General features: G+C 41.6%; 47 protein-coding genes and 1 pseudogene (2 of these 48 only partly in view). 28 read left to right on the top strand and 20 right to left on the bottom strand.

The features are described from left to right. The 3 genes in view from F946_RS13000 to bioD are tightly spaced (at most 7 nt apart) and all read left to right on the top strand, a layout consistent with a single transcriptional unit that may run on beyond the window. Positions 1–448: the end of an 8-amino-7-oxononanoate synthase gene (locus F946_RS13000; RefSeq protein ID WP_004982992.1), read on the top strand. The gene continues 710 nt to the left of window position 1, outside the view; 448 of the gene's 1,158 nt are visible here — the last part of the coding sequence; its start codon lies beyond the left edge, outside the window; its stop codon occupies positions 446–448. A 7-nt stretch (positions 449–455) separates the two neighbouring features. Next, positions 456–1,235: a malonyl-ACP O-methyltransferase BioC gene (gene bioC, locus F946_RS12995; protein ID WP_004982990.1), complete on the top strand. Its 780-nt coding sequence runs from the start codon at positions 456–458 to the stop codon at positions 1,233–1,235. Further along, complete coding sequence (bioD, locus tag F946_RS12990; protein ID WP_004982988.1) at positions 1,232–1,876, top strand: dethiobiotin synthase; 645 nt, start codon at positions 1,232–1,234, stop codon at positions 1,874–1,876. The genes bioC and bioD overlap by 4 nt, the downstream gene beginning before the upstream one ends. Before the next feature lie 73 nt (positions 1,877–1,949). Here bioD and F946_RS12985 read toward each other — a convergent pair whose 3' ends face one another. From F946_RS12985 to F946_RS12965, 5 genes are all read right to left on the bottom strand, one after another. Beyond that, positions 1,950–2,366, bottom strand: a complete 417-nt coding sequence (locus F946_RS12985; protein WP_004695313.1) for an ExbD/TolR family protein — start codon at positions 2,364–2,366, stop codon at positions 1,950–1,952. Positions 2,367–2,384: 18 nt separating this feature from the next. Beyond that, positions 2,385–2,810: an ExbD/TolR family protein gene (locus tag F946_RS12980; RefSeq protein WP_004982985.1), complete on the bottom strand. Its 426-nt coding sequence runs from the start codon at positions 2,808–2,810 to the stop codon at positions 2,385–2,387. 18 nt (positions 2,811–2,828) lie between these two features. After that, the gene (locus F946_RS12975) at positions 2,829–3,710 is read right to left on the bottom strand and encodes a MotA/TolQ/ExbB proton channel family protein (RefSeq protein ID WP_004982984.1); all 882 of its coding nucleotides are present in this window, start codon (positions 3,708–3,710) and stop codon (positions 2,829–2,831) included. A gap of 34 nt (positions 3,711–3,744) precedes the next feature. Further along, on the bottom strand, positions 3,745–4,443 hold the full coding sequence (locus F946_RS12970; RefSeq protein ID WP_004982982.1) for an energy transducer TonB: 699 nt from the start codon (positions 4,441–4,443) through the stop codon (positions 3,745–3,747). Between the two features lie 141 nt (positions 4,444–4,584). After that, positions 4,585–7,266 (bottom strand): TonB-dependent receptor, encoded by a 2,682-nt coding sequence (locus tag F946_RS12965; protein WP_004982978.1) that lies wholly within the window; start codon positions 7,264–7,266, stop codon positions 4,585–4,587. A gap of 753 nt (positions 7,267–8,019) precedes the next feature. Between F946_RS12965 and F946_RS12960 the strand changes: the two genes are divergently transcribed. The 6 genes from F946_RS12960 to F946_RS12935 are packed head-to-tail and all read left to right on the top strand — an operon-like array spanning position 8,020 to position 17,520. Continuing rightward, complete coding sequence (locus tag F946_RS12960; RefSeq protein ID WP_171065425.1) at positions 8,020–9,810, top strand: ABC transporter substrate-binding protein; 1,791 nt, start codon at positions 8,020–8,022, stop codon at positions 9,808–9,810. A gap of 17 nt (positions 9,811–9,827) precedes the next feature. Further along, positions 9,828–11,636 (top strand): ABC transporter substrate-binding protein, encoded by a 1,809-nt coding sequence (locus tag F946_RS12955; RefSeq protein ID WP_004982972.1) that lies wholly within the window; start codon positions 9,828–9,830, stop codon positions 11,634–11,636. A gap of 24 nt (positions 11,637–11,660) precedes the next feature. Next, complete coding sequence (locus F946_RS12950; RefSeq protein WP_004982969.1) at positions 11,661–13,676, top strand: M3 family metallopeptidase; 2,016 nt, start codon at positions 11,661–11,663, stop codon at positions 13,674–13,676. Between the two features lie 11 nt (positions 13,677–13,687). Beyond that, entirely contained in the window at positions 13,688–14,626 is a 939-nt protein-coding gene (locus F946_RS12945) for an ABC transporter permease (RefSeq protein WP_004982966.1), read from the top strand. Positions 14,627–14,633: 7 nt separating this feature from the next. After that, positions 14,634–15,779 carry an ABC transporter permease gene (locus tag F946_RS12940; RefSeq protein ID WP_004982964.1) on the top strand — a complete coding sequence of 382 codons (1,146 nt, stop codon included), beginning with the start codon at positions 14,634–14,636 and terminating at the stop codon, positions 15,777–15,779. A gap of 10 nt (positions 15,780–15,789) precedes the next feature. Further along, on the top strand, positions 15,790–17,520 hold the full coding sequence (locus F946_RS12935; RefSeq protein WP_004982963.1) for an ABC transporter ATP-binding protein: 1,731 nt from the start codon (positions 15,790–15,792) through the stop codon (positions 17,518–17,520). A gap of 164 nt (positions 17,521–17,684) precedes the next feature. On the opposite strand, the gene rluB is transcribed toward F946_RS12935, so the two are convergent. The 7 genes from rluB to F946_RS12900 form a co-directional block, all read right to left on the bottom strand. After that, the gene (gene rluB, locus F946_RS12930; RefSeq protein ID WP_004982962.1) at positions 17,685–18,791 is read right to left on the bottom strand and encodes a 23S rRNA pseudouridine(2605) synthase RluB; all 1,107 of its coding nucleotides are present in this window, start codon (positions 18,789–18,791) and stop codon (positions 17,685–17,687) included. Positions 18,792–18,832: 41 nt separating this feature from the next. Continuing rightward, positions 18,833–19,420, bottom strand: coding sequence for an SMC-Scp complex subunit ScpB (gene scpB, locus F946_RS12925; RefSeq protein ID WP_004982960.1), 588 nt, complete (start codon positions 19,418–19,420; stop codon positions 18,833–18,835). Further along, positions 19,420–20,214, bottom strand: a complete 795-nt coding sequence (locus F946_RS12920; RefSeq protein WP_004982959.1) for a segregation and condensation protein A — start codon at positions 20,212–20,214, stop codon at positions 19,420–19,422. Before F946_RS12920 ends, scpB begins: the two co-directional genes overlap by 1 nt. Before the next feature lie 509 nt (positions 20,215–20,723). Next, on the bottom strand, positions 20,724–23,135 hold the full coding sequence (locus F946_RS12915) for a sulfatase-like hydrolase/transferase (RefSeq protein WP_004982957.1): 2,412 nt from the start codon (positions 23,133–23,135) through the stop codon (positions 20,724–20,726). Between the two features lie 662 nt (positions 23,136–23,797). Beyond that, complete coding sequence (locus F946_RS12910; protein WP_004982949.1) at positions 23,798–24,064, bottom strand: hypothetical protein; 267 nt, start codon at positions 24,062–24,064, stop codon at positions 23,798–23,800. A 54-nt stretch (positions 24,065–24,118) separates the two neighbouring features. Next, positions 24,119–24,736 (bottom strand): L-threonylcarbamoyladenylate synthase, encoded by a 618-nt coding sequence (locus F946_RS12905; protein ID WP_004695345.1) that lies wholly within the window; start codon positions 24,734–24,736, stop codon positions 24,119–24,121. An 85-nt stretch (positions 24,737–24,821) separates the two neighbouring features. Further along, positions 24,822–25,484: an elongation factor P hydroxylase gene (locus F946_RS12900; protein ID WP_004982947.1), complete on the bottom strand. Its 663-nt coding sequence runs from the start codon at positions 25,482–25,484 to the stop codon at positions 24,822–24,824. 97 nt (positions 25,485–25,581) lie between these two features. Here F946_RS12900 and F946_RS12895 point away from each other — a divergent pair, with 97 nt between their 5' ends. The 6 genes from F946_RS12895 to lysM all read left to right on the top strand — a co-directional run bounded on the left by F946_RS12895 (position 25,582) and on the right by lysM (position 29,334). Beyond that, a complete protein-coding gene (locus tag F946_RS12895) occupies positions 25,582–26,139 on the top strand; it encodes a YceD family protein (protein ID WP_004982945.1) in 558 nt (185 codons plus the stop codon). A 76-nt stretch (positions 26,140–26,215) separates the two neighbouring features. Then, entirely contained in the window at positions 26,216–26,398 is a 183-nt protein-coding gene (gene rpmF / locus F946_RS12890) for a 50S ribosomal protein L32 (protein WP_004695348.1), read from the top strand. Positions 26,399–26,574: 176 nt separating this feature from the next. Next, a complete protein-coding gene (gene fabD / locus F946_RS12885) occupies positions 26,575–27,561 on the top strand; it encodes an ACP S-malonyltransferase (protein WP_004982942.1) in 987 nt (328 codons plus the stop codon). Further along, entirely contained in the window at positions 27,558–28,292 is a 735-nt protein-coding gene (fabG, locus tag F946_RS12880) for a 3-oxoacyl-ACP reductase FabG (RefSeq protein ID WP_004695350.1), read from the top strand. The genes fabD and fabG overlap by 4 nt, the downstream gene beginning before the upstream one ends. 86 nt (positions 28,293–28,378) lie before the next feature. Further along, complete coding sequence (gene acpP / locus F946_RS12875) at positions 28,379–28,615, top strand: acyl carrier protein (protein WP_004695351.1); 237 nt, start codon at positions 28,379–28,381, stop codon at positions 28,613–28,615. A gap of 245 nt (positions 28,616–28,860) precedes the next feature. Next, complete coding sequence (gene lysM, locus F946_RS12870; protein ID WP_004982938.1) at positions 28,861–29,334, top strand: peptidoglycan-binding protein LysM; 474 nt, start codon at positions 28,861–28,863, stop codon at positions 29,332–29,334. Between the two features lie 68 nt (positions 29,335–29,402). Here the strand turns inward: lysM and F946_RS12865 are convergent, their stop codons facing one another. The 3 genes from F946_RS12865 to atzF are packed head-to-tail and all read right to left on the bottom strand — an operon-like array spanning position 29,403 to position 35,563. After that, positions 29,403–30,107, bottom strand: coding sequence for a GntR family transcriptional regulator (locus F946_RS12865; RefSeq protein WP_004982936.1), 705 nt, complete (start codon positions 30,105–30,107; stop codon positions 29,403–29,405). Between the two features lie 3 nt (positions 30,108–30,110). Continuing rightward, positions 30,111–33,713, bottom strand: a complete 3,603-nt coding sequence (uca, locus tag F946_RS12860) for an urea carboxylase (protein WP_004982934.1) — start codon at positions 33,711–33,713, stop codon at positions 30,111–30,113. Positions 33,714–33,733: 20 nt separating this feature from the next. Further along, on the bottom strand, positions 33,734–35,563 hold the full coding sequence (gene atzF / locus F946_RS12855; protein ID WP_004982931.1) for an allophanate hydrolase: 1,830 nt from the start codon (positions 35,561–35,563) through the stop codon (positions 33,734–33,736). Positions 35,564–36,677: 1,114 nt separating this feature from the next. Between atzF and F946_RS12850 the strand changes: the two genes are divergently transcribed. From F946_RS12850 to F946_RS12815, 8 genes and pseudogenes are all read left to right on the top strand, one after another. Then, positions 36,678–39,506, top strand: coding sequence for a type VI secretion system Vgr family protein (locus F946_RS12850; protein ID WP_004982930.1), 2,829 nt, complete (start codon positions 36,678–36,680; stop codon positions 39,504–39,506). Continuing rightward, positions 39,499–41,031 carry a hypothetical protein gene (locus tag F946_RS12845; protein ID WP_004982929.1) on the top strand — a complete coding sequence of 511 codons (1,533 nt, stop codon included), beginning with the start codon at positions 39,499–39,501 and terminating at the stop codon, positions 41,029–41,031. The genes F946_RS12850 and F946_RS12845 overlap by 8 nt, the downstream gene beginning before the upstream one ends. A gap of 28 nt (positions 41,032–41,059) precedes the next feature. Beyond that, positions 41,060–42,010, top strand: coding sequence for a hypothetical protein (locus F946_RS12840; RefSeq protein ID WP_004982927.1), 951 nt, complete (start codon positions 41,060–41,062; stop codon positions 42,008–42,010). A 54-nt stretch (positions 42,011–42,064) separates the two neighbouring features. After that, a pseudogene (locus tag F946_RS12835) lies at positions 42,065–44,566 on the top strand (RHS repeat-associated core domain-containing protein); the annotation flags it as partial. A gap of 525 nt (positions 44,567–45,091) precedes the next feature. Beyond that, positions 45,092–45,508: a hypothetical protein gene (locus F946_RS12830; RefSeq protein WP_004982924.1), complete on the top strand. Its 417-nt coding sequence runs from the start codon at positions 45,092–45,094 to the stop codon at positions 45,506–45,508. Between the two features lie 205 nt (positions 45,509–45,713). Next, on the top strand, positions 45,714–45,908 hold the full coding sequence (locus F946_RS12825; protein ID WP_004982921.1) for a hypothetical protein: 195 nt from the start codon (positions 45,714–45,716) through the stop codon (positions 45,906–45,908). A 2-nt stretch (positions 45,909–45,910) separates the two neighbouring features. Next, a complete protein-coding gene (locus F946_RS12820; RefSeq protein ID WP_004982920.1) occupies positions 45,911–46,315 on the top strand; it encodes a hypothetical protein in 405 nt (134 codons plus the stop codon). A 179-nt stretch (positions 46,316–46,494) separates the two neighbouring features. Continuing rightward, positions 46,495–46,905 (top strand): hypothetical protein, encoded by a 411-nt coding sequence (locus tag F946_RS12815; RefSeq protein WP_004982919.1) that lies wholly within the window; start codon positions 46,495–46,497, stop codon positions 46,903–46,905. Positions 46,906–47,389: 484 nt separating this feature from the next. On the opposite strand, the gene F946_RS12805 is transcribed toward F946_RS12815, so the two are convergent. The 4 genes from F946_RS12805 to F946_RS12800 all read right to left on the bottom strand — a co-directional run bounded on the left by F946_RS12805 (position 47,390) and on the right by F946_RS12800 (position 52,247). Next, complete coding sequence (locus F946_RS12805) at positions 47,390–48,673, bottom strand: ribonucleotide-diphosphate reductase subunit beta (RefSeq protein ID WP_004982915.1); 1,284 nt, start codon at positions 48,671–48,673, stop codon at positions 47,390–47,392. Positions 48,674–48,810: 137 nt separating this feature from the next. Then, on the bottom strand, positions 48,811–48,948 hold the full coding sequence (locus F946_RS17285; RefSeq protein ID WP_004695369.1) for a hypothetical protein: 138 nt from the start codon (positions 48,946–48,948) through the stop codon (positions 48,811–48,813). Positions 48,949–49,006: 58 nt separating this feature from the next. Then, the gene (locus F946_RS17505; protein WP_265102688.1) at positions 49,007–49,135 is read right to left on the bottom strand and encodes a hypothetical protein; all 129 of its coding nucleotides are present in this window, start codon (positions 49,133–49,135) and stop codon (positions 49,007–49,009) included. Positions 49,136–49,415: 280 nt separating this feature from the next. Next, entirely contained in the window at positions 49,416–52,247 is a 2,832-nt protein-coding gene (locus F946_RS12800) for a ribonucleoside-diphosphate reductase subunit alpha (protein WP_004695373.1), read from the bottom strand. A 595-nt stretch (positions 52,248–52,842) separates the two neighbouring features. On the opposite strand from F946_RS12800, the gene bfmR reads away from it, so the two are divergent. Then, positions 52,843–53,559: a response regulator transcription factor BfmR gene (gene bfmR / locus F946_RS12795; RefSeq protein WP_004695375.1), complete on the top strand. Its 717-nt coding sequence runs from the start codon at positions 52,843–52,845 to the stop codon at positions 53,557–53,559. A 36-nt stretch (positions 53,560–53,595) separates the two neighbouring features. Continuing rightward, on the top strand, positions 53,596–55,260 hold the full coding sequence (gene bfmS / locus F946_RS12790) for a sensor histidine kinase BfmS (RefSeq protein WP_004982914.1): 1,665 nt from the start codon (positions 53,596–53,598) through the stop codon (positions 55,258–55,260). Between the two features lie 49 nt (positions 55,261–55,309). Here the strand turns inward: bfmS and F946_RS12785 are convergent, their stop codons facing one another. After that, positions 55,310–55,666 carry a hypothetical protein gene (locus F946_RS12785; RefSeq protein ID WP_004695379.1) on the bottom strand — a complete coding sequence of 119 codons (357 nt, stop codon included), beginning with the start codon at positions 55,664–55,666 and terminating at the stop codon, positions 55,310–55,312. Between the two features lie 491 nt (positions 55,667–56,157). Between F946_RS12785 and F946_RS12780 the strand changes: the two genes are divergently transcribed. The 3 genes from F946_RS12780 to nuoC all read left to right on the top strand — a co-directional run. Then, positions 56,158–56,706 carry an NADH-quinone oxidoreductase subunit A gene (locus F946_RS12780; protein ID WP_004695380.1) on the top strand — a complete coding sequence of 183 codons (549 nt, stop codon included), beginning with the start codon at positions 56,158–56,160 and terminating at the stop codon, positions 56,704–56,706. Between the two features lie 6 nt (positions 56,707–56,712). After that, positions 56,713–57,390: a NuoB/complex I 20 kDa subunit family protein gene (locus F946_RS12775; RefSeq protein ID WP_004695382.1), complete on the top strand. Its 678-nt coding sequence runs from the start codon at positions 56,713–56,715 to the stop codon at positions 57,388–57,390. Between the two features lie 88 nt (positions 57,391–57,478). Next, a protein-coding gene (gene nuoC / locus F946_RS12770) for an NADH-quinone oxidoreductase subunit C/D (RefSeq protein WP_004982913.1) crosses the window boundary here: on the top strand, positions 57,479–57,671 show its start. The gene runs 1,595 nt beyond the window's last position; the window shows 193 of its 1,788 coding nt (coding positions 1–193); the start codon lies at positions 57,479–57,481; the stop codon falls past the right edge of the window.

The raw sequence follows: 57,671 nt of genomic DNA, 5'->3' as shown, positions 1-57,671 counted from the left end.
TTTAGTTGGTGCTTTGGGTAAGGCTATGGCTTCAATCGGTGGCTATCTGATTTGTCACCCTGTGATTCGAGACTATCTGATCAATACGATGCGCCCATTGATTTTTAGTACGGCACAACCGCCGATCTGCATGGCGTGGAGCAACTTTATCTTGCAACAAGTCTTGCAGTTAAATAATACACGTCAGCATTTACACAGTATCAGTCAGCGTCTACAGCAAGCAGTTCAGGCTAAAGGTTTTGATTGTCCATCAACGTCTCAAATTATCCCTGTGATCATCGGTGATTCGAGCAAAACGGTGGAGAAGGCGAAAGCTTTGCAACAAGCAGGTTTTTATATTATGCCTGTACGACCACCGACTGTGCCGCAGCATAGTTCTAGACTACGTATTTCCTTGACCGCTCAAGTTCGCCATACTGATTTAGATCAGTTGATTCAGTTGTTGTGAGTGAGTCGTGAAGAATTTAGAGATTGATAAAGCACAAGTCGCATTGCGCTTTGCTCAGGCAGGGCAAAGCTACAGTGAGCATGCGGTTGTGCAAAAGCAAATTGCACGCCAGCTTTTTAATTTAATCCAACGTTATGCTGTTAAATCGCAATTTGAGCGGGTGTTTGAAATTGGGTGTGGTTCAGGCAATTTAAGCCATTTACTGCTGAATGATTTCCAAATTCAGCACTATTTACTGAATGACTTATATGCCGAGGTACAGCAGCACTTTCAAGGCTATTCAAATATAGACTGGTTATTGGGTGATATTGAACAGCTTGTTTTTCCAGCTCATTTAGAACTGATCGTATCGACCTCTGCGCTGCAGTGGATGACGGATCTTGGTGCTGTTTTGCAGAAAGCGAGTGACAGTCTACTTTCACAAGGGCTGTTTTGTTTTTCCACTTTTGGTGAGCGGAATTTACAAGAGATTAAGACCTTAACGGGGCAAGGCTTAGATTATGTCAACCTTGATCAACTACGGGAAAAATTGCAGAACCAAGGTTTTGATGTTCTGCATTTGTCTGAACAAATTGAGTACTTAGACTTTGCGACACCGAAACAGGTACTGCAACATTTAAAAGCCACAGGTGTCACGGCAACTGCATCGAGCTTTCGTTGGACCAAGCACTCGCTCGAATGCTTTTATCAAGATTATCAACAGTTTTCACAACTCGATACCTCTGGGCAGATTCATTATCGCCTGAGTTATCACCCTATTTATTGTATTGCACGGAGAATGCCATGACTGGATCAGTTTACTTTATCAGTGGAATCGATACAGGCATTGGGAAAACCTATACTACGGGCTACTTAGCCAAGCTTTGGAATGAACAAGGCCAAAAAACCATTACCCAAAAGTTAGTGCAAACGGGTAATGTGGATGTTTCTGAAGACATTGAACAGCACCGTAAAATTATGGGTATGGGCTGGTTTCCTGAAGATGACAGTAAGCTGACCATGCCTGAAATTTTTAGTTATCCTGCATCGCCACATTTAGCGACTAAAATTGATGGTCGTGAGATTGATTTTGCAAAAATCGAGCGTGCTACTCAGCAGCTGGCTGAAAAATATGAGGTGGTGTTGTTAGAAGGTGCGGGTGGTTTGATGGTGCCTTTAACCACAGATCTGCTCAGCATTGACTATATTGCAGCCAAGCAACTGCCTGTCATTTTGGTGAGTTCGGGGCGTTTGGGCAGTATTAACCATACCATTTTAAGTTTAGAAGCACTGAAAAGTCGTGGTTTGGAGCTCTATGCTTTAGCCTATAACTTAAATGATGAGTCACAAGATGAACTCATTTCTAAAGATACCGCGACCTATTTAAAAGCTTATTTGGCGACACATTTTTCGCAAGCATTGTGGATCGACATTCCCGTATTGAAGTAATTCGTAGAGTCATTAAAAAAATAAAAAAACCGCTAACAGCAAAAGTTGTCAGCGGTTTTTTTGACGGTTTTATTTATTGATTACTCACGACTCCAATTTTTTTTACATCAAGGCGTTGGGCTGCGGCCATGACCATCGCAATGTATTTATATTCCGTTGCGCGGTCAGCTTTGAGTTTAATTTGGTCTTGATCTGCTTTTTGAGCAACGGTTTGAAATAAGGCTTCGAGCGCTTGTTTGGACTCCACAGCTTGTTCATTCCAAAACATTTTGCCTTGAGCATCTAAGCGTAGTTCCACGATTTCAGGTGGTTTTTCCTGAACTGGTGGTGGTGTGCCATTCGGGAGGTTGATATTAATGGCGTTGTTTGGCAATGGAATCGTGATAATGAACATAATCAGTAATACCAACATGACATCAATCAAAGGCGTCATGTTGACATCAAGCATCACATCTTCATCATCTTGATTGGAACCAACATTCATACCCATAGCTGAATCCTTCTTTGATTAAGGTGAAGAGGGCGGTGTGGTGACAAAGGCAATTTTGCCAATCCCCGCTTGCTGCGTGGTAGTAATGACTTGGTCAATCGCATCGTATGGCGTAAGTTGGTCACCACGAATGTGGACATCGGGCTGAGGTCTCTTTTGTGCCTCTGTTTGTAGTCGTGCCAGTAAGGTGGCTTTATCGGCAATGTAACTTTCATTCCAGAAAATATCGCCATTTTTATTGACTGCAAGTTGAATATTTTCAGGTTTGGTTTCATAAGGCACATTCTTTTCTTCAGGCAAATTGACTGGTACGGTATGAACTGCAACAGGCACTGTAATGAGAAAAATAATTAGCAAAACCAACATAATATCAACCAGAGGGGTGGTATTAATGGTTCCGATTACATCATCATCGCTGTCATTTGAATTTACCATCATTCCCATGGCTGATTCCTCATGTTCTTATTTCATGTCACGGTTAACAGGATTGTTGGTGCTGATTTCACCACTTAACAGCACAGCATGCAGGTCTGAACCAAAGGTACGAATTTCTTCCATTACGGCTTTATTTCGACGGGTTAACCAGTTGTAACCAAGCACTGCTGGAACAGCCACGGCTAAACCAATTGCAGTCATAATTAAGGCTTCACCCACAGGGCCTGCGACTTTATCAATAGATGCTTGACCCGATACCCCAATCGCGGTTAACGCATGATAAATGCCCCAAACCGTACCGAATAAACCCACGAAAGGTGCGGTTGAACCTACAGTTGCTAGAAAAGCCAGCCCACCACTTAAATGGCTGTGAATTTTGTCAATAGCGCGTTGAATCGAGATAGTGACCCAAGTATTAAAGTCGATCCGTTCTAATAATGTTCCACCATGGTTTTTTGTCGACTTAATGCCTTTTTCAGCAATAAAGCGATACACACTGGCATCATCTAAACCTTCAGTTGCAGTATCAAGAGAGGTTGCTTCCCAAAAGTTTTTATCGGCATGTTGGCCTTGTTTGCGGATTTTGCCTTGTTGTAAGCACTTGGTAATAATGATGTACCATGTCCCAATCGACATAATCACCAAAATAAACAGTGTCACTTTAGACACCAGATCACCTTCTTTCCACATTGCTTCTAAGCCATAAGGGTTATGCACTTTTTCTGAAGCAGAAGGTGCTTTCTCAGCTAAGGGTGGGGGAACAGGTGTTGCTGCTTTCTCAGTCGTAGTGACTGGTGTAGTCAGTGCTGTAGTGGTCGCAGCTGTTTCCTCTGCGAAAACAGCTTGTAGAGGAAGTAATGTGCTGATTCCTAGTAGGCTTGCTGCGGTAAAGTTTTTTAATTTTTGCATTGTGTAACTCCTAATGTCGGCTGATCTTTTTCAATTATTCGAGAACAAATTCGTATGGGATGTCGAACCAAGCGCTTTGAGCTACGCCATCTTTCATTGCAGGTTTAAATGTGCACAAGCTATACGCTTTCGTTGCAGCACGGTCTAAAGTACGGTCACCTGTAGAACGCTTTACTTTGACTTCTTGCGCCTTACCATTGGTATCGACAAAGACCGAAATCAGTACGGTGCCTGAAATGCCACTCATCTCTGCTTCGCGTGGATAGCTTGGTGCTTTACATCCAGCTTCCCCTTCCGATACTCCACGTGTAACACCTGTGGGTTTGGGTGCAGGTGATGGAGCAGCGGCAGTCGGTGTTGGGGTTGGAGATGGGCTTGGAGAAGGCGATGATGCAACTGGCGTCGGCGTGCTTATCGTCGGTTTGGTGACGGGTGTAGCAACTGTTTTTTGCACTGGGACTACTTTTTCTACAGGTTTGGGGTCAGGTTGCTGCGCTACTTTTTCCACCATTTTTGGTGGCTCTGGTGGAACTTCTTTAGGTGGTTCAGGCTTAGGTGGCTTGATATCTTGCAGAATGACCAATTCCACAGGTTCGGTTGAGGGTTTGACAATATCTTTTGCCAAACCTGCCATTAGCACCAAGCCAACAAGAACATGTAAGAAAATCACAACGCCAATACCTGTGAGTTTTTTGGCGGAGTTTTTTTCTAAATCTTCAAATGTAGTGCCCATAATTACTCCTAAAATTTAAGCCAAATCTACTTTTTAAAAGCATTGGATTGCACTTGGGAAAATCCATATATATCTGGTTAAAGTTGAGCATGTATAAACATCACCACAGATTGAATATTTCAATCTGTGGCTCAGATCCGCTTAGAACGTATATGTACCTCTTACATAGAAAGTACGTCCTGTTGGGTCGCTGTAACGTGGGTCATAGCCGTATTGGAAGTTATCTAGAACATTCGATGCAGCAGGTTCTTCATCAAATAGGTTTTTGATACCACCCGTTAGGGTTAAGTTTTTGAAACCTTTATAGGTGCCTGCAATGTTGTAGAGGGTATAGTCTGGAACTTTGTGGTTATCAAAGCCTTCTTCACCTGTTGCATTTTGGTCGTGATAACCTCGGAAAAATTGCTGTTCAAAGACCAATTTCCAGTCTTCATAGCTCCAGTTGATGTTTGCGGTATGTTTCCAGCGCAGTACAGCAGGATCATCATAAACGCCCACTAAGCCCTCCCAGTCTCCATTTTTTTCTTCTTGGTAGTCATTTTTGATGACATAGGTTCCATTAATTCCAAAGCCAAACCGACCGGTTGATGTCATAGGAGTGAGGTAGTCTAAGCTAATGTCGATCCCTTCAGTTTTGATGCCGCCTGTATTCATTAAAGTGGTATTGATGTATTGGATACGGCCATCTGCATCTCGCACAAAGCGATCTGCATATTTGGTTGGATCTTCGAAAATGGAGGTTTCACCCGTTAAGCCAATAAGATTTTCGATTTCGATATTGTAGTAATCGACTGCTAAGACCAGGTTCTTAAGGGGCTCAAAAACAAAGCCTGCTGTAAATGTTGTTGATTCTTCGGGCTGAAGCTCAGAGTTACCACCTTGCATACGCTTAAACTGAGTATTACATTCTGTTTGATATTGCGGTGAAGTTGCTACGCCACCTGGACAGAGCACAGGGTCATCGTATTTTGCCCCCGTGTAAGTTTGGCTTTGCGGCGCATTAATTTCATATAAGCTTGGTGCACGGAAACCTGTACTGTAGGTACTTCGGAACATTAGTTGTTTTAAAGGTTCCCAGCGTAAACCCACTTTCGGGTTGAAGGTGTCGCCAAAGTCACTGTAGTCATCATAACGGGCTGCAAATTGCGCTTCTAAAGTGGAGGTAATCGGAATTTGTAGCTCTGAGAAAACGGCTGTAATGTCACGGTCACCCTTACTGATAGGTTTGTCAGGGTCAATGCCACTACCTGGGACAAGTCGAACAAGGTCTGAGTTTACCTTTGCCTCCCAGTCTTGCGTGGTAAAGCTACCGCCGAAGGCAAAACCCACGTCACCCGCAGGAAGGGTGAAAATTGGACGGCTGATCGTAAAGTCAAAGGTGGTGGAGTCTAGGGTCGCATCATTGGTCGTACCGCTGACTTCTAATGAATTCCAAACACTTGAATCCGCTGAAGGACCAAAGGGGTTAATGGTGCCGTTATCTAGCCCTTCTTGTAGTTGACTACGATTTAAATAGCCACTAACGAAACTGTCCTTTGCTTTACCTTTTGCATAGGTTACGCCGCTGTCGATGTTCCAGCCATATGCTTCACCTTCAATCCCTGCAAAAATACGATGTGATTCATTGGTTGTCTTAGAAACACGGTTACCCGCTTGTGAGCGAAGATAGAGTTGTAAAGGATCACCACTTAAACCGGGGACATCAGGAGTAATACCTTCCCCTGGATAATATTGGCTTCCTTTAGGAAGTGTCACAGATCGGCTATAGACATCGGGTGCGATTGAGGTAGTGACTTCATTTTTTGCATATACATATTCAGCAATCGCGTTGAATTGGTCACTGAGTTTGAACGTTGCACGCCCTAGGGCCGATAAGTCTTCTGTTTCTGGTTGAATACCAATCAAGGCTTGAGTGTTTAAAAAACACAGACCATCTTCCGCAACGACATTAGGAGTGTTGTTACAGTTGGCATTACCGTAAGGATTGGCTAATACACCACTGGTTGGGTCATAGAAGTTAGCAGGAAAACCATTCGCAGAGCCAGCATCGATCCCTAATTCAGGTAAAAGCCCACCACGACGGCTAACTTTACGGTCTTTGGCCATAATTTCTTTAGACTTTTGGTAGCTGATAGCACCATATACGTTAAAACCTTGTTCGTCTAAGTCGCCATAGCCGCCAAAGATAGAGACATCGTATTCTTCCCCCCCTTTTTCTTCGGGTTTGAGTACACCACTGCTGATACCGAAACCTTCATATTGTTTTTTGGTGATGAAGTTAATCACCCCAGCAATGGCATCTGCACCATATACCGCGGATGCACCATCTCGAAGGACTTCAATGCGTTCAACCATTGCTAGAGGAATCGTATTGAGGTTGGTTTCAGAGGTACTAAAAGGGCTATAAGCCAAGCGGCGGCCGTTTAATAATACTAAGGTTTTGTCTGGACCTAGGCCACGTAAGTTAGCTGTTGAACCAGAGGTATTACTTGCCCCCACGTTTTGCGCGGTTGTGTAACCCGCTTGGTTGGCACTGATTTTGGTTAAGGCTTCTTCGGCAGTTGTGACGCCTTGTTGCGCAAGCTCTTCGACTTTAATGACGGTAATGGGTGAAGAACTTTGAGCTGCAACTCCTTTGATAGAGGAGCCTGTGACAGTCACTTTAGCAACTTTTTTAGTTGGTTCTGCTGAGACTGAGCTTTCGGTTTCTTCTGCATGAGCTAAAGACAAACACATCATACTTAAAGTCAGGGTACTTAGTTTAAGTAGTGATTTGCTGATGGTTGGGGTCCCCATAGATCGAACAAGTTTGTTTTTTTGCATCGTAAATTCAACCCTTCTTTTTCTATATTTAGCGGTATTGCTGTGCTGAGGGAGTGCAAGGCAAATGCCAACTTTCAGGGATAGACAAAAGACTGTGAATTAAGTTATTGGAAAATATTGTTTTATTTTATTATTTGTATGGATTTATGTAACTTGTTTTCATTTTTCTAGAATTTAAAAAATTAAAATGGCAAAAAATTACTTATAAATCGATTAAAAAATAATCATAAAATGATTATTCATATAATAAGTGATCAAAAATGAGTCGTGATTTTTTGAATTTTTAATACAAAATCTTATTTGTAATTATACTGAAATATTCATATTTATCTTTAATAAATAAATACTTGTAATGTTTTATTTGGTTTTTTGTATTTCTTGAGATGTTCGAATTTGAATCATTGGTGTATTAAATCTGTGCAATAGTTTATTTAAATTGAATATTTAAAAATGGCTACTAATTGGCAAAATGTTCCGATGTGAGTTGAGCCTCTCATTTATAACTAATTAATATCCATATATTTTTCTTACAAAATGTTAAATTAGAATGATAAAAAAATAGGCGTGGCATGATATTCGCTTTGTTGCTGAGGTGAATATTTGCCCATGACCGTTTTTTAAATTTTGATAATTAAAATTTAATTTATAAAACATGGGTTTATGTTTTAAGTTTTTGTCAGTGTTGTCTGAAAAATAAAACACTGACATTGAACATGGATGGCATGAGATCACCTTGCTTAAAAAAAGATGTGTATAGGTATGAACTTGAATTCAAAAAAACTGAAGCTTGCTGCTTTATCCCTTGCGATGGGTTTTGGCTTTTCTGCCTATGCAAAGTCGCCTGCAGATCCAAACAAAGTATTAAATATCGCTTATGAAGCGCCTGATGATGGTTTTGATACGGTTAAAACCTATAATTTTTATAGTGGTAGTATTGCCCAAGCCATTTTTGAACCACTTTTAAAATACGATTATTTGGCGCGCCCCGCTCAATTGGTTCCAAACACAGCAGTGTCGATGCCAAAAATAGAACAAGAGGGCAAGGTCTATATCTTTAAAATTCAGCCCAAGATTTATTTTAGCGATGACGCGGCCTTCAAAGGCAAGCCGCGGGAGTTGGTGGCGCAGGATTATATTTATTCCATGATGCGGATTATGGATCCGAAAAATCGCTCACCGACCTATTCATTTATTGAAGGCAAAATTGTCGGTGGCGATGCTGCTGTTGCTCAAGCCAAGAAAACAGGACAGTTTAATTACGATGCCGCGATTCCGGGTTTAAAAGCCCTCGATAAATACACATTACAAATCACATTGACCCGTCCTGACTATAATTTCCCATATATCTTGGCTTATGCCACATTTAGTGGAACAGCGCGGGAAGTGGTGGAGTTTTATGGGGACCGAATCGCGCAGCATCCGGTGGGGACAGGGCCTTATCAACTGAGTAAATATGTACCGCGGAGTCGTATTGAACTGGTGGCCAACCCGAAATATCGTGGTTTTACTTGGAATTTTAAATCTACAGGTTCGAGTTGGGACAACCGTCTGGTCAAGGAGATGCAAGGCAAAAAAATGCCGCAAATCGGCAAAGTCAGCGTCAGTATTATTGAAGAAGAACAGTCTCGCTGGCTCGCGTTTAAATCGGGACAACTCGACTTTGACAAACTGACTTCCAATGCGGTACCACAGGCTTTAAATGGCAAACAACTCAAACCTGAATTGGTCAAGCAAGGCATTCAGCATTTTCCCAATAAAGACGCTGAAATCACCTATACCATGTTTAATATGCAAGACCCTACGGTAGGTGGCTTTGGGCTTGAAAAAGTTGCATTAAGACGTGCGATTAGTCTGGCCTACAACCAAGCAGAAGCCATTAAACAACTGTATAAAGGGCAGGCGGTGAAGTCGGAGATGTTGGTGCCTGAGGGGGTACAAGGCTTTAATCCGAATTATCGGAGTAGTGTGGCCTATAACCCGCTCTTGGCGAATAAATTACTGGATCGTTTTGGTTATAAAAAGGGGGTAGATGGTTACCGTCGGCTACCGAATGGTCAGCCTCTAACGCTTAAGTTTATGACTGAAAACAGTTCCAGTTCCGTGATTCAATCTGAACTTTGGAAGAAAAATTTAGATGCGATTGGTCTGCGTGCCGACTTTGTGGTGAGTAACTTTGCTGACAATTTAAAAGCAGCGATGCAATGTAAATATATGATTTGGGGTGGGGCTTGGATTGCCGATTATCCTGAAGGGGAAAACTTTGCCCAGCTGCTGTATGGGCCCAATTCGGCGCAGGGCAATCTCAGTTGCTACCAGTCCAAAGCCTATGATGCACTTTATACACAAGCGATGGCCTTACCACCGCCTCAGCGTTTGCCATTTTATGAAAAACTCAGTCGTCAAATTGAGGCCGATAATCCATGGATTATTCATAACAGTCGCATTCGAAATTGGTTGTTACATCCACAGATTCAGGGTTTTAAAGCACATCCGATGATGAACACCAATTGGCAATATTTGGATATTCAGCCCATAAAAAAATAATTGAGATGTAGAACATAATGAGAGATCTAAATCAGAAATTGAAACGATGGGGTTTGGGAATTTTGGCAGGCAGTATTCTGCTGAGTAGTTCAGTTTCCAGTTTTGCGCAAAGTCCTGCCGACCCGAAAAAAGTTTTACGTTATGTTTTTCCTGTGGCTGAAACAGGCTTTGACCCTGCGGGCGTGCATGATTTGTACTCGGCGCATGTCAACGGTTCGATTTTTGAAACGTTGTTTACCTATGATTATTTGGCCTCACCTGCGAAATTGGTACCACGAACAGCTGCGGCTTTACCCGAGGTGAGTGCGGATGGATTGACCTATACCATTCGTCTGCAAAAGGGGATTTATTTTGCTGCTGACCCAGTGTTTAAAGGTAAAAAGCGTGAGCTGACTTCGGCCGATTATGTATATACCTTTAAGCGTTTACTGGATCCGAGCTTGCATTCACCCAACAGTTGGCTGCTCGATGGGCGAATCTTAGGGATGGAGGCTTTGCTGAAACAGGCGCAGAAAACGGGAAAATTCAATTACGACCAATCTGTCGCGGGCTTGCAAACACCAGACCGTTATACCTTGGTTATTCGCCTGACTAGCCCAGATCAGAACTTTCCAATGTTGCTTGCGCATCAGCCTGCAGGTGCAGTTGCACGGGAAGTCATCGAAAAATATCGTGACAAAGCGGGTTTTGTGATGGGGCATCCAACAGGAACGGGGCCGTATATGCTCAGTCGTTGGACGCCGGGTTCGCGGATTATTTTAAAGGCCAATCCTGATTTCCGAAGTTTTGTTTGGAACTTTAAGGCCAGTACGCCTGAGGATCAAAAGATCGTCAAAGCCATGCAAGGCAAAAAAATGCCGCAAATTGGCGAGATTGATATTCAGGTAATGGAAGAGGGGCAATCACGCTGGTTGTCCTTTATTAAAGATGAAGTGGATTTGTTTGCCTTAGATGGTGAGCTGACGGTTCAAGCCTTGCAAGATGGAAAGTTAAAACCTGAATTGGTTAAGAAAGGTGTACAGCTGTCACGGATCACCGATCCTTCGATTGACTATCATTATTGGAACATGCAAAACCCAATAGTCGGCGGCTTAAGTAAAGATAAAATTGCCTTACGCCGTGCTATGGCGATGGCTTTTTCAGCCGATAATTACATCAATATTTTACAAAAAGGCGATTCGCAAAAACTGCAAGCACCGATTCCAAGTGGTGTGGTGGGCTATGATCCCAATTATCGAAGCAGTATTCCTTACTCAGTCAAAGCGGCAAATTTATTGTTAGATCGTTATCACTATAAAGTAGCTGCGGATGGTTGGCGTACTCAGCCGAATGGCAAACCTTTGGTGATTGAGATGACGCTTTCGGGCAATAATTTACGCAGTCAACAACAGGCTGAGTTTTGGAAGAAAACCTTAGACAGTATCAAAATTAAAATGACCACCAAGTCGATGCCTTTTGCTGAGGCTTTGAAATTAGAAAAACAATGTAAAACCATGTTTAAAGCATCAGCATGGATTGCAGACTACCCAGATGCAGATAACTTTATGCAGCTGTTTTATGGCAAAAACATCAAGATTACCAACAATGGCTGCGTCAAAATTCCTGAATATGACCGCCTATATGAACAAGCCCAAAAGATGACACCAAGCCCAGAGCGCGATGCAATCTACGCCAAAATGTCACGTCTGCTGGAAGTGTATATGCCTGTACAGGTGATTGGCGCGCGTTACCGCAATATCTTGGCACAACCGCGTGTGATTGGTTTTAAAAAGCATCCCATACTGCCCGCAGAGTGGATGTATATCGATATTGATTTGAAAAAATAGAAATTAAACAAAACTGGAGTCATGATGAAAAAGCAACATTTTAAATTCACTGCATTGTGCATGTTGGGCCTAGGGATGAGTCAGATGGCTTTGGCGGAAACAGCACCGCGCCAAACATTACCCAGCTTTCAAGCCAAAGACATCCCTGCAATGTGTAATGCCAAAATTGCGGATGTGAAAAAGCAACTTAAAACGTTTGAAAATAAGCCCCTTAAAAATGAAACGGCAGCAGCGCCTGTATTGGCTGAATGGGATCGTATTTTTGCATCATTTGAAGATTTTTACGGCCCGATTGGTCTGTATAGCAATGTTGACCCTGATGAAGCACTGCGTAAAGCGGCTGAAAACTGTGAAATTAAAATTAGCCAATTCCAAACCGATGTGTATCAGAATCCAAAGCTATATCAACAAATTAAGAAAATAAAAATTGCTGATCCAATTGAAGCCAAGTTCCGTGAAGATATTTTGGAAGGTTTTGAAAAAACCGGGATACAGCTTTCAGCAGATAAACAAGCACGTTTAAAAGCGATTTTTGATGAACTGGCAAAAATTGAACAAGAGTATGCGCGTAATGTCCGTGATAATCCTGAAAAACTTGAATTTAGCCCTGATGAGCTAAAAGGCTTGCCACAAAGTTATATCGACGGTTTAAAGAAAAATGACAAAGGCAATTATTTACTCGGTTTTGAGTATCCCGATTATCGGCCGTTTATGGAGTTGGCAGATAACGATGATGCACGTAAGCGTTATCAAATGGCATTTACTCGGCGTGGTGGCGAGAAAAATCTGGCGCTGTTGAAGCAAGCCATGGACTTACGTTATGAGTTAGCACAACTGTTTGGCAAGTCCAGTTATGCGGAGTGGGTACTACAAAGTCGGATGGCGAAAACCCCTGAAACCGTGAATAAATTCTTGGCAGAGGTACATGCTACCGTGGCGCCCCTAGAGAAAAAGGAAGTTCAAACTCTACGTGAGTTTAAAGCGCAAAGTTTAAATATCCCTGTTGAGCAAGCCAGTATTGAGCGCTGGAGCGAAGCATATTGGAGTGAAAAGTTACGCAAAGCCAAGTATCAGGTCGATCAAGAACAGTTACGTCAGTATTTTCCAACGCAAGCCTCTCAAGACTGGCTATTTGCCATTTCTGAAAACCTGTATGGCATTAAGTTTAAGCCTGCAAAAGTCGAGGTTTGGCAAGATGAAGTGGAATATTACGATGTGACAGATGCCAAAACAGGGCAACTGCTCGGCGGCTTATATATGGATAAATTTCCACGTAAAGGTAAATATGGACATGCTGCTGTGTGGGGTGTTTATGGCGGCAGTAGCCTAACTGGACGCAAACCGATTTCAGCACTGGTCACTAACTTTAACCGCAATGGTTTAAATAGTGATGAGTTAGAAACTTTTGTACATGAGTTTGGTCATGCGCTGCATGGCATTTTATCCAACACACGTTTTTCATCTCAGTCAGGAACTTCGGTTGAGCGAGACTTTGTTGAAGCACCGTCACAAATGTATGAGGAATGGGCACGACGTAAAGAGACTTTGTCAAAGGTAGCGGACTACTGCAAACCTGACTGCCCACGCGTGGATGATGCGTTGATTACGAAACTCAATGCCGTACATAGCTATGGGCGCGGTTTGCATTATGCTCGTCAGACGTTGTATGCACAGTATGACATGGCGCTACATGGTAGTGATGCGCTAGACGTTCAGCCCTTAAAGGTTTGGGAAAAAATGGAAGGGGCAACGGCCTTGGGTTATGTTCCAACCACCGAGTTCCCGGGGCAGTTTGGTCACATCATGGGTGGTTATCAAGTCGGTTATTACGGCTATATGTGGTCAGAAGTGATGGCGTTGGACATGCTTTCAGCCTTTGGTGATAACTTAAATAACCCTGAAGTGGGACAGCACTATCGTCAAACCATTTTGTCCCAAGGCGGTCAAAAACCTGCCAAAGCATTGGTCAAAGACTTTTTGGGTCGTGAACCTGATAACAAAGCCTTTTTCGATGAAATTACCGGTCAACGGGTGAAATAAGGGGCATTTTTATGCTGGCATATATTATTCGCCGAATTTGGCAAATGATCCCGACCATGCTTGGGGTGGTGTTGCTGATTTTCTTCTTGTTTAACTGGGTCGGTGGTGACCCTGCCTATATTTTGGCAGGGAAAATGTCGAATCCTGAACAGATTGAAAATATCCGACAGCAGCTTGGGGTCGATCAGCCCTATTATGTGCAATTGTGGATTTTCATTAAGCAGATTTTGACATTTGATTATGGGCTGAGTTGGAGTACAGGGGAGTCAGTATCGCAAATCATCATGACACGACTCGGGCCTTCACTCACTTTGCTTATTCCACTGACGATCTTACAAACCATTATTTCTATTGTGTTGGCTTTGGCGGTGGCAGCCGTGCGCGGCAGTTTAACGGATCGTATGGTGATGATGCTGTGTACGATTGGCATGTCGATCAGTATCTTGGTGTATATCATTGTTTTTCAGTATGTCTTTGCCTATCAGTTGAGCTGGTTTCCGGTACAAGGCTGGAGCGATAGCTTTAGCGAGAACCTGTTTAAATATGCTTTATTGCCTATTCTGATCATGTTGGTGGTCAGTATTGCCCCGACTTTACGGTTGTATCGTAGTTTTGTTTTGGATGAAGTCAATCAAGACTATGTTCGTACTGCACGTGCCAAAGGGATTGGCGAACGGCGCATTTTAGGTGTGCATGTGCTACGCAATGCCTCAATTCCGATTATTACAGACGTGATGGCAAGTTTACCTGCTTTGCTGATTGGTGCATTTTTGATTGAGCGCTTCTTTGGTATTCCGGGCATTGGTCGTGAAGTGATTATTGCAGTAGAGCGCAGTGATTTTCCTGTGATTAAAGCCATTACCGTGTACGTTGCCCTCGCAACGATGTTTTTCAACTTGATTGCCGATTTGATTTATAAATGGGTCGATCCACGTGTACAGTTGAAGTAGGTGAATTATGCTCAGTGTTCTCACTAAAAGAAAACCAGATACTGCTGAACCTACAACAGCGTCTACAGGACTATGGCAACTCGCCATGCGCCGTTTAAAACGCGATCGAATCGCGATGTTTTCTCTCCTCATCGTGTTGTTTTATTTGGTGCTGTTAGTCCTGTCATCGACTGGCTTAATTGCCAAAGATTGGAATAAAGAAGTCGCGGTGAGTTATGCACCACCTACGTTTATCGGCGCAGCTGTAGTGCCACTCCCGCAAAGTGAAACACAAAAAGTCGAAGCGGCTGTGCCTGAAAATCCTGTTGATCCTTTAAAAGATGTGATTCGTGAGCTCAATGCAGAAATTGCTGCTGAACAGGGTGTGGGTGGGGCAATTGATTACTATGGAGTTGTTGATCCTTTAGCCGAAGATATGAAAGCGATTGATCAAGCGCTGGGTGGTCATTTACTAGATCAGCAAGCGGAACTCAAGCAAAGCCTGATTTTAGGTGCCGACAAATGGGGACAAAGTGTTTTACTGAAAACCATTAAAGGCGCAGAAACATCAATTATTGTTGGCTTAGTCGCAGCTTTTCTTGCTGTGGTGATTGGCACGGTTTTAGGTGCCATTTCGGGCTACTTTGGCGGATGGGTCGATGATGTCTTGAACTGGTTTTATAACATTTTCACTTCGATTCCTTATTTGCTCTTGGTTTTAGCGATTGCCGCAGTACTGCAACAAAAAGGTGTTTTATCCATTGTTTTGATTTTGGGTTTAACGGGGTGGACGGGAGTATATCGATTAATTCGTGCCGAATATATGAAGCATACTTCGCGGGAATATGTGCTGGCGGCAAAAGCAATTGGGGTGAGTCATAGCCGACGTATCTTTGTGCATATATTTCCGAATATCAGTCATATTGCACTGGTTCAAATGTCAATTTTAGTGGTGGCCTTTATTAAGTCAGAAGTGATTTTGAGCTTCTTAGGTTTTGGTGTCCCTGTTGGTGTGGTCTCATGGGGCAGTATGTTGAATGAGGCGCAAAGTGAATTGATTTTAGGCAAGTGGTGGCAGTTAGCGGCCGCTTCGGTAGCAATGGCGGTTCTGGTCACTGCATTTTCAATGTTTACCGATGCACTGCGAGATGCATTAGACCCGAAACTGAAATAGGAGCATGAGAATGTCTGAACTTAATCATACGACAGCGCCAGCCTTACTTCAGGTGGAAAACTTGCGTGTCAGCTTTAAAAATGAAGAAAAGCAGTACATTGAAACGGTCAAAGGCATCAGTTTTAGTATTCCAGTGAATACCACTGTGGCCTTGGTTGGGGAGTCAGGCAGTGGAAAGTCGGTCACATCGCTAGCGACTATGGGGCTATTACCTACAGAAAGCAGTCAAATTTCTTCGGACAGTAAAATTCTGTTTGAGGGACAAAACCTACTCGATTTACCACGCCGTGAAATGCGGAAAAAGTGCGGTAAAGATATTGCCATGATTTTTCAAGAGCCGATGTCATCACTGAATCCTGTGTTTACGGTAGGTTCACAAATTGCAGAAATTTTGCAGTTACACTTGGGCATGAGTCGTAAGCAGGCGCGTGCACGTGCTTTGGAACTCTTGATAGAAGTTGGGATTCCATCTCCTGAAACCAAGATTGATGCTTATCCGGGGCAGTTGTCGGGTGGGCAGCAGCAGCGCGTCATGATTGCTATGGCAATTGCGTGTAAACCCAAACTATTGATTGCTGATGAACCGACGACAGCGCTGGATGTCACCATTCAAAAGCAAATTTTAGATTTGTTGGAGTCTCTGCGGAAGAAGCATCAAATGTCGATGCTGTTTATTACCCATGATTTGGCTTTGGTCGGGGAAATTGCCGATCAGGTAATCGTGATGCGGCATGGTCAAATTCGTGAACAAGGCTGGGTTAAAGATGTACTTGAACGTCCTCAAGATGTCTATACCAAAGCGTTGTTGCACTGCCGTCCGCAACTATCTAAACGTCCCATGCGTTTGCCGATGATCAGTGACTTTATGCAACAAAAGGGCGATGACTATATTGAAACGCATAGCGTCGATGTCGAGTCACTTCAACAAAGATCTCGCGGCTTAACTGGCCAAGAAGCGGTTATTTTAGATGTGCGTGACCTTAAAAAGTCATTTTATAGTCGTAAAGGACTATTCGGAAAAGAGGAATTTCAAGCGGTCAAAGGCGTGAGTTTTCAACTGGCAAAAGGCAAGACTTTGGGCTTGGTGGGTGAGTCTGGTTCGGGGAAAACTACCATCGGATTATTGCTGATGCGTTTACAGGAGGCGACAGGAGGAAAAGCGCTGTTTGAAGGTCAAGATATTTTAGCCATGTCAGAAAAAGAGTTTGCTCGGTATCAACGCAAGATTCAAATCATTTTCCAAAATCCCTATGCATCACTCAATCCTCGTTTTACTGTCGGGCAGATTTTAATGGAGCCGATGCAAGTGCATGGGATCGGAGCGAATGATGCTGAACGCAAACAGATGGCTTTGGACTTGTTAGAACGCGTGAGCTTACCTGCACAGGCTTTTTATCGTTATCCACATGAGTTTTCAGGCGGACAGCGTCAACGTATTGCGATTGCGCGCTGCCTAACCTTAAAACCTGAAATTTTGATTTGTGATGAGTCTGTTTCAGCGTTGGATGTTTCGGTACAAGCCCAAGTACTGAATTTGCTGCAAGATTTACAGGATGAATTTGGACTGAGTTATATCTTTATTTCACATGATTTATCAGTGGTGAAATATATTTCAGATCAAATCATGGTCATGAATCATGGTGATTTGGTGGAAATAGCCAATTCGGATGATTTGTACCAGTCACCACAGCATGAATATACCAAGCGTTTGCTCAGTGCCATTCCGCAAAGTGTGGCATGAATGGGTGGCTGTTGTTGTAATAATAAAAACGCTCAATAGATTGGGCGTTTTTATGAAGAGCTTACAGCTTCTTTCTGATCTAGAACAGAAAGAAGGCTTATTGTGCAGCGTAAATACATATAAAAAGAGCCACTCGAAAGTGGCTCAAATTTTGACTTTAAAAATTAAAACTTCTTAAAGCCTTTATTTCCAAAAGGTTTACGTGGCGCATTTTCATCACGTGCGTCGCGTTGACCATAGGTGCCTTTGTTGCCAAAGTTCTCTGGACGGCTGTCACGTTGTGCGTAGCCTGAGTTTTGGCGTGGTTCACGTTGGCCATAACCTGTTTGTGCATTGTCCTGACGACGCTGGCTATGTCCATTTGGATTTTCACGGCGTTCACGGTTGAAAGCTGGCTTCGCTTGTTGTTGGCCTTCATCTTCATTGTCACGGCGCTGTTGACGTAAGAAACCACCACGACGCGCAGCCATTGGTTTTTCTTGCATACGTTCAGTACGACGTTTTGCCATGCCGTACAAACCTGTGCCTTGACGTGGTTTTAACTCAACGGCTTTGGTTAAGTTGTCGATGTCGTTTTTGTCCAACTCCATCCAACGACCCGTACGTAATTCACGCGGTAAAATAACCGTGCCATAACGTGTACGGAGTAGACGGCTGACTTTTAAACCTTGCGATTCAAAAATACGACGTACTTCGCGGTTACGACCTTCTTTTACTACCACTTGGAACCAACGGTTAATCCCTTCACCACCAATTTCAGAGAATGATTCGAACTTAGCTGGGCCATCATCTAACACCACACCTTTGAGCATGTTGTTTTTAATTTGCGGGGTCACTTCACCCATAACACGCACGGCATATTCACGTTCGATTTCATTCGATGGGTGCATCAGGCGATTTGCCAACTCACCATCGTTTGTAAATAGTAGTAAACCTGTTGAGTTAATATCCAGACGACCGACCATTACCCAACGATCATTCGCGATTGCAGGCAATTGCTCAAATACAGTTGGACGTGACTCAGGATCACTACGTGAACAAATTTCGCCTTCTGGTTTATAGTAAATCAGAACACGACGACGAATTTCATCTTCAATTTGGAACGATACTTTACGACCATCGATGCGAAGCTCATCACCTGGTTCAATACGTTCACCTACTTGGGCAACTTGGCCGTTGACACTCACACGACCAGCGGCAATGACTTCTTCCATATAACGGCGAGAACCCAAACCAACTCGTGCGAGTACCTTTTGCAACTTTTCACTCATGACAGCATAACCTTAGAAATTATCATCAACAGTTCACCTATTTACGACTTCGGTGCATTCGCATCGAGCGCCATAAAAGCTTCCTTGGCATCCTGCAGGGGAGGCAACTGACCTAAAGAATTTAGGCCAAATGCATTTAAAAATTGGGGCGTCGTAACTAACAACGCAGGTCTTCCTGGGAGTTCACGAAAACCAGATTCTTTAATCCAGTTCCAATCAAATAACGTGCGTAACAGTTGACTGTTATTTGAGACTCCTCGAATTTGTTCTATATCTGCTCGTGTGACGGGTTGATGATAGGCAACCACGGCCAACATTTCGAGTAGCGATGGCGAGAGGCGAGTTGGTCGCTCTGGCCACGTTTGTGCAATAATTTGACGGTATTTTGCTCGAACCTGAAAACGAAAACCTTGAGCAGTTTCAATCAGTTCGATCGAACGACCATGCTGTAGCATGGCAAGTTGTTGTAAAAACTGACGTAAATCTTGTTTGCTATATTGATTTTGGAACGATTCTTTCAATCGCGCAAGTGAAACAGGCGCATCACTGGCAAAAATAATTGCTTCTAACTGCATCAGCACTTCATGCAAGTTATCTTCATTCGTTAAAGGAGCGGTTTGTTCTAACATTATTTTTTGACTCCTTGTATCGAAAGTGGTGCTTCAACACCTGAACTCACAATTTGAATACGTTGCTGACGTGTTAACTCTAAAATGGCCATAAACGTCACGACCATGCCCATACGACCTTGGATGGGACGCAGCAAAGATTCAAAAACTAAAACTTCACCTGAAGCGACTTTGCTTTCAATAAAAGCCATGCGTTCTTCAAGTAAAACAGGTTCTTGTGCAATTTGATGGGTGATCGGCTCAGGTCGGTTAAACACGCAGAACAGTGCATCACGCAGCTGTTGCACATCATGACCGTCATTATTGTTTAGAGTTTGGCCTAAGCTGACATTGGTTGAGAAGGTGTCTCGCTCTAATATAGGCATTTGCCCTAAGCGTTCAGCCGCTTGTTTAATACGGAGATAAGTTTCTAAACGGTCAATCAGCTCTTGTTTTGGATCTTTTTCAACTTGGATTGCATTGGGTGCTTTTGGCAACAGCAAACGTGACTTTAAGTCAGCTAAGAGTGCGGCCATCACCATATAGTCTGCTGTCAGCTCAATGTTAAGCGACTTCATGGCATCCATATAAGACAGGTATTGCGCTGCAATCGGAGCAATATCTAACTGTAATAAGTCGAAGCCGTTTTTTTGAATCAGGTAAATCAGAAAGTCGAGTGGTCCTTCAAAATGCTCTAAAAGAATTTCAAATGCAGCTGGAGGAATATATAAATCCTCGGGGATGGAGTCATGCCACTCATCCATAACACGGATTTGTGGAAGATCTTCCATGGCATTATGGACGGATTGATTCATTACAGTTATTGGCCACGCGAATTTTCAAAGGCATGATTATGTTTTTTCGAATCAGTACTTAAGGAGAAAAAGTAGAGGCGATTTAAAAAATACATAATTTTAATAGGGCTTAGTGTAAAACAAATTGCGGCGTGAATACATGATTTCACCGACCAAATAACAAAAAAAGCTGTAAATAAATAGAGAGTATTTATTTTTGTGATGCTTTTTATCTACTGATGTCGTGGCTAAATCTGCAGAAATGGGTTGGGTTTAAGAGAACATGACGTACTTAGGGCCTAGTCCTGTGGTTTGAAAAATAATCGATTTATTGTAAGTAGCTAGATGGGGCTGCATAGTGCGGCATTATGAATCTCAAAAGCAGTCTACAAAATAGGCATTGGATGAATACCTTAAAGAAAAGCGCTGAAATACGAAGAAAGTATTTCAGCGCGGCTCCAACTTCAGAGACTTTGAAGTCTCAAATTTTGGGGTATTGATCAATCTCAGATCGTCGTGTTTAAAAATATTTAGTCTTTTAAATCGATTGTGACGGTATCGATTTGACCTGTGAATGCATACGGCGCTTTTTCATTGTAGCGAGGTGAAACGGTTGAGCCTAAGTCCATCCCGATGTCGAAGGTTTCAGTTGCTGAGAAGCGGTAAGGAACCACTTTTTCAACCTGACCTTGGGCAACCGTCTCGCCATTGACGCTGATGGTCACGGGTCCGCCAATACCATGTCGACCTTCACGCGGAGTTTGTTGATAGTCTACGACGATGCTGTGTTTCCCTGGTGCTAATGCTTTGGTGGAAGCAATCCGATAATACGATTGGGCAAAGAAGTTGTATTTGTACACAGGTATGCCATTTTCCAAATACAAAGAGAAGCCACCACCTGAACCACCTTCAGCCACAATTACACCATTGGCACCGTTTTTAGGAATGACAATGTCAGCCTTAATACTATGCGAGCGCTGATACATGGGTGGTGCACTGCCTTCAGGCAGACGCGTGGTTCCTGCTGAATAGGTGAATTGCTTTCGGCCACGAACTGAAGAAGGCCGTTCTGGATTAAAGGCACGTTCCACAAAACGGTCATCTAACGGATAAACGCCATATTTGCCTGCTTCTTGGTCGAATAGCTTCTGCATTTCTGCTAAGCGTTGAGGCTCTTTGGCTGCTAGGTCATGCGCTTGGGAAAAGTCCTGTTTGATATTGTATAGTTCCCACGGACTATCTTTAAAGCCTAAAGAGCCACTGAGCTTCCACGGTACGCCATGGAAGGATGAGGCAACCCAACCGTCTTGATAGATGGCTCTATGTCCACCCGTTTCAAAGTATTGGGTATGACGCTGATCTTTGGCTTTTGCATCATTGAAACTGTATGCCATGCTAATGCCAGACATTGGCGTTTGTTTTACACCATCTACTAAGTTGGGCTGCGGAATATTGGCTGCTTCTAAAATGGTTGGGGTGATGTCGGAAACATGATGGAATTGGTTATGGATCGCATGCGTGGCTCTAATTTTTGCAGGCCAAGAAACGATCATGCCATTGCGTGTTCCCCTGAAGTGAGAAGGGACGCGTTTCATCCATTGAAATGGAGACGAGCCAGCCCATGCCCAACCGACAGGATATTGGTTTTCGTGTTTAGGTCCGCCAATTTCATCAATATGTTTTAATTGATTTTCAACGGTATCTGGAAAACCATTTTGAGTCATTAGGTTATTGATAGTACCCGTTAACGTCCCTTCAGCACTGGCACCATTATCCCCCGCAATAAAAATAATGAGGGTATTGTCTGCATCAGGAAGTTTCTTGATGGCTTTAATCAAACGTCCCATTTCATGATCTGTTTGTGCGAGGAAACCTGCAAAGACTTCTTGATGTTTTGCAAACAAGCGCTTCTCATCTGCACTCAGAGCAGCCCAAGCTTGAATACTGTCTGGGCGAGGTGTCAAGTCGGTATTTTTAGGAACAATGCCCAATTTCTTCTGACGGGCCAAGGTTTCTTCACGGACTTTGTCCCAACCTTGGTTGAACTGGCCTTGAAACTTATCAATCCATTCTTGATTGACATGCAGTGGTGCATGGACGGCACCGGGTGCCATATAGACAAAATACGGCTTATCTGGAGAGACTGAGCCTTGACGATTGATCCAACCAATTGCATCATCAACCAAGTCAACATTCAGGTTATAGCCTTGCTCTGGTCGTTTAGTGGGTTCAACGGGTGTCACCCCGCGGATCAGCTGTGGTTCCCATTGGCTCGATTCACCACCAAAAAAGCCATAAAAATATTCGAAACCGAGACCTGTTGGCCAGCGTTCAAAAGGTCCAACTGGGGATGTTTCCCAGTCAGGGGTGTTGTGCCATTTACCAAATGCCGCAGTGGCATAACCATTGTCTTTAAGGATTCTGGCCACACTGGCACTTTCCTTGGGCCATATCGTGTTATATCCCGGATAACCTGTTGAAAGTTCGGTAATGGTTCCCGCTCCAACTTGATGTGGGTTTTGTCCCGTTAAAAGCGCTGCACGTGTTGGAGAGCTAATCCCTGTGGTATGAAAACGATTGAAAATCACCCCATCGTCTGCAAGCTCATCCATTTCAGGCGTCGGTACAGGCCCCCCAAAGGTGCCAGCTTGTCCAAAGCCCAAGTCATCTAACAAAATCACCACCACATTGGGTGCGTCTTTAGATGCTTTTACAGGTTGAGGGAAATCTTGTTTAGAGCCTTCAAAGGTTTCTTTAATCACCCCTTTAAATGTGGGTGTGGGTTGGGGTAAGACCAAGCCTGTCTGATTGAGGGCTTGAGGTGCTGTACTTTGGGTTTCAGGTGTGGCTAAAGCGACATGTGATGCTGTAATAGCTGCGACCAAGGTGAGGATGCGTGTCAGTGGTTTCGGTATTGAGTTTAATGGTCTATTCTTGTTCATATACAATCCCTTATTAAAAGTTTCCTTGTTGTGGTGTTGAAAAACCGTATTTAGTTTTGAAAAAAATGCGCGAAAATGCGAAGTAGAAAGAAAAGACTTACAGAAGAAAAAGGCTTAGATGTTTGGGTATTCCGATTGATTTAGAGCTCCAGACATGAGGCTTTCACAACTTTTCCTTATTTCATACAGCCTGTTGTAGGCTCGATTTAAATGAAGCTGAGATAGTTGTTTGGGGTAAATTGAATGTAATGGATTGGCTTAGATGCACTGGAGTAGTTGAAACTGCAAACAGGCCTAATCTTGTTATATTCCCTTGGTTCGGCATTTTTTGTCCTTATTGATTTGATTATGATGTGGCTGTTTTTCATGCCCATGACGATCCATCGTCAATGTACGGCGAAATATGTTTGATGTTCTGGCCGTACAGTAGCAAACTGCTTCGGAAGATGAACCACTCAAAAGAATGGACTAGGCTGTTTTTTCCGCACTTTAAAATGAAGATGGCTCTTTGCAGTAACATCGGTTGTGAGCGATAAAGCCGCACAGGTGAAGTGCTTTAATTTTTATTGATGTGTACTGATTTGAAAGCCTAGGGATGTAAAGTGCGTCCAACATATGAATAAATGCGTCAGTTGACGCCAAGGAAAAGATTCATCCACAATTTACTCAGGTGCTTGTAGCGCAAATTCAATGATGCGCTGACAGTTGTCTTGTAGGCAGAGATTTTTGGGTTCAAGATATTTAAAGTATTGTTGGATGGTCGCGATCGGCAGAAAATAGCTGTACAGATTCTTTTCCCGCATAATGCAGTTGATTGAACTCGGGCTTTGCACCAAAGTCTCAGACTCAAGCGTCCAGGGACGCTGCACATATAAACTATGTTGCTCGGGAAATTGATTCAGATTGAGCAAAACCGTAAACAGGGTCATGTTGATCTCTTGAGAATGTGAGATTCAGTTTCCCTAGCGAATAAATGCAGCGCATCACTCAAATGCGCTGACATCGCCAAGCCCACGGCGAATCACTTCAGGGTGATCACCTGATAAATCAACAATACTGGTGGTGCTTAATGTGCCCAGCCCGCTGTCGATAAACACATCAATTCGTTTTGAAAGTTGCATTTCAATGTCATAGGGATCATCCAGCGGTTCTTCCTGATTCGGCAGGATTAAAGTACTGGTTAGTAGCGGCTCGCCTAACTCTTTGAGTAACATTTGGCACACTGGGTTACTTGGAATGCGTAAACCAATGGTTTTCTTCTTTGGATGCATCAAGCGTTTTGGAACTTCACTGGTTGCAGGCAAAATGAACGTGGTCACGGCTGGCGTATTGTTTTTCAGTAAACGATACATGGCATTGTCCACTTTGGCATAAGTGGCAATATCGGACAGATCTGCACAAATGATGGCATATTGATGTTTGGCCCCAAGGCCGCGAATTTGAGCAATCCGCTCCATGGCATTTTTATTCCCAATCTGGCAGCCAATGGCATAAGCGGCATCGGTCGGGTACACCACCACATCGCCTGCGCGAATCCGTTCTACTGCTTGGCTGATTGAGCGTGCTTGAGGGTTATCAGGATGGACTCTTAAATGAAGCATCGTTTTTATCTCCTGATGGTTTTTTCAACATTATCGCGCTTTATCTCGGTGATGTTCAATGACCAAAATGTGAATCGTGTGAAATTTATTCGAGCATTTCTCTTTGAAATTCATCGCTCTGTAATGTTTTGCCAGCACGAGTACATAGGCAAATACAGTCAATGAAGTGTTTAGCATCGCGCGGTAATTGGGCTTGGCCTGAAAAATAAGCCTGAACTTGAGCGAAAACATGGTCTTTGAAGCGGTTGCCGTCACCACCTTCACCAGTCAGATTGTCCAAGGAAACACGGAACTTTCGACCAAAAGCTGTAGCAAATAACCATTCAATGGCTTGCGGTTTAATTTCAACCTGTTCAAATAAAGCTTGTTGTTCCGCTGTTCGACCATCGGGTGCATACCAGTAGCCTAAGTCGGGGAGTAGGCGACGTTGTTCACCCGCAATGCTCCAATGGCTGATTTCATGTAAGGCACTATTAAAAAAACCATGGGCAAATTGGATACGCGCAGGGGTGCTTTCTGTAGCGGGAAAATATTCAGGTTCAAAGTCACCTTTAACCAAGTTGACATTCAGGTGGGAAAACCAACGATTAAAGTGTAAGATGAGCCAATCAACTTGTTCTGCTTCTGTACACAAATTCTTCCACGTCGAGAGTTGCGCTTGGCGGTTTGAAATGTCAGAATCGACAGTTGAAATTGTGCTCACAAGTGATGAAATACTCACTTCTGTTTGCGGCTGCAACAGATGCATGACTTAAGTTACCCAAATGGTCTGTCTAAATAAGTACAAAATTGTATCTTAATCTTTGACAGAGTACTGATGAATTTGTAGAATTGCCGCCTTAATTATGTCAGCAAATACCTTTCCGGCACAGATTGAGCCGTTTAAATGGGCCGAACAAGGCTTTACATGGTCAGGAACACTGCCATTGTCTCGCTTTGCTCGTATAGCCCGTGAAGCTGTTGGATCAATTGATGATCAATTGATTAACATAGACTGTAAGCTATCAATGGATGCGTATCATCGTATTGTATGGCTAGATGGTCACGTTGAAACGAACGTTCCAATGGAATGCCAGCGCTGTTTAGGCACGGTAAACATTGAACTCGTTTCAGATTTTCATCTAGCTCTAGTGGATGATGAGTCACTGATAGAGCGCTTGGATGAGGATGCTGATTTCATCGTCTTAGGTGAAAGTGAAGCAACGACGAAAGGTAGCTATGATGCGCCTGCGACGGCTGATTTACTGTCTCTGATAGAAGATGAATTGTTATTGTTGATGCCTTTGTCTGCTAAGCATGACGCTTGTGAACATAAGCACCAACCTGCCGTTGAAGAACTTGTTGAAGAAAAGCGGGATAATCCGTTTGATGTTTTGGCAAGTTTGAAGGGTAAACTTAACTAATTTTTGTGTTATACTCTTCCGTATAAGACAACTGAATTTGTTCTGATCCATATTTTTCGATTTGTAAGGAGCCATCATGGCCGTTCAGCAAAACCGTAAAAGTCGCTCTCGCCGTGACATGCGCCGTTCACATGACGCTTTAACCGAGAATGCATTAACTGTAGACCAAGCTACTGGCGAGATTCACCGTCGTCACCATGTATCTAAAGATGGTATCTACCGTGGTCGTCAATTATTCGCTAAAGCATCTGCTGAATAATTGTCGAAGCATTAAGCTTAAAGCTTAGTCGAAAAAAGGGGAGCGTAAAGCTCCCTTTTTTTGTTGTCGAATTTTTATCGCTGCTGTTTTTGTTGTATTTGGCAATTACATCGACCTAAATTAAGTGTTAAATTTTCGCTCCATAAACGAGAGCAAAGACAAGAAAGGACTTTTTTATGTCTGCGAAACAACTTGATCAAGTCGCTCAGGCAACAAAAACAGCGTTTGTATTTCCCGGTCAGGGTTCACAAAAGGTTGGCATGTTGGCTGAATTGGCAGAACAATTTGCCAGTGTTGAAGCAACATTTGCAGAAGCCTCTAAAGCGGTTGGATTCGATTTGTGGCACATTGCACAATCTGGTGAAGGTTTAGACCAAACTGAATTTACCCAACCGGTAATGTTAACTGCCAGCATTGCTTTGTGGCGTGTATGGTTAGAACTTGGTGGTGTTGCACCAAAGTATTTGGCGGGACACTCACTTGGTGAATACAGTGCGTTGGTTGCAGCAGGAAGCCTAAGCTTAGGCGATGCAGTCAAGCTGGTAAACTTGCGTGGCAAGTTAATGCAAAGTGCTGTACCTCAAGGTAAGGGTGCAATGGCGGCCATCTTAGGTTTAGATGATGCGCAAGTTGTTGCTTTATGCCAACAAGTTTCGAGTCAAGCTGAAGGTTCAGTTGAAGCGGCTAACTACAATGCTCAGGGTCAAGTGGTAATTGCTGGTGAAAAAGCAGCAGTTGAAGCAGTCATGGCTTTAGCCAAAGAAAACAGTGGCAAAGCGATTGCATTACCAGTTTCTGTTCCATCGCATTGTTCATTGATGAAGCCTGCTGCAGAACAGTTCGCAGAAGCTTTGGAACAAACTGCCATTGAGCTGCCTAGCATACCTATAATACAAAATGTGGGCGCGGAAATTGCTACAGATGTAGCACAAGTCCGCCAAGCACTTACAGCTCAGTTATATGAGTCTGTACAGTGGACCAAAACAATGCAGTTTATTCAGGATCAAGGGATCCAATATGTTGCAGAGTGTGGTCCAGGCAATGTTTTGGCAAACTTGGCAAAACGTCTACCTAATATTGAAAAAGCATTTCCACTCGATAGTAAATCACGCTTGGAAGATGCACTAAATGCCATTTTAGTGGCTGAAGGAAAAATTGCATGACACAGGAACGCAAAATTGCACTCGTGACAGGTGCAAGTCGAGGGATTGGTGCTGCCATCGCTCAGCAACTTATTCAAGACGGTTATTTTGTTGTGGGTACTGCGACATCTGAGTCAGGTGCAGAAAAACTGGCTGCAAGCTTCGGTGAACACGGTGCAGGTAAAGTGCTCGATGTTCGTGATGGTGCTGCCATTGATGCGCTTGTAACTGACATTGAACAAAACTATGGCCCTGTGTTGGTTTTGGTGAACAATGCTGGGATTACCAAAGATAATTTGTTACTTCGTATGTCAGAAGATGACTGGGATGATATTTTAAATATCCATTTAAAAGCAGTTTACCGTTTGTCGAAACGCGTTTTAAAAGGTATGACCAAAGCACGTTTTGGACGAATTATTAATATTAGTTCTGTGGTTGCGCATTTTGCCAACCCAGGTCAGGCCAACTATTCAGCAGCGAAAGCTGGTATTGAAGCATTTAGCCGTAGCCTTGCAAAAGAAATGGGCAGCCGTCAAATCACTGTAAACTCAGTGGCGCCTGGTTTTATTGCAACAGAAATGACTGAGCAATTAAGCGAAGATATCCGTAAAAAAATGAGCGATCAAGTGGCTTTGAACCGTTTAGGTGATCCACAAGATATTGCAAATGCGGTGAGCTTCTTGGCATCAGACAAAGCAAATTACATTACTGGTACGGTAATGCATGTAAATGGTGGTCTATACATGAGCTAATTGGCTGATGGATAAACTTTCAAAATTTTAAAGATTCAATTAAACTAACGGCATTAAAAACGCCACAAGCAATGAGGAGAATTCCTGTGAGCGATATCGAACAACGCATCAAGCAAGCAGTTGCAGAACAACTTGGTCTTAAGGCTGAAGAAATCAAAAACGAAGCATCTTTCATGGATGACTTAGGTGCTGACTCTTTAGACCTTGTTGAGCTTGTTATGTCTTTCGAAAACGACTTTGACATCACAATCCCAGATGAAGATTCTAACGAAATCACAACTGTACAATCTGCGATTGACTACGTTTCTAAGAAACTAGGTTAATACATATTGTTTCAGCTTTGCTGAATGAAAAGGCCACCCACTTGGGTGGCTTTTTTATGCCTTTCAAAAATGCAAAGCGCCTAACTCACCTTTAAAGTCTGCTATTTACTCGGGTAACTTACAAAGCTTTACCTTAAGAGGACTATTCGCTACCAAATCTGTTGTCTTTTTTGGGTATAAAAAAGGGTGTCTCATTTTTGAGCATTCAATATAACAACACTGATATAACAAGATGGAGCATACACATGGGTCTTTTTGATTTTGTTAAAGGCATTGGCAAGAAAAACACAGCAGCAGCCGAGCCTCAAGCCGCACCAAGTACACCAGCAGAGCCATCTGCTCAAGAAATTGCTAACAAGTTATTGGGTCATATCAAAGCATTGGGCTTACCTGTGACGGGACTTTCAGTCAGCTATAACTCCACTACGGATTTGGCGACCGTGAAAGGGCAAGTTCAAACCCAAGCTGATAAAGAAAAGATTGTTTTAGCTGTCGGTAATATTGACCATGTGGCACAAGTCGATGATCAACTCACTGTGGCTAGCCCTGAACCTGAAAGTAAGTTCTACACGGTTAAATCGGGGGATAACTTATCGAAAATTTCCAAAGCATTTTATGGTGATGCCAACCAATACAATAAAATTTTTGAGGCCAACCGTCCGTTGTTGAAAGATGCAGATGATATTTTCCCAGGCCAAGTGCTGCGTATTCCTGCTTAAGTCCAAAGGTTTAAGAAAAGGCGCATGAGGCGCCTTTTTTATTTGAGAGTGGAATGTTGATCGAGTGCTTAGCGACTTGCTTTCACAACAGCATGCTGACTGAGCATACCTAAGGTAATTTTTTTGACTTCATCTCGACTTTGTTGAATGTGCGCGCTGATCTTTTCAACTGCGAGCTCTGCCTGTTGCTGTGCTATATACTTCAAAATGGCTTGATGCTCCGCATAGGTAGCTTCAATCCGATCTGTTTTTGAAAAATCGAGGCGCCGAATAATGCGAATTTTTTCACTGACCTCTTGATGCATTTTGATCATTTCTTGATTGCCAATGGCACGAACCAATGCGCAGTGAAAATCTTCATCAATTTTCGCCATGGCTTTTAAACTTGACAGATACTGCTCAGGTGCAACCATCCAAATTTTGTGTAGGTGTTTCATTTCCTTCGATGGTTGAGATGCACTGCTGCATAACTTTCGAATTGCGTACTGCTCAATCATGATGCGTAGCTCATACAGCTCATCGTAGTATTGCAAGTTCAATGGACGGACAGTCCAGCCACTACGAAATGCTACCTCTACATAGCCTTCTTGTTGCAGACGATATAGCGCTTGCCGTGCAGGCGTACGACTGACCTGATAGTTCAAGGCGATTTCGGATTCGGTAAAACGTTCACCCGGCATCAATTTGAAATCAAAAATATCGTTTTTTATTTGCTGGTAAACCAGTTCAGACAAATTGTCTGAACTTGAACCTGCACGTGTCATATTCGGCATGCGTTATTCCATATAAACTAAAGGCTCACCGCTATGAACGGTTTGTCCAGCCCGACAAATAATGGCTTTGACAGTACCATCATCCGCAGCGTACACCGGTAATTCCATTTTCATTGCTTCAATGATAGCAATGGTTTCACCTTTTTTCACAATCTGACCTTGTTCCACTAATATTTTCCAAATATTACCGGTCATCGAAGCATGTAGCGCTGCATAGGCGCTGTAGTCAGTCTCATCACGTACTTCTGCAAACAGGTGTTCTTGATGATCAACACTTTCTTTCCATAAGCCCACTTCAGCACTAAAAGCCTGTTGTTGCTGTGCTCTAAACTCGGCAATGCTGTCTTTTTCATCCTCAAGTAGTTGTAAATACGCTGCATAGTCAAACTCTGTGTCTTCAATGCGAATTTGTGCTTGACCATTTTCAAAGTCGGCACGCCATTGCTTTAACTCTGACTCAGATACGGGGAAGTATTTGATTTGGTCAAAGAAGTTTAGGAACCATTCTTTGTCGCCAAACTGTTTGTTCTTTTTAAACTTATTCCAAATGGGTAGAGTGCGTCCGACCAGTTGATAGCCGCCTGGAGAGTCCATGCCGTAGATGCACATATACATGCCGCCAATGCCTACGGTACCTTCAGCGGTAAAGGTACGGGCAGGGTTGTATTTTGAACTTAACAGGCGATGGCGTGGGTCAATCGGCACTGCACAGGGCGCGGTGAGATAAACATCACCGAGGCCTAAAATGAGGTAATGGGCATTGAAAATAATTTCTTTGACTTGCTCTCGGCTGTTTAAACCATTTATGCGTTGAATAAAATCGACATTGTTCGGTAGCCAAGGTGCTTTGGCACAGACACTTTCTTGATAGCGTTCAACGGCACCTAAAGTTGCACTGTCTTCAAATGCCATCGGGAGATGAATGATCCGTGACGGAATCTTGATTTGGCTTAAATCTCCCATTTGCTGTTCAAGCTTGAGTAGAAATTCGATCAATTGATGCTGTGGAAGCGTGAGTCCATCGTATTTGATTTGCAGCGAGCGTACACCAGGCGACAGTTCCAATATGCCTTTAATATTGGCTGTGCGAATGAGTTGCATGAGCTGATGAACGCGTAAGCGTAGCGCCAAGTCTAAAACGTTGTCACCGTACTCCAGTAAGATATAGCTGTCACCCGCTTGGCGGTATACCGTGCGTGGAGACACATCAGTTGCCTCTAAGCTGGCAAGAATTGCGGATGGTGGAATGTCACTGCTTGGGGGCTCAGAATTAAGTGCTGCGTGGGCAAAGTTTTCGATCCGTTCAATTTGTTGTTGTTCTAAGGCATTGGCTTGTTCAACAGTTAAAGGATAAAAGCTGATTTTATCATCGGCTTTAAGCTGACCCACTTTCCAAAGTTCAGCTTTGGCAATGGTTACAGGGCAAACGAAGCCACCTAGACTTGGCCCATCTTTGGCTAAAATGACAGGGAAGTCACCTGTGAAGTTAATTGCACCAATGGCATATTCACAGTCATGGACATTGGATGGGTGGAGTCCTGCTTCACCGCCATTTTCACGTGCCCAGCTTGGTGTTGGCCCTGACAGTCGGATGCCTAGACGGTTGGAGTTGAAGTGTACGGTCCATTCGGAGGCAAAAAACTCTTCAATATATTCGGGTTTAAAGAAGTCAGGTGCACCATGTGGTCCATACAGAACGCCAATTTTCCATTCTCTGCCGTAGCTTGGAATGAGTGCAGGAGATAGAGCTTGTGGTTCTTGCGGGGCTAAAGGGGTGTCGCTATTTGGATGGGCTGTATTGACGAGTTTGATCATGTCACCTGCACGAAGCACACGTCCTGCATGCCCGCCAAAGTTACCTAAAGCAAAAGTAGAACGACTGCCCAAATATAGGGGGACATCGAGCCCATGACGCACTGCTAAATAGCTACGACAACCAGACTCGACCTGTCCTAAGCTGAGTACTTGACCTGCGCAAATGTGAATCGGTTGCCAAAAGTCCACGGGCTTATCGTCGAGTTGCGCAGGGCATGGTGCACCTGTCAGTGCAATCACAGTGTCTTGGTGGAACTTGAGACTTGGGCCTTGCAGGGTGAACTCGAAACCTGCTGCGCTAGCATCATTCCCCACAATTTGATTGGCCAATTGAAAAGCATAGTCATCCATAGGACCCGATGGTGGTACACCAATATCCCAATAGCCAACACGTCCTGGAAAGTCCTGAATTGAGCTTTGCGTGCCAGCTTGGAGTACTTCAATCACATTCGGTACGTAGTCAAAGTCGTCTAGCAAACGCGTCCAGATTTGCATTTGTGCAAAGCGTTCATCAGAGATCACGCTATGTGCATAGTCTAAATTGGTGCTGATGCCATTTAAACGAGTTTGAGAGAGTACATTTTTTAGTTGCTCAATGGCTTGTGCACGGGTGTCCGCATGTACGATGATTTTGGCAATCATCGGGTCAAAATATTGCGAAATTTCTGTTCCTGTTGAAACCCATGTATCAACACGACAATTGTCTGGAAATACAACTTCGGTCAGTACACCCGGGCTAGGTTGGAAGTTTTTAACTGGATCTTCTGCATAAATACGCACTTCAATCGCCGCACCTTGCGGTTGGATGTTGCTAAGTGCCGTCCAATCCAGTGCATGGCCCGCAGCAACTTTAAGCATGCATTCAATCAGGTCTAAACCCGTCACCATCTCAGTGACAGGATGTTCCACTTGTAGTCGGGTATTGACCTCAAGGAAGTAAAATTCATCGCGTGCAGCATCATAAATAAATTCGACCGTACCTGCGCTGCGGTAATTGACAGATTTGCCGAGTTCAACTGCTGCTTGGTGTAGTTTTTGACGTGTGGCTTCGGGCAGATGAGCAGCAGGGGTTTCTTCCACAACCTTTTGGTTACGACGTTGCAATGAACAGTCGCGTTCGCCTAATGCAACCACTTGACCTTGACCATCACCAAAAATCTGAACTTCGACATGACGCGCACGGTCAATAAAACGTTCTAAAAATACGCCCGAATCTTTAAAAAATTGTGCACCTAAACGTTTGACGCTTTCATAAGCTTCAACTAAGGCTTGTTCATTATCACAGCGGGTAAGACCAATGCCACCGCCGCCTGCGGTGCTTTTCAGCATGATGGGGTAACCAATCTCTGTAGCCGCAGAAATTGCCTCATCTAAGCTTTCAAGTAAGCCTGTACCCGGTGTCATAGGCACCTGTGCAGCGGCAGCTAGTTCACGTGCACGGTGTTTTAAACCAAACTCTAAAATTTGTGTCGCGGTTGGCCCCATAAAGGCAATATTATTTTTCTCACAAGCCTCTGCAAATTCAGCACTTTCTGATAAAAAGCCATAGCCGGGGAAAATAGCTTCAGCCCCCGTTTTTTGAGCGGCTTGAATCAATTTTTCAATGCTTAAATAAGTGTCGGATGGTTTTAAGCCGTCTAGAGCAATGGCAATGTCCGCGTCTTTGACATGTTGTGCGTAACGATCACTGTCTGAATATACCGCTACACTGGTCATCCCCAGTTTTTTTAAAGTGCGAATTGCACGTACGGCAATTTCGCCACGGTTTGCAATCAATACAGTTTTAAACATTTTATAATTCCTAAATTTGACTAAGCTTGTTCTACTTTTGAATTGTTACGGTGCTGGATATAGGTGCGCCAACCGCCAAAGTGACTGATGTTTTCGGCATCGTTTAAGCCATAAGGTTCACAAATGAAACCTTTCACCCATCGACCGTCTGCCAGTTCGACATTGCCCATGCCCAGTGGTGTCGGAATCTCTGCGACAAATTCGCCAAAGCGAGCGGTCGGTACATCCCACAGTTCAACAATGATCTGCTGACCGTGTTCATCGACTCGGGCTAGACCGGGTTTAGGCGGGATCGCGCCATTCAGGGCAAACAGGGCATAGTGCTCAGCGGTATGCGTGGTTTCCACAAGCACAGCATCACGGGTGAGCAATTGGAAGTTCAGCGGCATTCCAGTCAGGTGTGCCCCAACCACCGCAACACGGATATGATGTGGAGAGACTGAGTTCTGTAGCTTTGGAATGGGTGCATAGCGGTCTAAAGCCCCCAGCTTTAAGTTCAAATGCATCTGCCAAATTTTTCCGAATTCAATCAGGGCTTGGTCATACCATGCAGGTGCAATTAGGCTGATGCCGAAAGGTAAACCGTCAGTGCGGAAACCTGCGGGCAGGGCGAGAGCACTTAAATCGGCGAGGTTGGTAAAATTGGTATAAGTCCCAAACTCAGAGTTCAGACTAATCGGTGACTGTTCCATTTCTGCAAGGGTGTGAATGGTTGGAGAGGTGGGAACAATCAATGCATCAAATTGGGCTAAAGTATCTTGAATTTTTCGGCTTAAGTCTTGCTTTAAGTACTCTGCGTTATAGGCATCGACTGCACTAAAATCATGACCTTTTTGAATGATTGCACGTACTGTCGGATCGAAAACCTCAGGCTGCTGCGCCAACAACTCGGCAACCGCCGCCGTACGTTCTGCCACCCATGAGCCTTGATAGAGTTGGGCTGCCAATTGTTCAAACGCTGAAAAATCAATTTCAGTAATTTCAGCACCGAGAACTTTTAACTGTTCTACAGCCAGTTGGAAGGCGTACTTAGCGTGGTCATCACCAAAGAATTCCAGTTTTTGGGGAATAGCAAAATGTGGTTTAGCCGAGAGTTTAGCAGGTGCAGTCTTTGGATGCTGGCGTGAATAGCTATCTAGCGCATCGTAGTGTTCTACCATTTGGGCAATGGTGTCGGCGTCTGTTACCGTTAATGCAAAAATCGAAATACAGTCCAAACTTTTACAGGCGGGGAGTAGCCCACGATTTGAAAAACGACCTTTGGTGGGTTTTAGTCCAATAATATTGTTAAATGCAGCAGGAACACGGCCAGAGCCTGCAGTATCTGTTCCGAGTGCAAAGGGCACTAAGCCACGAGCAACAACACTGGCTGAACCAGAGCTAGAGCCACCACTGACATAGTCAGCATTAAACGTGTTGCTGACTACGCCAAAGGGAGAGCGTGTCCCGACAAGCCCCGTTGCGAACTGGTCTAAATTGGTTTTTCCTACAACAATGGCCCCTGCATTTTTAAGCAGGCGAATGGTTTCTGCATCTTGCGTAGCAACAGTTGTCAGGGCCTTGCATGCGGCCGTGGTGACAAAACCAGTAACATCGATGTTATCTTTCACTGCAAACGGAATGCCGTATAAAGGCAATTCTTTGCTGAGGTCTGTGGCTTGATCTGCTTTTTGCTTTAAGGCTTCAATTTGTTGGGAAAGTATTTCTGTCGTAGCAATTGAAATCCATGCATGATCAGGTTGTGGTAATTGCGCTACATGGTCGATTAAATCTTCAAGATGAATGTCTTGGTTAAGATAAGCGGTTTGCCATTCTTGAAGTGTCCAGCCAATGCATTTGTTCTGACTCATTTTTTTGCATTCCAACTTGTATACATGATGGAATACAAAAATGCAGAATCTATGCCAATCTAATCAATTTGATTTATCTTTGATTATAATTTTTATAAATCAATTGGTTAAGAGTAAAGCTTTGGATTAATTGAGTGATTCTCAATGTTTTTAGAGTTGCACCAAAACAAGCGCATAGGGGAGCTAATGGTGCTTTTTATGATCAAACCTTGGGTAGTTTGACGTTAAACTATTTAAAAATAGGGTTTAAATCATATTCGTTTTTTTATGTGAATTAAAGCCAAAAGAATTGAGGTTAAAACATATTATAAAATAGGATGATTCAAAGAAAATATACACACTCAGTTTTTAATTTTTATGTATAACTTAATGTAATTTAAGCTATACCAAATCTGGAAAGTTGCAAGTTTCATTTAACTCTTGACCAATACAACCGTTGAAATTTGCAGAGATAATCAATAAATCACGCGTATAACTTATAATAAACTATTATTTTTATAATTTTTCATTCAGATTTTCTCATCTTTCCTGTGTAATTAATTCTATGCCATATATTGATATACATAAGCAGGCTGGATCTCAATTCAAACATCTGACGTGAATAATTGGGTCTTTTTTTCGAATAATAATTGATGTACTTAACTTGTATTTATCCTGCATAAGGTGATGATCTAAACTGTCTGTCGATAGCAGATCAATTGCTACTATGTATAAGCTATTGGTAGTAGCCTACTGTATCATCTATGAGGGAGTGCCTATATTGCCTGATAAGCAACAGCTTCAAGAATTGCGGGTTATGCAGAAGGTTGTAATTGTTAGCGGGTTAAATGAAGTTTGAGTAAATTGCAAACCAGTATGAAAAAAATAAAATTTTAGTGGTCTGGTATTAACTGAAAAACTTTAATATTTCTATAGAGGGCAGAGAAATGAACTGGGTTAAGCTGAATATGACTGGGATAATATCAAAACTAAAAAAATAGAAACTTACAGATGGATCGGTCATTTATTGAAAAAAGGCTCTGAAACTTAAAAATTCTATTAAAGTTACAAAAAATTAAAGAAAATTTTTGAGACTTTTGTACAATCAGCCACAACTTAAAATTTAATAATAACGATGCCCAATAATATTTATGCTGCAATAGAGCAACTTGGACTTAGTGCACAAAAACGTGTCATTCATATTCAGTTCAGCAATACTTCGCTCAACGAACAAGTATTCCTTCAGCGCATAGATGGAACGCATGAACTGAATGCAGGTATAGAGTTACAGCTCCTTTGCTTATCTACCTCCGCTCATATTCCGTTAAAGCAATTCATCGGTAGTCAAGTCGCTGTCGATATTGTCACTGAAAAATCAGAACTCAATCGTATTTCAGGCATCATCACTAAGGCGGATGTGGGGGCAAGTGATGGCGCTTTAACCATATATCGTTTAACCGTGGAAGACCCGACAGCTTTATGGAAGCATCGACGCAACTCTAGAGTTTTCATGGCGAAGTCTGTTGTTGAGGTGGTTCAAACTATTTTTGCCGAGTGGCAGCAACGTAGTCCCTTATTTGCTTCGAGTCTGACATTGGATAAAGGTGGTTTAAGCAAAGAATATGATGTGCGCCCATTCATTATGCAAGCGAATGAGTTGGACAGTGAATTTATTCAAAGGCTGCTCTCTTCAGAGGGGATTAACTGGCTTATTGATGAGTCTCAGCTCAAAGTGTCCAGTTCAAGTGAACCCATTCAGCCGCAAAAACTTAGACTGATTGATGACAACGCCCAATATCAAAGTTTAGAGCGACAGAATATTCGCTTCCATCGTAGCAGTGCTGTAGAAAGCAGTGATTCGATTACAAATTTTGTCGGACAGCGTTCTATACAACCAACATCTGTCCATATTCAACATTGGCAACCAAATACTTTAGAAGTAGAAGAAGGTGCGGGTTCAGTTCAAAGTAAACATAGTCATAGTGATAATCAAGACAACGCCAGCCTAGGTTTAGAGCAAGCATGGCATTTCTCACCTGCATGGATACAAGACCTTAAAGGTGAAGATGGAACGACCAAATCAGGCAATAGTCAGATTGAAAAGTTTAATCAAAATCTTGGTCATTATTACGACTTACAAGCCAAGCAATTTATGGCTACCTCGACCGTACGAGATGCACAAGTGGGTTACTGGTTTGAGCTCAACGAGCACCCTGAAATTGATCAGCATAGTGGTTCAGATAAAGAATTCTTAATCACATCCAAAAAATTCTATAATCAGAATAATTTGCCTAAAGATTTGACCGATCAAATCACAGCTTTGCTGAAACAAACCAATTGGCAACAGGCTGAAATTACGACAAATAATAAAGACGAACGCCAAGCCAATCACCTCGTCTTACAACGACGTAATATCACTATTGTTCCAGAGTATAATCCTCTGCAACAACGGCCTATTGCATCACCACAGCGCGCGAAAGTGGTTGGACCAAGTGGTGAAGAAATTCACGTGGATGAATGGGGGCGTATTAAAGTCCGTTTCCTGTTTACGCGTAGTGAAGACAATACTCACGATAGCGGTGCAGGTTCAAATGACAATGACACAGATTCTGCTTGGGTTGATGTGCTCACACCTTGGGCTGGTGAAGGTTATGGTGCACGCTTCTTACCACGTATTGGTGAAATCGTGGTTATCGACTTCTTTGATGGCAATATCGACAGACCCTTTGTGGTGGGACGCATCCATGAAGCACAACGTCATCCAAGCAAATTTGACAATACAGGCAAACTGCCTGATACCAAAAAACTGGCAGGGATTCGATCAAAAGAGGTTCAAGGCGAGGGCTTTGGGCAACTACGCTTTGATGACACGACGGGTCAGATCAGTACCCAACTACAAAGCAGTCATGGTGCAACACAACTGAACTTAGGGAATTTGAGTCATCCTAAAGAAACGGACACGAGTGAAGGGCGAGGTGAAGGTTTTGAACTGCGTACTGACCAGTGGGGAGTCGTCCGTGCAGGGCAAGGCTTACTTGTTTCCACGTATAAACAAGATCAAGCCAAAGGTGAGCATCTAGATGCTGAAGTTGCCAAGAAACAATTAGAAGGTAGTCAGACGAACAGTAAAGCTTTAAGTGATATTGCTAAAAACCAAAAGACTGATGAGATTGAATCGCTTGAGCAGCTTAAAGAGTTTGCAGAACAACTCGAGCAAAAAATTGCAAAATTCAAAAAAGCAGTTTTATTACTCAATTCACCTGATGGAATTGCGCTAAGTACAGCTGAAGATATTCATTTCTCTGCTGATTCACAAATTAATCAGATTGCAGGCGATAGTATCAACTTCAGCACCCAAAAGAACTGGATTGCTCAGGCGCAAAATAAACTGAGCTTGTTTGCTGCTCAAGGTGGGATCAAAGCCGTTGCCGCACAGGGTAAAGTTGAGATCCAAGCTCAATCAGATGCGTTGGATATACTTGCTAAAAAAGGCATCATTATTTCCTCGACTGAGGACCGTATCGAAATTAGTAGTCCTAAAGAGATTGTCATCACAGGGGCTACATCACAAATCACCTTAAACGGTTCAGGGATTTCCCTGAAAACAGGCGGTGAATTTAGAGTGAATGCAACACAGCATGTGTTCCAAAGTGGGGCCAGTGTAAAAAACCAATCTCCTGTGTTACCTAAATTTAATAATAAAAATTGGATTGCATTAGAACATTTAGATGCTGAAAATGAGCCATTTGCAAATTTAGGTTATAAAATTTATTTTGAAGGAAATCAAATTATAGAAGGAAAATTAGATGATCTTGGGAAAGCTCATCATGATAATGTGCCGCAAAAAGCAATTAAAGTTGAGTATGAGCAACGTGATTATCTAGATGAGCCATGGGGTTTATATGATTTAGTTTTAGATCAGTTGAATGAATTAAAAAAAGAAGTGAATGAAAATAATGACTGATTTCTTACCATCAAAAAAAGATCTACTTAATGCAATGGCTGCGATAGCAGCTCCAGTAAACAAGGCAATAAAAAAAGGACAGGAAACTCTCACGGATATTGCAGATTGGCTTTGGGTTGTAATTCAAGGTGATTTTGCTGAGGAACAATCTACTGCTCAAATTGTGACTGGTACTGTAATTTCAATGATCCCATTTGTAGACCAAATATGTGATGTAAGGGATATTTGTGCAAATTGTTCTAAAATTAAAGAAGATAATAGTAATCCATGGGCATGGATTGGTTTGATTCTAACTTTAATTGGACTGTTTCCTGTATTAGGTTCTCTCTTCAAAGGAATATTTAAAGTAGTTCTCGCTCCTGTTCGCCGTTTTATGCTGAGGCCCACAGCAAAATTAGCACAATTAACAGGTGCAAATATTTATAAAATTGCAGAACCGTCAATCGAAAGTGGTATTAAGGAATTAAATAAATTTTTGGCACGGCCCGCAGTCAAAAAAGCCCTAAAAGAAGCTAAAATTACTAATGTGTATAAATCTACTGCAACTAAAATTCGTGAAGTTAAAGGAAAGCTAACAACTAAGGAATTATTAGAAGTATTTGATAAGCTTGTTAAGTATTTGAAAGAAACAGTGAGTTTTATTGATAAGTATGCAAGTAAAGGCGTAGCACTTAAAGCTAAAAAATTGTTGAATGTCGTAATTGAAGTTAGAAATTCTGCGAATAAAGAACTAGGAAAATTTTTAAAACCAGTTCAAAATTTTTTAGAAAAGTTAGCAGTTCGAATAGATAAAGAAGGCGATGCTGCATTTAAAGCAACAACAAATGTAAAAAATTTAACTCGATTGAGACGAGTTTCAGATGCAGAAGAATTAGAAGCTTTTAGAAAAAGTAGACCTAATTGGGTTCATGTACTTCCAAAAAATAAAATCGTACCTTTTCCTGAAGCTAAAATTGACCCAAAAACCTCAAAAACTCCTTTACACCCAAGCTTAGGAAATGTTCAATTAGCTTTAAAAAGTGGTTTCTCTCATCCTTTAAAGGGTAAATATGATACTTTTGCAAAGGGCATGATTAAAGCTCAGACATTTAATGAAGGTGAAGTGTTAGTTCGCGTTTTAGCACCAGGAAGTTTGGATAATAGTATTTGTTGGATGAGGAAGTCCGAATTTGAGAAGTTAAAAAATAGAGAAGAATGGCGTGATAAATTTGCTGTATGGGCAAGTTGGAATAGTAATGGTGAATATTTGGAATATACGGTTCCAAAAGGTAAGAAATTATATGCATGGGAAGGTCCTGCGGCATCTCAAATACGTGGTGACTTTTATTTAAGAGGTGGTGGCGTACAAGTTGTACTAGACCCTAAAGATTTAATCCCATCGGGTTTAAGTAAGCGTAAGCTAACAGGTTGGGGGTATGGGACTGATACAACAATTGGTGATTTTTCAGTGGTAGGAGTTCCTACTTTAAAAACTCAAAGGGGAGATTTTTCTTTGGCTCCTCGTTTGGAACATAAATCCAAATAAAATTATAGATAATATATTGAGAAATAATATGATTTATAGAATTAATCCTAAAGTTGCTTATCTATTGGAACAATTTAGTTCATTAGAGTTTTTTGAAACCATGCGAAATAACTATCATCTTTTCTTAGAGGGTTTAGAAGAGTTGTTTGAAATATATATGCATAATCTTCCTTATAATCTAAGAGATTTACCATTGTCAGAACAGGCAGATATTAATTGGGGGGAGACGGTTTTACCAAATTTAAGAGGGACAATGGATCGAATAGATATTGCTTATGCAAAAATAAAATCTGGGGATTTCACTTATTTATACTGTGCTTCTGAGATTCGTTCTAATGATAAAGGTTTAAGTGAATTTTCTCTACATTGGATGGATGATTTACCTTATGAAAAAGTTAAACAATGTTGGGATTATTATTCAATTGCAAGACAGTACGCCTCAATTATAGAAAGTACATACCCTACATCTTGGGATATGGATACTCTCATCTACGATTTTAAAAAAAACGATTTATTTAATGATATTAAGCTTGATTTGCCGAATAGCTATCCAATTTACCGTATAAATCCAGAAATGATGGTTAAGTCTAATGAAAAATTAGAAAAAACAGGTATTTATTTGTGTCAAGACGGGGAGGGGGAGCGAATTGAGTTTATGGCGGCGAGTGAGGAGAAGGATAATGGTGTTGCCAGTGTTCTTGCTGTTGGACATGATCCTGAAACATATGAAACATTATATGCAGAAGTGAACTGGGTGTTGATTGAAAGAATTGCTGATGAAGGTGGTTCTGATAATTCTGTGTATGTGGAAAATATTAAGGCATTAGCTAGTCAAATTTGCCCTCAGTCAGGCAACTGGTGGAGCCCTGCGAATCAATCTCGATCACGATATTTTAATCAAGGGGAAATTTTTCCAGAAATTGAAAGTTATTGGGGAGAAACAATTTGGTATTTAGAGGTTACTAATAAAGTAGAATAAATGAGAAATAATAATTTAACATATCTTAAATATACAGGAATTTTAGTTATACCATACCGTATGGTTTACCCAGATGGGTTGGGCGAATGGTATTTCAGAGATGAATGTAGTCGTGTAGTTAGACATATTGATACTGACGCAGCGGTCAATAAATATGAATTTGGTGAGAATGGCAACCTAACCACAATTACCCAATCTGATGGCGACCATCCACTATGACTGTGATGATTCGGATCAACTCATTGGTATGGTGGATGCTGAACAAGGTCGTTGGTTTAAAGAATATGATGGCTCAGGAAACATAATAAAAAAATTGATCCGTTAAAAAGAGAAACAAAGTACAACTACAATGCTATGGGTCTTCCTATACAAATCACAGATGCGAAAGGTGGAAGCAAACAACTAAAATATGATGACCAAGGAAACTTAATCAGTTATACCGACTGTTCAGGTAAAGAAACAAAATGGGAGTATGACCTCAGAGGGCGAGTGACTTCAGTCGAGAATGCTTTAAAAAATAAAGTTGAATATTTTTATAGTGATTTTACGGCTGAAAAAAGAGAACCTCTTGAACAAGGTTTGCCATTAAACTCGTTTGGTCAATTAGAAAAGATTAAATATAGCGATGTATTAGAAGAACATTTTATTCATGATGCCGAAGGCCGACTGTTGGTTTATATCGACCCAACTGGGAAAAAAACACGTTATGACTATGACCCAGCAGGTTTAATTTCTTATCGTATTGACCCTCTGGGGTATAAGATTAAATATGAGTGGGATAAGTTAAGCCGACTCAAACGATTAATCAATGAAAATGGTGCAGCCTTTGAGTTCTTTTATGATGTAGCTGGCCGCTTAATCAAAGAAATTGATTTTGATGGCAAAGAAACCCTGTATCAATATGACGAGACAAATGGTCAACTTCAAACCAGTATCGAAGTTGCTATGCTTCAAGGGCAAAACTTGTCTGGAAAGCTGGCACCAAAAGATCGTATTCAGCACTTCGTTATCGATAGTATGGGGCGGCTTGAACAACGTACTTCTGGTTTTGGATACAAAAGTCAAAATGAATTAGAAGAACAGCAGTTAGAAGAGTTTGCCTATAACAGCCATGGTCAAATTTTATTGGCAAAAAATGCAGAGAGTAAGGTTGAGTGGTTCTATGATGTTGTGGGTAATTTAGTCCGAGAGCATATTCAAGACAACAAAACTCATAAGACAGCAGTGTGGAAACATGGCTACGATGAAATCAATGACCGTATTAAAACGATACGCCCAGATGGACAAGATATTGATTGGTTGACTTATGGAACGGGTCATGTCCATAGCTTAATTTTAAATGGCCAAGATATTGTTAGCTTCGAACGCGATGATTTGCATCGCGAAATTGCACGACATTATGCAAACGGTTTAAGCCAATTTGAACACTTTGATGAACAGGGGCGGTTGAGTCAGCAACAAATCGTACAAGGCCATGAAAATGGCTATGCAAATGCGCAATTGCAACAAGAACAAAATGCTGTTCAAGACACTACAAGTCTATTATCACGTGTCTATCGTTATGATAAATCTGGTCAGCTTGCTCAAATTCAGGACAGCCGCCGTGGTGATATTCATTATAAATATGATCCACTTGGGCGTTTACTTGAAGCAACGTCTAAGTTCGGTAAAGAAAAATTTAGTTTTGACCCTGCGAGTAATTTAATAGACCGACATCTGGAACAGCAAAATCAAATTCACGAACATAGAACAGATGAAAACCAGTATGGCTATTTGAAGTTGGTCAATAATGTTGTTCGTCAATATTTAGATCAACAATATCAATATGATGCTTATGGACAGTTGACTACTCAAAAATCAAATCAAGGGGATTTAAACTTATCTTGGGATGTTTTAGGTCGTTTGGTTCGAAGTCGTAATACTGAATATACGGCTGAATATCGTTACGATGCGATGGGGCGACGTTTAGCAAAAAGAAGTAAGCACCATCATACAGGTCAAGAGTTGGATTTTGTTTATGGATGGGATGGTGATACGTTAGCATATGAGTCAAATACCAAGCATTATATTTATGAAAAAGACAGCTTTACTCCCTTAATTCAAGCCGTTTATCAAACGCCTATACAGGTGCATACAACACCTGTTTGGGATGATAAATATAGTTTTACTCGTGATTTACTTTGGAAAAAGACTCAGAGTAGTCAAGGCTTTGATGATGTTTGGTTCTATCACTGTGACCATTTGGGGACTCCACAAGAGATGAGTGATCTTAGTGGTCAGATCATTTGGAAGGCACAATATAAAGCTTGGGGTGAATGTAAAGCAGAGAAAGTGAAATCAAACTTCTTTGAAAATAGTGAAATCATTTCAAATAATATTCGCTTCCAAGGGCAGTATTTTGATGAAGAAACAGGGTTTCACTATAACCGTCATCGTTACTACTCGCCTTACGTAGGGCGCTTTATTTCTAAAGATCCAATTGGGCTTTTAGGTGGGCATAATGTTTATGCTTATGCGCCGAATCCTATTGATTGGGTTGATCCGAGAGGGTTAGCAAGAGTAAAAGGTTCGAAAGGAAGTAGTGGAAAGGGGGGAGCGGTTTCATCTAAGAAGAAACCTTGTCCAGGCAATCCTTGTGAAGGACGAAATCCTTCAGCATCTGCGAGATCATGGCAAGGTAAAGACCCTTACCTAGGTAAAGATAGTTATAAAAATGTAGTTTTAAAAAAAGGAACAATTTTATATACATTACATCCCCATGGAAGAGATGAAAATCCTTTAAAAAATCCAACTCCTAATTATTTTGGTAAAACTCAGCAAGTATTGAAAATGCAAGGTAAAGGAGCAAGAGCATATAATGATGCATTACAATTATCTCATGATGAAAATACACCTGGCTCAAGATATAAAGTGAGGAAGCAGTTACACCAATTTGTAGTTGCTCAAGATATTTGTATTGCACAAGGTTTTGCTAAAGAAAATCCGCATTTAGGAACGGGTGGTGGACAGCAGATATTTGTAATGAATAAAGATAAAAATTATTTGGAAGCAACTGGTAAATTATTTAATTTGGAGTAGATAATGAATTTAGAGCTAAATAAATCAACAGGAAATCTATTTGTTAATAAGAGTGAGTTTTTTTTTGATAATGAACAATTTATTTCAAATAATATTTTTTTGAAAAAACATCTTAAAGTGAATGGTTTTGATACTTATGGCTTTGAAGTTGTTTTTTTTGAATGTAATTTTAGTTTGAATATTATATTTAAGGATGGTGATTTTGTTAGATATTTTTTCTTAACATTTGATGAGGATTGTTATGATGATACTTGTTTAAAAAAGAAACTTGTAGAGTTAAGTGGTTTCGTTACAAAAGAAGTAAACATAAAACCAAAAAAACAAGAGTGGAAATCATTTTTCGAACTGGAATGGGGTAGTATAGAGTTAAATGCGATTAGGCAAGATTATTCAATTACAATGAAGATTCATAATGTATAAATATAATTTTTATAAGAAAGAGTAACACTGTTATAACTGTCATTATCATTGTTAATTTTATGTAGATCATTTTATTTCAAAAGATCTAATTGGGCTTCTAAATAGGTGTAATGTATATGCTTATGCTTCGAATCTTATTGAGTGAATCAAGGTGAAGGAAGCGGAGTGTTAGTTAAGCACGCAAGTGGGTAGGCTAAAAATAGTAATGTCTAAATCTTTAGTTGCTTGCACTGAAAAATATCCTACTAAAACGGCAATATTATGGGAAAGAATATCTCTTTTTTATGAGGTTGTTCTCTATAAAATTGATATCTTTGGATTGGTGGGGGCACAAATTTTCATTGAAAATACTGATAATAAAAATTTTAAATTATCATTTAACTTTAATTATGAGAAATAGGTATGGATTGTAAAGTTGTTTTAGATAGTAAAAAGATCTTAGTGGACAGAGATGAATTAAATTTTGGAGCTAATATTTTTCCAATGTCTTTATTTGAAGAAGATGTTAGTAGTTATAGATTTAGAAAAATAGATCTTAAATATTTGAGTGATGATATTGAATTACTGATCTCGAAAAGTAGCAATACTGTATATGTTCTATTTGAAAAATCTGATTTTTTTGATAATCATTTATTAAAATCAAAAATATTAAAAAGGTTTAAGAAAAAATATGTGTTAACTGATGATGACTTTATTGTTGAGCACCCAACTAAAGTTTCATTAAAAAAAGAGAAGCATAACTGGGACGAGATAAATTTTTCTTATGATCCGAGGCAAGGTGATATTTCTATGAGTTTGTATTTTTAATTAATATTCTGTGCTGGGTGAATTTTGATTGGTTGCTGTCTAGGTTTTGTAAAATTTTAGTTAATTGAAATAATTAATAAAAGCTTATATCGAATAAATAATTTTTTTTTGTAATAAATTTTATTTAAGGTTTCTTTGTTGTTGTTATTTTTTATATTTAAATTTATGGGTTTTTATTTGTGTATAGACTGAATTTTAATAGTAATACTGGTGATATACATGTAATTGGAAATTTAATTGATTATAGGCTAAGTGACTTTTATTTTGAGGGTGAAAGTTATAATGAGTTAAATGTTCTTTATGAAAATTCGTTTGTGGTTTTTTTAAATGAAAAATTTAAATTAAATATAATTTATATTCAGGATAAATTAAAATTAATTAATTTTAAACTTGTATATGAATCTTATGATGAATTTGATCTAAAGATGGATAGTCTTTTAGGTTATTTTGATAAAACACAATTTTCGAATAAAAAAGTAGATGATGTAAAACCATATACAGAATATTTTTATAATTGGGGAGTTATTTCTGTATATAGTGATCTATCTCTAAATATTTGTTTTTCAGTAAGATGGGGGAAAGAGTGTTGAGAAATTTCAGTGAAAAGTAAGGAAATACATATTTGTGAATGCTTGGAGAAGATCCTCGTTAAGGAGTTGGATTTAGGAAATCCTATTAGATCTTATAATGAAATGCCTGAATGGCCCAAGAAAGATAGTAGATTCATTTTTTTAAATAACAAACTTGCCCCAAAATCATTGGTCGATATACCTTTATGGATCTTTGTAAGTGTGAATAATGACATGAATTATACTTGGTATAATGAATATATTGTGATAAACATCATGATTTATTGGCAGCTGGTGATATGTGATTTTGAATAAAAGCCTTTTTGCGCTGTGAAAAAGATTAAAGTACAGAAGTACGCTACTCTGTAAATTTAGAGATGATCATCAAGAATATTTGATTTCAATAAGTATGATCAAAGAATTACTATAATTTGTTTCTAATAGAAAAAGGCTGCAAATAGCAGCCTTTTTCTATGACAACATATGTGTCGCGTGACGGTTTACCTTACCAGCTCAGCGCACCACCAGTCTGATAATCTGTCACACGCGTTTCGAAGAAGTTCTTCTCTTTACGCAAGTCCATCATTTCAGACATCCACTGGAATGGGTTGTTCACACCAGCAAACTGCTCAGGCAAGCCCAACTGTGCTAAACGACGGTTACAGATGAATTTCAAGTATTCTTCCATCATCGCAGCATTCATACCCAATACACCACGTGGCATAGTGTCACGCGCATATTCGATTTCAAGCATCGTACCTTCAAGAATCATTTGAATAATTTCTTCTTGGAATTCAGCAGTCCACAAGCTTGGGTTTTCGATCTTGATTTGGTTAATCATATCGATACCAAAGTTCAAGTGCATCGACTCATCACGTAAGATGTATTGGAATTGCTCAGCTACACCATTCATTTTGTTACGACGACCCATCGACAAGATTTGGCTGAAACCACAGTAGAAGAAGATCCCTTCAAGAACACAGTAGAATGCGATCAAGTTGCGAAGCAAAATTTGGTCGTTTTCAGGTGTACCAGTTTGGAAAGTAGGATCACTTAAAGACTGCGTATATTTCAAGCCCCAAGCCGCTTTACGCGCAACTGATGGAACTTCGCGGTACATGTTGAAGACTTCGCCTTCGTCCATACCTAAAGATTCGATACAGTATTGGTAAGCGTGAGTGTGAATGGCTTCTTCAAATGCTTGACGCAAAATGTACTGACGGCATTCAGGGTTGGTAATGTGGCGGTAAATCGCCAACACCAAGTTGTTTGCAACCAATGAGTCTGCTGTAGAGAAGAAACCAAGTGAGCGCATAACAATGGTACGTTCGTCTTCAGTTAAGCCATTTTCAGACTTCCAAAGCGCGATGTCATGGTTCATGTTGACTTCTTGTGGCATCCAGTGGTTTGCACAACCGTCTAGATATTTCTGCCAAGCCCATTCGTATTTGAACGGTACAAGTTGGTTTAAGTCCGCACGACAGTTAATCATCGCTTTATCATCAACCTGTACACGTTGCGCACCCATTTCTAGTTCTTCTAGACCTGGAGCAACATCTAAACTTTCTAAGGCGTTAGATGCTCTTGCCAACGGATCGGCTGAATTTGTTGATCGGCTTCGAGGGGTTGAAGCGGGTTGTGCAGTTGCCACATTCTTCTGTGGTTGCTCTGCAGCAGATACCATCTGCGGATTAGCCGCTTTTTGCGGTTCGACGGGCGCAGACTTGTGTTCAGGTGCAGCCGGTTTTTGCGAATCATCTTCGAAATCGTCCCAACTTAGGATAGACATATCAATTCTCTCTACGTTGCTTTATATCTTTTATCGACATCCAGCAGTGCTGAGATGTCTTACTATACGCTTAATTTGTGAAAGCAAAATTAAGTTTTGCCAATCATTGTTCTAAAACTGTGCATAGAACGTGATTCTCACGACTTATTTTGCTTTCGCTTTTTGCTTTGGTTTGCTTTTACCCAAAAGTAGGCAATCGGCATATAAAACAAAACCACAAAGGAAATCACCAAGGTCGCAAGACCTAACATATAGTTATGTGTCATATGGAGCATGGTAGGTTCCTTGGTTCAAATTGTGTGAATCCTAGTTAACTAGGATTCACATTTTAAATCATTTTTTAGATGATTTGGTTGGCTTCACTGTTTCAACGACTGTAGTTTTGGGATGCTTTTTAGCATATTCCAAAGTTACATATTGACCAGTGATAGCACTTCGAGCAGCTTTTGAATTTGCAGCCATCTTCGGTACTCCTTGATACAAAATCAAGATGACTCTTACTGGCTCACAAACTAATTCAATGATAGAATTGCCCATGCATTAACATATGCCAGCCTCTTTGTGATCATCTTGTTATCACATCGAGATTGAAAGCCTTCTAGTTAGTTTTGACGGACGCTAGAGGGCTTTTTTATTGCCTAAATTTTTAATCTCCCTAAATCCCTCTTTTAAAAGAGGGACTTTCACACCTCAATAAGTTTGGTGTAATTCCCCTCCTTTTAGGAGGGGTTAGGGGAGGTTATTACTGACAAGCCTCACAGTCTGGATTGTCAATTGAACACGCCATTGGCACTGGAGCTGCTTGACCGAAGCCTTCGTCTTCAGCAACCACTTCTGGTTTAACTTCCTGAGCAACCGCTGCAACAGGCGCTGCCGTTACAGTTGCAGGTTTTACTGCGTTCAATGCACCAGTGTTAATGGTTGATTTCTCAGCAGAAGTTGCACCTAAAGCTCGGAGGTAATACGTTGTTTTCAGACCACGTAACCAAGCCATTTTATAGGTCAAGTCAAGTTTCTTACCGTTTGCACCAGAGATGTAAAGGTTTAATGACTGCGCTTGATCGATCCATTTTTGACGACGTGATGCAGCATCCACAATCCAGCGTGGCTCAACTTCAAATGCCGTCGCGAAGATTGCTTTAAGCTCTTCAGGAATACGAGAAATCTTCTGAACTGAACCTTCAAAGTGTTTCAGATCATTCACCATCACAGAGTCCCATAGACCACGGTCTTTCAACGCACGTACTAAGTACGGGTTGATCACTGTGAACTCGCCTGATAGGTTCGATTTTACATATAAGTTTTGGAATGTTGGCTCAATCGACTGAGACACACCACAAATGTTCGAAATGGTTGCAGTCGGTGCAATGGCCATCACGTTCGAGTTACGCATACCGTCTTTTTGAACTTTGGCACGTAGAGTGTCCCAGTCCAAACGTTGAGTGCGGTCAACTTCAAACATACGCTCAGGGCGTGTTTTAGCAACAAGGTCTAGCGAGTCAATTGGCAGGATGCCTTGATCCCACAGTGAACCTTTGAATGTCTCATAAGTACCACGTTCAACAGCCAAATCACTTGATGTTGAAATTGCGTAGTAGCTGATCACTTCCATCGATTCATCAGCGAAGTCTACTGCTGCATCAGAGCCATAAGCGAGTTGCATTTCATACAGCGCATCTTGGAAGCCCATGATGCCCATACCCACTGGGCGGTGTTTCAAGTTCGAGTTTTTCGCTTGAGGTACAGCGTAGTAGTTAATGTCGATCACGTTATCGAGCATACGAACCGCTGTTTTTACTGTACGTGCAAGCTTTTCACGGTCTAACACACCACCTTGAACGTGTTGTACAAGGTTGATCGAACCTAAGTTACATACTGCAATTTCATCTTTGCTTGTGTTTAATGTGATTTCTGTACACAAGTTAGAAGAGTGAACTACGCCAACGTGTTGTTGTGGTGAACGTAAGTTACATACGTCTTTGAATGTGATCCACGGGTGACCTGTTTCAAACAACATCGACAGCATTTTGCGCCACAAATCTTTTGCACGGATTTTCTTGTGCAACATGTTTGTTTCTTTTGCAATTGCTTCATAGTGTGCATAACGCTCAGCGAATTCTGCACCCATTAAGTCGTGTAGGTCTGGTGTTTCAGACGGCGTGAACAGGGTCCATTCAGCATCTTCAAAAACACGTTGCATAAACAAGTCAGGAACCCAGTTTGCCGTGTTCATGTCATGCGTACGGCGACGGTCATCACCGGTGTTTTTACGTAACTCTAGGAATTCTTCGATGTCCAAGTGCCAAGTTTCAAGGTATGCACAGACTGCACCTTTACGCTTACCACCTTGGTTTACCGCAACAGCAGTATCGTTCGCCACTTTAAGGAATGGAACTACACCTTGTGACTTACCGTTTGTACCTTTGATATACGAGTTCAAAGCACGAACTGGCGTCCAGTCATTACCTAAACCGCCTGCCCATTTAGATAGCATTGCGTTATCACGCATCGCGCCATAAATGTCATACAGGTCATCATCAATCGTGGTCAAGTAGCAGCTCGACAATTGAGGACGTAGCGTACCTGAGTTAAACAGGGTAGGCGTAGATGCCATGTAATCAAAGCTCGACAAGAGGTTGTAGAACTCGATTGCACGTTCTTCACGGTTTGCTTCGTTGAGTGAAAGACCCATCGAAACACGCATAAAGAATAACTGTGGCAATTCGAAACGCACGCCATCTGAGTGGATGAAGTAACGGTCAAATAATGTTTGTAGACCTAAGTACGTAAATTGGTTTGAGCGTTCTGGTTGAATCGCTGCGGCCAATTTCGCAAGGTCAAAGTTGAGAAGTTCTGGTGAAAGTAGGTCTAGCTCAATACCTTTCTTTAGGAAAGTTTCTAAAGCATCGCCTTCAGCTGTGTCTTCAGACAAGCCAAGGAAAGTCAAACCTGTCGCGACCAATTCATCACGAAGTAGGCGAGCCGTCACGTAGGTATAGTTTGGTTCTTGTTCGATACGTGTACGTGTTGCCATCATCATCGTGGTTGCGATATCTGACGCTTTTACACCGTTGTAAAGGTTTTTAATGGTTTCATCGATGATCGCTTGAACATTGATGCCTTCTAAACCTTCAGCCGCTTTTGTTACAGTCGCTTCAAGCTTACGCATGTCAAGCGGTTGAAGCTGTCCATTGGCGTCAGTGATTTGTAAGGTTGGGTGATGGTTTTCACCTGCTTGTTTACGTGCATCAGCACGTTGATCGCGGTAGATGACATACGCACGAGCAACTTTCTGTTCACCTGTACGCATCAGCGCAAGTTCAACTTGGTCTTGGATTTCTTCGATGTGAATTGTACCGCCAGAAGGTAGGCGGCGACTGAACGTATTTAATACCATCTCGGTAAGTTGAGAAATACGATCGTGGATGCGGCTTGAGTCAGCACTTTGTTGGCCTTCAACAGCCAAAAATGCCTTACCAATGGCAACAGAGATTTTTTCTGCGTCAAAGCTGGCAACATCTCCAGTGCGTTTAATCACCTGAATTTGACCAGGGGTTGAATTCGATACGCTCATGCTAGCATAGCTCCATTTTGTCATCTATTTTTATGTCTATGGACCGTTTGAACTGGGCAATTTTTATGCCACAGTGTTTGAGGTTTAAACACAAGACCTAGTGGTTTAAAAATTAATTGAACACAAGATACGGGAAAATTCAGGGTAGATCAATATTGACATTTTATTAAATATTTTGATCGATCTGGTCTCGAAAAGATCTCAAAAAGATCCCTTTTTTATGATTCTTGTATTAAGCCTTATTAGACAAGGCGATAGCATAACAAAGCTCGGTTTAAGTGCTTATAGATAACATTGTGGATAAGTTCAAAACAGACGAATGAGTGAGTTATAAACTGTTCAAACAGTGACTTGGTATGAAAAAACGCCATTTTGTAAAGAAACGTTTCTTTTGCTTTGGTTGGATATACAGCAAACGCGAGAAAGCGCTCATTTGGAGGCTAAAAAAATGTATAACAAAATGCTACTTTGATGTATCAGTTTGGTGAACAAGATCTTGTTTACAATGTAAACGTGTGTATATTGCAAAATATATCAGAGCGTATCCCTTGGATTTTAAAGGATACGTTAAGTCGTCAAAATAAAGGGGCACTCCATGAGCCAAGAAGAAAAGTTACCAAAAATTTTAATCGTAGAAGACGATGAGCGCCTAGCTCGCTTAACTCAAGAGTACCTGATCCGTAATGGTCTTGAGGTTGGGGTAGAACCCGATGGTAACCGTGCCATTCGCCGTATTATTGCAGAACAACCCGATATGGTGGTGTTGGATGTGATGCTTCCAGGTGCAGATGGTTTAACCATTTGCCGTGAAGTTCGTCCACATTATCACCAACCGATTTTGATGTTGACTGCACGTACCGAAGATATGGATCAAGTGCTTGGTCTAGAAATGGGTGCAGATGACTATGTGGCAAAACCAGTTCAGCCACGTGTTTTACTTGCACGTATTCGTGCTTTATTACGTCGTACTGACAAAGCGCCTGAAGATGAAGTTGCACAGCGTATTGAATTTGATGATTTGGTGATCGATAACGGTGGTCGTTCAGTGACTTTAAATGGTGAGTTGGTTGACTTTACCAGTGCTGAATATGACTTATTGTGGTTGTTGGCTTCAAATGCAGGTCGCATTCTTTCTCGCGAAGACATTTTCGAACGCTTACGTGGTATCGAATATGACGGTCAAGACCGTTCAATTGATGTGCGTATTTCGCGTATTCGTCCAAAAATTGGTGATGATCCTGAAAATCCAAAACGTATTAAAACGGTACGTAGTAAAGGCTACTTATTTGTAAAAGAAACCAATGGTCTTTAAGCCGTTTATTTGATTCGTTAAAACGGGACATTTTTAGTGTTCAAACACAGTATATTCTTGCGTATCTATGCTGGGCTGGTAGTGCTGGTTGCTATTGTTGCCCTCATGGGATATTTGCTTGTACAAATTATTAACTATCAGCGAGTGCAAGAATATCGCGAGTCTTTGACGGACGGGATTTCCTTTATTATTAGTGAAGGTGTATCCCGTCAGACCAATGCACAGCAAAAAGCAGACTGGATTTCAGATGCTTCAGATTTGCTTGAACTACCAATTAATATGATCCCTGCCGATAAAGTGGATTTGAGTCGTGCAGAGTTAAAGCGGATCAGTGAGCGTAAAGCAGCTGTGCGTTATGATGCGCAAACGCAAGTGGCGTACTTGATCATTGGTCTAAAAGATGATCCGAATCATTTACTGTATATTAAAGTAGATAAAATTGGTGAGCTGCAAATGAAAGCACTCCCGATTTTTATCCTAGATTATCTGGTGTACTACCCAGGCCAAGAAGAAGAGTACTTGGAAAAAGTACAGAAACATTTCTCTTATCCTGTACAAATTGAAGAAGTACAAAATCTGGCTTTAGAGTCGGAGCAGATTGGTCGTTTGCGTTTAGATCATAGCGTGATCTTATATCGTGATAGTGCTTCTGTGCGTGGCACCACCATTTCTATTGTGTCTCCACCTTTACCTAGTTCACCGAGCAAGGTTTTGGTATTGGGTCCTGTGCCTATTTTCAACTGGATGCCGTTTCAGCTCGCAGCAGGGATTACCTTGTTGAGCCTGTTTGTGCTGAGTTTAGGGGTGTATGGCTTACTTGTACCGATGCAGCGTAAACTGCGCGAGGTCAATTACGGTTTAAACCGTATGAAAGCGGGTGACATGACCCTACGTTTGCCTGTCGATGGCACGGATGAAATGGCCAGTCTAGCCAATAGCTATAACAGCATGTCAGATCATATTCAGCGACTCATCGAGGCGCAGCGTGAGCTGATGCGTGCGGTATCACATGAGCTTCGTACGCCTGTTGCTCGGATTCGTTTTGGTATGGAAATGTTGGCTGAAGAAGATGATTATGAATACCGTCTTCAGCAAGTTGATATGATTGATAAAGACATTGAGGCCTTAAATACCTTAATTGATGAAATCATGACTTACGCCAAGTTGGAGCAGGGCACACCATCACTCGATATTGAAAACATTGTCTTGTTTGAAGTCTTAGATCAGGTGGTGGTTGAGACGGAAGCCTTAAAAACCCAGAAAGAAATTCATTTAAATGCTCCTCCTTTAACCTTAAAAGTTGAAGCTGAACGTCGTTATTTACACCGCGTGGTGCAGAACTTGGTTGGTAATGCGGTTCGTTATGGCGACCATCAGGTGCTGGTCGGTGGTGGTATTAATGACAGCGGTATGGCCTATGTTTGTGTTGAAGATGACGGGCCCGGTATTCCAGAAGACGAGCGAGAGCGCGTTTTTGAAGCCTTTGCACGTTTGGATGATAGCCGGACGCGAGCATCGGGTGGCTATGGTTTAGGTTTGTCGATTGTGAGCCGAATTGCCTATTGGTTTGGTGGTAGCGTTAAAGTGGATCAGAGTCCAAGTCTCGGTGGTGCACGTTTTACCATGACATGGCCGGCACATCGCTTTAGTAAGTCTAAAAAGAAGTATAGTGTTAAAGATAATACAGACTCAAAAAGCTAAGTATTAAAAAAGCACCGAATTTCGGTGCTTTTTTATTTTTTATGCTGACTTATTCTTGGATGCTGGCATCGGGAGAAATAATCTGTTTGCCTTGTTTTAGGCTTTCAAGCGCATCTGCATTAAAGTCAATCAATAATGAGTTATTTTGCGTATCTATGCCATAACGGCTAATGAGCTTTTGATCACCATTAATCGTTTCAATTTTATATTCATCCACAATATTCATAATGCCATCAAGGTTGGTGGTGGCTGAAGCTTTGTCTTGGCGAAAAAGTTCATAAATGTCGCGTAAATCAAAGATGGCATTATTGGCATCGGGGTGTTTACGAACATAAGTTTCAACATGGCGAATAAGCAACTGGGCAAATAAAAAATAGTTAGGTTTATGGGTGAATTCCAGACTCATGTGGTGCTCCTTATTCTTTGTTGTTGGTTGTTTATATCAATAGCACAAGAAAAAGCCAAGTGCATTAATTGATTGGGGTGATTTGCAAAAAAATACAAAAAATATGAGTGACTTAATCTACTTTTTTACTTTTTAAATAAGCAAAATGCTGCAGTTGAAGAGCTGAGTTTTTTAAACTGCTGATTGTGTGATTGTTATCGAAATAAGGCTGAAAAATGCTTTATAGGCTTTGTTTGAATGTTAAAATTTGGAAAAATAATAGAATAGTAGTGTTTTATTAGATAAAGCGATTGGTTTCGAAATAAAAGGGCTTTCATCGAAAAAATCTCAAAAAACGAAGAGAAATCATCCTAAAGACGAAGGTCTATAAGCTAGCAACTTACGTCAGCAATCGGGTACAATTGGCGGGATTAATTTTGTGTTTGGTGTATTTGAAGGCCAATACATGCATTCTTTGTTAATAAATTAGGCCTGCCAGGAGTTATCCCCGCATGAGTGCCATTACTCCATACGAATGGGCAATTATTGCCTTCGTGATCGGCGTTACATTTCTTTGCGTCTTTATGCTCACTGTCCCATTACTCCTTGGGGGTAAGTCATGGGGCCGTGCAAAGCAAGAGCAATTTGAATCAGGTGTGGTTGGTGCTGGTGGCGCACGTATCCGCCTGTCAGCAAAGTTCTATTTGGTTGCAATCTTCTTCGTCGTATTCGACTTAGAGGCGCTTTACCTTTATGCATGGGCTACATCGGTTCGTGAAGTGGGTTGGGTGGGTTTCACCACTGCAGCAGTATTTATTTTAGTTTTACTCGTTGGTTTGGTTTATGAGTTGTCTACTGGTGCGCTTAACTGGTCGCCTTCTGACAAACGTAAAGCAGCAGGGATTAAACCTAAAGTTGGTTCTCCAAATATGAATCTTGCAGAAATCACTCGCTTTAATTCAATTGAAGAGTTGGTTATGGACCCTACAGGTCAAATCCCAGCTCAATCATCTGGTCGTGTGAAAGATAAGTCACCGGCTAAATCGTCTGATAAGGAGTAACTCGGGATGAAATATACATTAACCCGTGCGAATCCGGATGCTGATCAATATCCGCTTCAAGAGCGTCAAATCGTAACGGATCCGCTTGAAGAAGAAGTGAATAAAAATGTGTTTATGACTCGTTTAGAGGACGTGGCACATACAGCAGTGAACTGGGGCCGTAAGAACTCAGTTTGGCCGTTTAACTTTGGTACATCTTGCTGCTACGTAGAGTATGCAACGACTTTAACCGGCGTGCATGACTTGTCGCGTTTCGGTGCCGAAGTAATCCGTGCTTCACCTCGTCAGGCTGACTTGATGATTGTTGCAGGTACATGTTTCGTCAAAATGGCTCCAGTTATTCAACGTTTATATGAACAAATGTTGGAACCGAAGTGGGTTATTTCAATGGGCGCATGTGCAAACTCTGGCGGTATGTACGATATTTATTCAGTTGTACAAGGTGTGGATAAAATCATCCCAGTCGATGTTTATATTCCAGGTTGCCCACCCCGTCCAGAAGCATTAATCCAAGCATTAATGTTGTTACAAGACCAAATTCAATTAGAGCGCCGTCCACTTTCTGCCGTGATTGGTGATGATCTTAAGCCAGTGTATAAGCCAAAGATGATGCCAGAACGTGACCGTAAGAATGCTGAACGTATTGCAGTGAAAAACTTACGCTCTATGGATGAAATTAAATAATTTAAACGACAGTTGTTTTGATGCACCCGGTCTGGGTGTAGTTGTCGTTTAGGTTGAATGAATTTGTATTAAATAGGAAGCCAAGCCAATGGCTGAAACTGAAAACGCTATGCCAGAGTCAGCGCAAGTTGATTCACGCCCAGCATTTGCAATTGTAGAAGAGCTCAAAACCAAATTTGGCGAGAACTTCTATGTGCAAACGACTTTTGAAGACTTTCCAACAGTCTGGGTTGAGCGCGCGCGCGTACAAGAAGTTTTAATGTTCTTGCGTACAGTGTCAC

Source organism: Acinetobacter johnsonii ANC 3681 (assembly GCF_000368805.1).
Taxonomy (GTDB): Bacteria; Pseudomonadota; Gammaproteobacteria; order Pseudomonadales; family Moraxellaceae; genus Acinetobacter; species Acinetobacter johnsonii.
The sequence above is the reverse complement of the archived record's forward strand: the minus strand, read 5'-3'. Positions and strand labels throughout refer to the sequence as shown.

Coding starts and splice junctions, on each gene's coding strand:
- bioD (WP_004982988.1), top strand. CDS start 1,232: ATGACTGGATCAGTTTACTTTATCAGTGGAATCGATACAGGCATTGGG.
- F946_RS12985 (WP_004695313.1), bottom strand. CDS start 2,366: ATGGGTATGAATGTTGGTTCCAATCAAGATGATGAAGATGTGATGCTT.
- F946_RS12980 (WP_004982985.1), bottom strand. CDS start 2,810: ATGGGAATGATGGTAAATTCAAATGACAGCGATGATGATGTAATCGGA.
- F946_RS12975 (WP_004982984.1), bottom strand. CDS start 3,710: ATGCAAAAATTAAAAAACTTTACCGCAGCAAGCCTACTAGGAATCAGC.
- F946_RS12970 (WP_004982982.1), bottom strand. CDS start 4,443: ATGGGCACTACATTTGAAGATTTAGAAAAAAACTCCGCCAAAAAACTC.
- F946_RS12965 (WP_004982978.1), bottom strand. CDS start 7,266: ATGCAAAAAAACAAACTTGTTCGATCTATGGGGACCCCAACCATCAGC.
- F946_RS12955 (WP_004982972.1), top strand. CDS start 9,828: ATGAGAGATCTAAATCAGAAATTGAAACGATGGGGTTTGGGAATTTTG.
- F946_RS12950 (WP_004982969.1), top strand. CDS start 11,661: ATGAAAAAGCAACATTTTAAATTCACTGCATTGTGCATGTTGGGCCTA.
- F946_RS12945 (WP_004982966.1), top strand. CDS start 13,688: ATGCTGGCATATATTATTCGCCGAATTTGGCAAATGATCCCGACCATG.
- F946_RS12940 (WP_004982964.1), top strand. CDS start 14,634: ATGCTCAGTGTTCTCACTAAAAGAAAACCAGATACTGCTGAACCTACA.
- F946_RS12935 (WP_004982963.1), top strand. CDS start 15,790: ATGTCTGAACTTAATCATACGACAGCGCCAGCCTTACTTCAGGTGGAA.
- rluB (WP_004982962.1), bottom strand. CDS start 18,791: ATGAGTGAAAAGTTGCAAAAGGTACTCGCACGAGTTGGTTTGGGTTCT.
- scpB (WP_004982960.1), bottom strand. CDS start 19,420: ATGTTAGAACAAACCGCTCCTTTAACGAATGAAGATAACTTGCATGAA.
- F946_RS12920 (WP_004982959.1), bottom strand. CDS start 20,214: ATGAATCAATCCGTCCATAATGCCATGGAAGATCTTCCACAAATCCGT.
- F946_RS12915 (WP_004982957.1), bottom strand. CDS start 23,135: ATGAACAAGAATAGACCATTAAACTCAATACCGAAACCACTGACACGC.
- F946_RS12910 (WP_004982949.1), bottom strand. CDS start 24,064: ATGACCCTGTTTACGGTTTTGCTCAATCTGAATCAATTTCCCGAGCAA.
- F946_RS12905 (WP_004695345.1), bottom strand. CDS start 24,736: ATGCTTCATTTAAGAGTCCATCCTGATAACCCTCAAGCACGCTCAATC.
- F946_RS12900 (WP_004982947.1), bottom strand. CDS start 25,484: ATGCATCTGTTGCAGCCGCAAACAGAAGTGAGTATTTCATCACTTGTG.
- F946_RS12895 (WP_004982945.1), top strand. CDS start 25,582: ATGTCAGCAAATACCTTTCCGGCACAGATTGAGCCGTTTAAATGGGCC.
- rpmF (WP_004695348.1), top strand. CDS start 26,216: ATGGCCGTTCAGCAAAACCGTAAAAGTCGCTCTCGCCGTGACATGCGC.
- fabD (WP_004982942.1), top strand. CDS start 26,575: ATGTCTGCGAAACAACTTGATCAAGTCGCTCAGGCAACAAAAACAGCG.
- fabG (WP_004695350.1), top strand. CDS start 27,558: ATGACACAGGAACGCAAAATTGCACTCGTGACAGGTGCAAGTCGAGGG.
- lysM (WP_004982938.1), top strand. CDS start 28,861: ATGGGTCTTTTTGATTTTGTTAAAGGCATTGGCAAGAAAAACACAGCA.
- F946_RS12865 (WP_004982936.1), bottom strand. CDS start 30,107: ATGCCGAATATGACACGTGCAGGTTCAAGTTCAGACAATTTGTCTGAA.
- uca (WP_004982934.1), bottom strand. CDS start 33,713: ATGTTTAAAACTGTATTGATTGCAAACCGTGGCGAAATTGCCGTACGT.
- atzF (WP_004982931.1), bottom strand. CDS start 35,563: ATGAGTCAGAACAAATGCATTGGCTGGACACTTCAAGAATGGCAAACC.
- F946_RS12850 (WP_004982930.1), top strand. CDS start 36,678: ATGCCCAATAATATTTATGCTGCAATAGAGCAACTTGGACTTAGTGCA.
- F946_RS12845 (WP_004982929.1), top strand. CDS start 39,499: ATGACTGATTTCTTACCATCAAAAAAAGATCTACTTAATGCAATGGCT.
- F946_RS12840 (WP_004982927.1), top strand. CDS start 41,060: ATGATTTATAGAATTAATCCTAAAGTTGCTTATCTATTGGAACAATTT.
- F946_RS12830 (WP_004982924.1), top strand. CDS start 45,092: ATGAATTTAGAGCTAAATAAATCAACAGGAAATCTATTTGTTAATAAG.
- F946_RS12825 (WP_004982921.1), top strand. CDS start 45,714: ATGTCTAAATCTTTAGTTGCTTGCACTGAAAAATATCCTACTAAAACG.
- F946_RS12820 (WP_004982920.1), top strand. CDS start 45,911: ATGGATTGTAAAGTTGTTTTAGATAGTAAAAAGATCTTAGTGGACAGA.
- F946_RS12805 (WP_004982915.1), bottom strand. CDS start 48,673: ATGTCTATCCTAAGTTGGGACGATTTCGAAGATGATTCGCAAAAACCG.
- F946_RS17285 (WP_004695369.1), bottom strand. CDS start 48,948: ATGCTCCATATGACACATAACTATATGTTAGGTCTTGCGACCTTGGTG.
- F946_RS17505 (WP_265102688.1), bottom strand. CDS start 49,135: ATGGCTGCAAATTCAAAAGCTGCTCGAAGTGCTATCACTGGTCAATAT.
- F946_RS12800 (WP_004695373.1), bottom strand. CDS start 52,247: ATGAGCGTATCGAATTCAACCCCTGGTCAAATTCAGGTGATTAAACGC.
- bfmR (WP_004695375.1), top strand. CDS start 52,843: ATGAGCCAAGAAGAAAAGTTACCAAAAATTTTAATCGTAGAAGACGAT.
- F946_RS12785 (WP_004695379.1), bottom strand. CDS start 55,666: ATGAGTCTGGAATTCACCCATAAACCTAACTATTTTTTATTTGCCCAG.
- F946_RS12780 (WP_004695380.1), top strand. CDS start 56,158: ATGAGTGCCATTACTCCATACGAATGGGCAATTATTGCCTTCGTGATC.
- F946_RS12775 (WP_004695382.1), top strand. CDS start 56,713: ATGAAATATACATTAACCCGTGCGAATCCGGATGCTGATCAATATCCG.